At 68.5% G+C, this 55,956-nt stretch carries 57 protein-coding genes, 1 rRNA gene and 1 riboswitch (1 of these 59 only partly in view); of the genes, 40 read left to right on the top strand and 18 right to left on the bottom strand.

Features of this window, described 5'->3' with window-relative positions:
• Positions 1-92 (top strand): 5S ribosomal RNA (gene rrf / locus ACQR3U_RS15095); the annotation flags it as partial.
• Positions 93-235: 143 nt separating this feature from the next.
• Positions 236-766 carry a putative immunity protein gene (locus tag ACQR3U_RS15090; RefSeq protein ID WP_230810754.1) on the top strand — a complete coding sequence of 177 codons (531 nt, stop codon included), beginning with the start codon at positions 236-238 and terminating at the stop codon, positions 764-766.
• Here the strand turns inward: ACQR3U_RS15090 and ACQR3U_RS15085 are convergent.
• Together ACQR3U_RS15085 and ACQR3U_RS15080 are read right to left on the bottom strand one after the other, a co-directional pair.
• A complete protein-coding gene (locus ACQR3U_RS15085) occupies positions 763-2,142 on the bottom strand; it encodes a M1 family metallopeptidase (protein ID WP_372477613.1) in 1,380 nt (459 codons plus the stop codon). The genes ACQR3U_RS15090 and ACQR3U_RS15085 overlap by 4 nt on opposite strands.
• Positions 2,109-6,014, bottom strand: coding sequence for a Pls/PosA family non-ribosomal peptide synthetase (locus ACQR3U_RS15080; protein WP_230810755.1), 3,906 nt, complete (start codon positions 6,012-6,014; stop codon positions 2,109-2,111). Before ACQR3U_RS15080 ends, ACQR3U_RS15085 begins: the two co-directional genes overlap by 34 nt.
• A gap of 165 nt (positions 6,015-6,179) precedes the next feature.
• A riboswitch (SAM riboswitch) is annotated at positions 6,180-6,297 on the top strand.
• A gap of 68 nt (positions 6,298-6,365) precedes the next feature.
• On the opposite strand from ACQR3U_RS15080, the gene ACQR3U_RS15075 reads away from it, so the two are divergent.
• On the top strand, positions 6,366-7,679 hold the full coding sequence (locus ACQR3U_RS15075; RefSeq protein ID WP_230810756.1) for an aminotransferase class V-fold PLP-dependent enzyme: 1,314 nt from the start codon (positions 6,366-6,368) through the stop codon (positions 7,677-7,679).
• Positions 7,680-7,887: 208 nt separating this feature from the next.
• Entirely contained in the window at positions 7,888-8,505 is a 618-nt protein-coding gene (locus tag ACQR3U_RS15070) for a hypothetical protein (RefSeq protein WP_230810757.1), read from the top strand.
• A 62-nt stretch (positions 8,506-8,567) separates the two neighbouring features.
• Here the strand turns inward: ACQR3U_RS15070 and ACQR3U_RS15065 are convergent, their stop codons facing one another.
• From ACQR3U_RS15065 to ACQR3U_RS15050, 4 genes are all read right to left on the bottom strand, one after another.
• The gene (locus tag ACQR3U_RS15065) at positions 8,568-9,098 is read right to left on the bottom strand and encodes a winged helix-turn-helix domain-containing protein (protein ID WP_006550528.1); all 531 of its coding nucleotides are present in this window, start codon (positions 9,096-9,098) and stop codon (positions 8,568-8,570) included.
• Positions 9,099-9,192: 94 nt separating this feature from the next.
• A complete protein-coding gene (locus ACQR3U_RS15060) occupies positions 9,193-9,264 on the bottom strand; it encodes a putative leader peptide (protein WP_372477631.1) in 72 nt (23 codons plus the stop codon).
• Between the two features lie 52 nt (positions 9,265-9,316).
• Positions 9,317-9,790, bottom strand: a complete 474-nt coding sequence (locus ACQR3U_RS15055; protein ID WP_230810758.1) for a YbaK/EbsC family protein — start codon at positions 9,788-9,790, stop codon at positions 9,317-9,319.
• A 98-nt stretch (positions 9,791-9,888) separates the two neighbouring features.
• On the bottom strand, positions 9,889-11,097 hold the full coding sequence (locus tag ACQR3U_RS15050; protein ID WP_230810759.1) for an RNA-guided endonuclease InsQ/TnpB family protein: 1,209 nt from the start codon (positions 11,095-11,097) through the stop codon (positions 9,889-9,891).
• A gap of 117 nt (positions 11,098-11,214) precedes the next feature.
• Between ACQR3U_RS15050 and ACQR3U_RS15045 the strand changes: the two genes are divergently transcribed.
• Positions 11,215-12,045: a crotonase/enoyl-CoA hydratase family protein gene (locus ACQR3U_RS15045; protein WP_230810760.1), complete on the top strand. Its 831-nt coding sequence runs from the start codon at positions 11,215-11,217 to the stop codon at positions 12,043-12,045.
• 68 nt (positions 12,046-12,113) lie between these two features.
• Here ACQR3U_RS15045 and ACQR3U_RS15040 read toward each other — a convergent pair whose 3' ends face one another.
• Positions 12,114-12,605 (bottom strand): inorganic diphosphatase, encoded by a 492-nt coding sequence (locus ACQR3U_RS15040; RefSeq protein ID WP_006550524.1) that lies wholly within the window; start codon positions 12,603-12,605, stop codon positions 12,114-12,116.
• A 262-nt stretch (positions 12,606-12,867) separates the two neighbouring features.
• On the opposite strand from ACQR3U_RS15040, the gene dacB reads away from it, so the two are divergent.
• The 21 genes from dacB to ACQR3U_RS14935 all read left to right on the top strand — a co-directional run bounded on the left by dacB (position 12,868) and on the right by ACQR3U_RS14935 (position 35,020).
• On the top strand, positions 12,868-14,211 hold the full coding sequence (gene dacB / locus ACQR3U_RS15035) for a D-alanyl-D-alanine carboxypeptidase/D-alanyl-D-alanine endopeptidase (RefSeq protein WP_019290202.1): 1,344 nt from the start codon (positions 12,868-12,870) through the stop codon (positions 14,209-14,211).
• Complete coding sequence (locus ACQR3U_RS15030; protein WP_230810761.1) at positions 14,208-15,257, top strand: zinc-dependent metalloprotease; 1,050 nt, start codon at positions 14,208-14,210, stop codon at positions 15,255-15,257. The genes dacB and ACQR3U_RS15030 overlap by 4 nt, the downstream gene beginning before the upstream one ends.
• Entirely contained in the window at positions 15,233-16,282 is a 1,050-nt protein-coding gene (tilS, locus tag ACQR3U_RS15025; protein WP_052039998.1) for a tRNA lysidine(34) synthetase TilS, read from the top strand. The genes ACQR3U_RS15030 and tilS overlap by 25 nt, the downstream gene beginning before the upstream one ends.
• A 12-nt stretch (positions 16,283-16,294) precedes the next feature.
• The gene (gene hpt, locus ACQR3U_RS15020) at positions 16,295-16,849 is read left to right on the top strand and encodes a hypoxanthine phosphoribosyltransferase (RefSeq protein ID WP_006550520.1); all 555 of its coding nucleotides are present in this window, start codon (positions 16,295-16,297) and stop codon (positions 16,847-16,849) included.
• Between the two features lie 251 nt (positions 16,850-17,100).
• Entirely contained in the window at positions 17,101-19,659 is a 2,559-nt protein-coding gene (gene ftsH / locus ACQR3U_RS15015; RefSeq protein WP_230810762.1) for an ATP-dependent zinc metalloprotease FtsH, read from the top strand.
• Between the two features lie 70 nt (positions 19,660-19,729).
• Positions 19,730-20,395, top strand: coding sequence for a GTP cyclohydrolase I FolE (gene folE / locus ACQR3U_RS15010; RefSeq protein ID WP_006550518.1), 666 nt, complete (start codon positions 19,730-19,732; stop codon positions 20,393-20,395).
• Between the two features lie 32 nt (positions 20,396-20,427).
• The gene (gene folP / locus ACQR3U_RS15005) at positions 20,428-21,249 is read left to right on the top strand and encodes a dihydropteroate synthase (protein ID WP_170318478.1); all 822 of its coding nucleotides are present in this window, start codon (positions 20,428-20,430) and stop codon (positions 21,247-21,249) included.
• The gene (folB, locus tag ACQR3U_RS15000; protein WP_006550516.1) at positions 21,246-21,626 is read left to right on the top strand and encodes a dihydroneopterin aldolase; all 381 of its coding nucleotides are present in this window, start codon (positions 21,246-21,248) and stop codon (positions 21,624-21,626) included. The genes folP and folB overlap by 4 nt, the downstream gene beginning before the upstream one ends.
• Positions 21,626-22,168 carry a 2-amino-4-hydroxy-6-hydroxymethyldihydropteridine diphosphokinase gene (gene folK / locus ACQR3U_RS14995; RefSeq protein WP_006550515.1) on the top strand — a complete coding sequence of 181 codons (543 nt, stop codon included), beginning with the start codon at positions 21,626-21,628 and terminating at the stop codon, positions 22,166-22,168. The genes folB and folK overlap by 1 nt, the downstream gene beginning before the upstream one ends.
• Complete coding sequence (locus tag ACQR3U_RS14990; protein ID WP_019290198.1) at positions 22,162-22,638, top strand: DUF3180 domain-containing protein; 477 nt, start codon at positions 22,162-22,164, stop codon at positions 22,636-22,638. Before folK ends, ACQR3U_RS14990 begins: the two co-directional genes overlap by 7 nt.
• A gap of 74 nt (positions 22,639-22,712) precedes the next feature.
• Positions 22,713-23,834 carry a DUF6779 domain-containing protein gene (locus ACQR3U_RS14985; protein ID WP_230810763.1) on the top strand — a complete coding sequence of 374 codons (1,122 nt, stop codon included), beginning with the start codon at positions 22,713-22,715 and terminating at the stop codon, positions 23,832-23,834.
• A gap of 159 nt (positions 23,835-23,993) precedes the next feature.
• Positions 23,994-24,929, top strand: a complete 936-nt coding sequence (locus ACQR3U_RS14980; protein WP_024102843.1) for a Rossmann-like and DUF2520 domain-containing protein — start codon at positions 23,994-23,996, stop codon at positions 24,927-24,929.
• Positions 24,922-25,860, top strand: a complete 939-nt coding sequence (gene panC, locus ACQR3U_RS14975; RefSeq protein WP_230810764.1) for a pantoate--beta-alanine ligase — start codon at positions 24,922-24,924, stop codon at positions 25,858-25,860. The genes ACQR3U_RS14980 and panC overlap by 8 nt, the downstream gene beginning before the upstream one ends.
• A 44-nt stretch (positions 25,861-25,904) precedes the next feature.
• Positions 25,905-26,342 carry an aspartate 1-decarboxylase gene (panD, locus tag ACQR3U_RS14970; protein WP_006550510.1) on the top strand — a complete coding sequence of 146 codons (438 nt, stop codon included), beginning with the start codon at positions 25,905-25,907 and terminating at the stop codon, positions 26,340-26,342.
• Positions 26,343-26,344: 2 nt separating this feature from the next.
• Positions 26,345-27,178, top strand: coding sequence for a type III pantothenate kinase (locus ACQR3U_RS14965; RefSeq protein WP_064256742.1), 834 nt, complete (start codon positions 26,345-26,347; stop codon positions 27,176-27,178).
• A gap of 93 nt (positions 27,179-27,271) precedes the next feature.
• Positions 27,272-27,757, top strand: coding sequence for a rhodanese-like domain-containing protein (locus ACQR3U_RS14960; RefSeq protein ID WP_094979528.1), 486 nt, complete (start codon positions 27,272-27,274; stop codon positions 27,755-27,757).
• Between the two features lie 98 nt (positions 27,758-27,855).
• The gene (gene lysS, locus ACQR3U_RS14955; protein ID WP_232333457.1) at positions 27,856-29,322 is read left to right on the top strand and encodes a lysine--tRNA ligase; all 1,467 of its coding nucleotides are present in this window, start codon (positions 27,856-27,858) and stop codon (positions 29,320-29,322) included.
• Positions 29,323-29,417: 95 nt separating this feature from the next.
• A complete protein-coding gene (locus ACQR3U_RS14950; protein WP_006550504.1) occupies positions 29,418-29,777 on the top strand; it encodes a histone-like nucleoid-structuring protein Lsr2 in 360 nt (119 codons plus the stop codon).
• A 149-nt stretch (positions 29,778-29,926) separates the two neighbouring features.
• Positions 29,927-31,357, top strand: coding sequence for a phospholipase D-like domain-containing protein (locus tag ACQR3U_RS14945; RefSeq protein ID WP_230810765.1), 1,431 nt, complete (start codon positions 29,927-29,929; stop codon positions 31,355-31,357).
• A gap of 270 nt (positions 31,358-31,627) precedes the next feature.
• Positions 31,628-34,171: an ATP-dependent Clp protease ATP-binding subunit gene (locus ACQR3U_RS14940; RefSeq protein ID WP_024102847.1), complete on the top strand. Its 2,544-nt coding sequence runs from the start codon at positions 31,628-31,630 to the stop codon at positions 34,169-34,171.
• Between the two features lie 204 nt (positions 34,172-34,375).
• A complete protein-coding gene (locus ACQR3U_RS14935) occupies positions 34,376-35,020 on the top strand; it encodes an MBL fold metallo-hydrolase (protein ID WP_006550501.1) in 645 nt (214 codons plus the stop codon).
• Between the two features lie 62 nt (positions 35,021-35,082).
• On the opposite strand, the gene ACQR3U_RS14930 is transcribed toward ACQR3U_RS14935, so the two are convergent.
• A complete protein-coding gene (locus tag ACQR3U_RS14930) occupies positions 35,083-35,709 on the bottom strand; it encodes a TetR/AcrR family transcriptional regulator (protein ID WP_024102849.1) in 627 nt (208 codons plus the stop codon).
• A 214-nt stretch (positions 35,710-35,923) separates the two neighbouring features.
• On the opposite strand from ACQR3U_RS14930, the gene ACQR3U_RS14925 reads away from it, so the two are divergent.
• The 3 genes from ACQR3U_RS14925 to ACQR3U_RS14915 all read left to right on the top strand — a co-directional run bounded on the left by ACQR3U_RS14925 (position 35,924) and on the right by ACQR3U_RS14915 (position 38,036).
• Positions 35,924-36,718: a hypothetical protein gene (locus ACQR3U_RS14925; RefSeq protein WP_230810766.1), complete on the top strand. Its 795-nt coding sequence runs from the start codon at positions 35,924-35,926 to the stop codon at positions 36,716-36,718.
• A gap of 132 nt (positions 36,719-36,850) precedes the next feature.
• Positions 36,851-37,291: an OsmC family protein gene (locus ACQR3U_RS14920; RefSeq protein ID WP_006550498.1), complete on the top strand. Its 441-nt coding sequence runs from the start codon at positions 36,851-36,853 to the stop codon at positions 37,289-37,291.
• Positions 37,292-37,349: 58 nt separating this feature from the next.
• On the top strand, positions 37,350-38,036 hold the full coding sequence (locus ACQR3U_RS14915) for a DsbA family oxidoreductase (RefSeq protein WP_230810767.1): 687 nt from the start codon (positions 37,350-37,352) through the stop codon (positions 38,034-38,036).
• Here ACQR3U_RS14915 and ACQR3U_RS14910 read toward each other — a convergent pair.
• Together ACQR3U_RS14910 and ACQR3U_RS14905 are read right to left on the bottom strand one after the other, a co-directional pair.
• Complete coding sequence (locus ACQR3U_RS14910; RefSeq protein WP_006550496.1) at positions 38,026-38,556, bottom strand: DUF1990 family protein; 531 nt, start codon at positions 38,554-38,556, stop codon at positions 38,026-38,028. The genes ACQR3U_RS14915 and ACQR3U_RS14910 overlap by 11 nt on opposite strands.
• A gap of 1 nt (position 38,557) precedes the next feature.
• Positions 38,558-38,863, bottom strand: a complete 306-nt coding sequence (locus ACQR3U_RS14905) for an antibiotic biosynthesis monooxygenase family protein (protein ID WP_006550495.1) — start codon at positions 38,861-38,863, stop codon at positions 38,558-38,560.
• Positions 38,864-38,896: 33 nt separating this feature from the next.
• Between ACQR3U_RS14905 and ACQR3U_RS14900 the strand changes: the two genes are divergently transcribed.
• Positions 38,897-39,655 (top strand): alpha/beta fold hydrolase, encoded by a 759-nt coding sequence (locus ACQR3U_RS14900; protein WP_112319928.1) that lies wholly within the window; start codon positions 38,897-38,899, stop codon positions 39,653-39,655.
• Between the two features lie 97 nt (positions 39,656-39,752).
• Here ACQR3U_RS14900 and ACQR3U_RS14895 read toward each other — a convergent pair whose 3' ends face one another.
• Positions 39,753-40,637 (bottom strand): A/G-specific adenine glycosylase, encoded by an 885-nt coding sequence (locus tag ACQR3U_RS14895; protein ID WP_193903024.1) that lies wholly within the window; start codon positions 40,635-40,637, stop codon positions 39,753-39,755.
• 93 nt (positions 40,638-40,730) lie between these two features.
• On the opposite strand from ACQR3U_RS14895, the gene ACQR3U_RS14890 reads away from it, so the two are divergent.
• Both ACQR3U_RS14890 and ACQR3U_RS14885 read left to right on the top strand, forming a co-directional pair.
• Positions 40,731-41,360, top strand: coding sequence for a carbonic anhydrase (locus tag ACQR3U_RS14890; protein ID WP_019290184.1), 630 nt, complete (start codon positions 40,731-40,733; stop codon positions 41,358-41,360).
• 101 nt (positions 41,361-41,461) lie between these two features.
• Entirely contained in the window at positions 41,462-42,208 is a 747-nt protein-coding gene (locus tag ACQR3U_RS14885) for a hypothetical protein (RefSeq protein WP_006550491.1), read from the top strand.
• Positions 42,209-42,231: 23 nt separating this feature from the next.
• Here ACQR3U_RS14885 and disA read toward each other — a convergent pair whose 3' ends face one another.
• Positions 42,232-43,314, bottom strand: a complete 1,083-nt coding sequence (gene disA / locus ACQR3U_RS14880) for a DNA integrity scanning diadenylate cyclase DisA (RefSeq protein WP_006550490.1) — start codon at positions 43,312-43,314, stop codon at positions 42,232-42,234.
• Positions 43,315-43,407: 93 nt separating this feature from the next.
• Here disA and ACQR3U_RS14875 point away from each other — a divergent pair, with 93 nt between their 5' ends.
• Positions 43,408-43,971 carry a PaaI family thioesterase gene (locus tag ACQR3U_RS14875; protein ID WP_006550489.1) on the top strand — a complete coding sequence of 188 codons (564 nt, stop codon included), beginning with the start codon at positions 43,408-43,410 and terminating at the stop codon, positions 43,969-43,971.
• Positions 43,972-43,997: 26 nt separating this feature from the next.
• Here ACQR3U_RS14875 and dinB read toward each other — a convergent pair whose 3' ends face one another.
• The 3 genes from dinB to ACQR3U_RS14860 all read right to left on the bottom strand — a co-directional run bounded on the left by dinB (position 43,998) and on the right by ACQR3U_RS14860 (position 47,427).
• Positions 43,998-45,254 carry a DNA polymerase IV gene (dinB, locus tag ACQR3U_RS14870; protein ID WP_019290182.1) on the bottom strand — a complete coding sequence of 419 codons (1,257 nt, stop codon included), beginning with the start codon at positions 45,252-45,254 and terminating at the stop codon, positions 43,998-44,000.
• A 57-nt stretch (positions 45,255-45,311) separates the two neighbouring features.
• A complete protein-coding gene (radA, locus tag ACQR3U_RS14865) occupies positions 45,312-46,703 on the bottom strand; it encodes a DNA repair protein RadA (RefSeq protein WP_006550487.1) in 1,392 nt (463 codons plus the stop codon).
• 91 nt (positions 46,704-46,794) lie between these two features.
• Positions 46,795-47,427 carry a hypothetical protein gene (locus tag ACQR3U_RS14860; protein ID WP_230810768.1) on the bottom strand — a complete coding sequence of 211 codons (633 nt, stop codon included), beginning with the start codon at positions 47,425-47,427 and terminating at the stop codon, positions 46,795-46,797.
• 276 nt (positions 47,428-47,703) lie between these two features.
• On the opposite strand from ACQR3U_RS14860, the gene carD reads away from it, so the two are divergent.
• The 6 genes from carD to ACQR3U_RS14830 are packed head-to-tail and all read left to right on the top strand — an operon-like array spanning position 47,704 to position 52,869.
• A complete protein-coding gene (gene carD, locus ACQR3U_RS14855) occupies positions 47,704-48,192 on the top strand; it encodes an RNA polymerase-binding transcription factor CarD (RefSeq protein WP_006550486.1) in 489 nt (162 codons plus the stop codon).
• A 25-nt stretch (positions 48,193-48,217) separates the two neighbouring features.
• On the top strand, positions 48,218-48,925 hold the full coding sequence (gene ispD, locus ACQR3U_RS14850; RefSeq protein ID WP_033096925.1) for a 2-C-methyl-D-erythritol 4-phosphate cytidylyltransferase: 708 nt from the start codon (positions 48,218-48,220) through the stop codon (positions 48,923-48,925).
• Positions 48,926-48,930: 5 nt separating this feature from the next.
• A complete protein-coding gene (gene ispF, locus ACQR3U_RS14845; RefSeq protein ID WP_024102859.1) occupies positions 48,931-49,407 on the top strand; it encodes a 2-C-methyl-D-erythritol 2,4-cyclodiphosphate synthase in 477 nt (158 codons plus the stop codon).
• An 11-nt stretch (positions 49,408-49,418) separates the two neighbouring features.
• Positions 49,419-50,813 (top strand): cysteine--tRNA ligase, encoded by a 1,395-nt coding sequence (gene cysS / locus ACQR3U_RS14840; RefSeq protein WP_006550483.1) that lies wholly within the window; start codon positions 49,419-49,421, stop codon positions 50,811-50,813.
• Positions 50,813-51,781 carry a 23S rRNA (guanosine(2251)-2'-O)-methyltransferase RlmB gene (gene rlmB / locus ACQR3U_RS14835; protein ID WP_006550482.1) on the top strand — a complete coding sequence of 323 codons (969 nt, stop codon included), beginning with the start codon at positions 50,813-50,815 and terminating at the stop codon, positions 51,779-51,781. Before cysS ends, rlmB begins: the two co-directional genes overlap by 1 nt.
• A gap of 44 nt (positions 51,782-51,825) precedes the next feature.
• Complete coding sequence (locus ACQR3U_RS14830; protein ID WP_006550481.1) at positions 51,826-52,869, top strand: alpha/beta hydrolase; 1,044 nt, start codon at positions 51,826-51,828, stop codon at positions 52,867-52,869.
• 17 nt (positions 52,870-52,886) lie between these two features.
• On the opposite strand, the gene ACQR3U_RS14825 is transcribed toward ACQR3U_RS14830, so the two are convergent.
• Entirely contained in the window at positions 52,887-53,759 is an 873-nt protein-coding gene (locus ACQR3U_RS14825) for a biotin-dependent carboxyltransferase family protein (protein WP_039583836.1), read from the bottom strand.
• An 86-nt stretch (positions 53,760-53,845) separates the two neighbouring features.
• On the opposite strand from ACQR3U_RS14825, the gene mgtE reads away from it, so the two are divergent.
• Entirely contained in the window at positions 53,846-55,198 is a 1,353-nt protein-coding gene (mgtE, locus tag ACQR3U_RS14820; protein WP_024102862.1) for a magnesium transporter, read from the top strand.
• A 30-nt stretch (positions 55,199-55,228) separates the two neighbouring features.
• Here mgtE and ACQR3U_RS14815 read toward each other — a convergent pair whose 3' ends face one another.
• Complete coding sequence (locus ACQR3U_RS14815) at positions 55,229-55,837, bottom strand: 5-oxoprolinase subunit B family protein (protein ID WP_006550478.1); 609 nt, start codon at positions 55,835-55,837, stop codon at positions 55,229-55,231.
• Positions 55,838-55,862: 25 nt separating this feature from the next.
• Positions 55,863-55,956, bottom strand: the end of a protein-coding gene (locus ACQR3U_RS14810) for a LamB/YcsF family protein (protein WP_230810769.1). The gene runs 665 nt beyond the window's last position; 94 of the gene's 759 nt are visible here — the last part of the coding sequence; the start codon falls outside the window, past its right edge; the stop codon is at positions 55,863-55,865.

The following is a 55,956-nucleotide window of genomic DNA, read 5'->3' as shown; positions in this document are numbered from 1 at the left end:
CGCCCGGTCCCATTCCGAACCCGGAAGCTAAGCCTGTCTGCGCCGATGGTACTGCACTCGACAGGGTGTGGGAGAGTAGGACACCGCCGAACACCCGTTACCGAAGACCCCCAACATTGTTGGGGGTCTTCGGCTTTGAGGAGGGGAGCCGCTTTCGCGGGTCCCCTTTTTTCGTACGCGGACATTCGGTCGGGCTATGCTCGGATACGTGGGGCGGAACGGGCCGGCGACAAGCGTGACCGGTGATTTCGAACTCACCATGGACGAACTGCGGGCGGTCGTCCGATACGTGACGGAGAGTGCACAGGACGTGCTTCCCGTCTTCGAGGAATCCGTGCCCGAGGACCGTCGTCCACGTTCAGCACTCGATGCGGCGCGAGAATTCGTCGACGGTGCGCGACGAACGAGACTCCAGCGCGTCGCCGCCCTGGATGCCCACCGAGCTGCGAAGGATGCACCGACGGAAGCGGCTTCCCTCGCCGCGCGGTGTGCCGGCGATGCCGCCGCGGCTGCCTATCTGCACCCGATCGCGAAGGCCACTCAGGTCGGGCACATCCTGCGTACCGCTGCGAGTGTCGCTCGCATCGCCGAACTCCGTGCGGGCGGAGACCCGACGGCAGCTGCGGACTCGCTCGACGACGCCCGGCGCCGTGCGACCCCCGTGGTGGTCGACGTCCTGTCCAGATATCCGATCGCCCCTACCTCGAGAAGTCGTGTCGGACAGTTGATGAGCGCACTGGATGCATCTCTGCGCCCTCGGAACTAGGCGGTCGGTGCCGGGGGAAGCTCTCGCGTGCTCAACCACGCCTCCCACAGCGGCCGGAGCGAGACGTCCGAGAAACGTGCGGCGAGATCCTTGAACTGCGCCGTCGTCACGTTGCCGTGCCGGTGTTCCGCGGTCCACGTCCGTAGGAGGGTGAAGAACGGCTCGTCGCCGAGCTGCACTCGCAGGGCGTGCAAAGTCAGTGCTCCGCGCTTGTAGATGCGGTCGTCGAACATGTCCTTCGGGCCCGGATCCTCGAGCAGGATGTCCTGCGGCTTGCGGGCCAGACCCCGGTGGGCGTCGAGCGCATGTGCATGCGCCGACCTGCCGCCCGAGTTCTCCGACCACAACCACTCCGCGTAGCACGCGAATCCTTCGTGGAGCCAGATGTCGCACCAACGGTTCAGCGTGAGGCTGTTGCCGAACCACTGGTGCGCCAACTCGTGTGCGACGAGCCGTTCCTCGCGGCCGGTGCCGTCGCAGAAGTTCGCGCCGAAGATCGACAATCCCTGTGCTTCGAGGGGGATCTCGAGGTCGTCGTCGGTCACCAGAGCGGTGTAGTGCGCGAACGGGTACGGGCCGAACAGGCGCGTGAACAACTCGAGCATCTCGGTCTGGCGAGCGAAGTCCCGATCGAACGCCGCGCGCAACCGAGGCGGATGGATGCCGTACTGGGGCACGGGTTCGTTTGAGAGGGTGCGTATCTCGTAGTGCCCGGTCTGGACCGTGGCGAGATAGGTCGCCATGGGTTCGGGTTGCTCGTAGACGCGGGTGGTGCGACTCGCCTTCGTGGTCTTGTGCACGAGGGTGCCGTTCGCGATCGCGACGAACGGAGCGTCGGTGGTGACCGCGATGCGGTAGGTGGCTTTCGAACCGGGATGGTCGTCGCAGGGGAACCAGGTGGGTGCGCCGTTGGGCTGACTCGCGACGAGCGAACCCTCGTCGAGTTCTTCCCAACCGACCTCACCCCACATGGTCCGCAGTGGGGTGGGGGTTCCCGAGTACTGCACACCGAAGACGAGGACCGCCCCGGCAGGGAGTTTCTCGGCGGGGGTGACGGTGAGCTTGCCGCCACGATGCGCGAACTTGGCGGGACGTCGCCCGTTGACGGTCACTTTCGTGACTCGCATCGACTGCGCGAGATCGAGCGAATACTTGGCGCGCACGTCCGTAGTCGTGGCGATGATCTTCGCCCGGCCGTCGAGCCGATTGGACACGACCTTGTAGGTGAGTTCGAGTTCGTAGCGGGAGGCCCGGTAGCCGCGGTTCCCGCTCTCGGGCAGATAAGGGTCGAGCGGCCGGTCCGCGGCGACCGGCGCGACGGACTTGGCGGCCTTGATGGGCTTCACCGCGGCGACCAGTCGTTCGGCGTGGTCCACGGCGTGATCGGATTGCCCTGCCAGCGAGTGGACGGCGGGACGACGTCGCCGCGCATCACCAGCGAGGCCGGGCCGACGGTGGCACCGTCGCCGATGCCCGAGGCGGGCAACGCGACGCATTGGGGGCCGAGCGTGGCGCCGGCGCCGAGGGTCACGGTGTCCATGGACATGATCCGATCATGGAACAGGTGGGTCTGTACAACGCAACCGCGTTCGACGGTCGCACCGTCGCCCAGGGACACCAGGTCGGCCTCGGGCAGCCAGTAGCTCTCGCACCACACACCGCGCCCGATCCTCGACCCCAGCGCGCGCAGCCACAGGTTCATCACGGCGGTGCCCGCCGCGGCCCGGGCGAACCACGGTGCCGCCACGGTCTCCACGAAGGTGTCGGAGACCTCGTTGCGCCACACGAACGAACTCCACAGCGGGTGCTCGACGCGTCCGATCCGACCGACGACGAGCCATTTCGCGATCACGGTCACGAGGCACGCCACGGCTCCGGCCACCATGAGCACGAGACCGCCCAGCAGCGCAGCGGCGAGATAGCCCCAGTGCACGGCGAGGGTGTTGAGTGCGAAGAGCACACCGAGCCCGATGCCGTAGGTGACGACCATGGGCACGAGCCGGAAGGTCTCCACCGCGCCGCGCGCGATCTTCAGTTTCAGCGGCGGTGCGAAGGTGCGGCTCGCGTCGCTGTCACCGCTTGCGCGCCGCAGGCGCACCGGGGGACTGCCCAGCCACGACGAGCCGGATTTCGCCTTCTCCGGAGCCGCGGAGAGCACCGCGACGAGCCCGTGCTTCGGGACGCGCCGACCCGGCGCCGCCATACCCGAGTTGCCGAGGAAGGCACGCTTGCCGACCTTCGCATGCGAGATGTACAGCCACCCGCCGCCGAGTTCGTAGGAGGCGACCATCGTGTCGTCGGCGAGGAACGCTCCATCGGCGACCTTGGTGAACTTGGGAACCATCAGCACGGTCGACGCCTCGACGTCCTTACCGATGTCGGCGCCGAGCAATCGGAGCCAGATCGGGGTGAGCATCGACGCGTAGAGCGGGAACAGGAAGGTGCGCGAGGAGTCCATGAGGCGCTCGGTGAACCACACCTGCCAGCCCACGCGGCTGCGCACGGGATGCCAGCCCTCGGTCATCCCGACGGCAAGCAGTCGCACGGCCGTCAGGGTGAGCAGGGCGAAGACGAACATCGTCAGCAGCGCCGCGACGGGCAGCATCGCCAGGGAGTGCACCACGGCGTCGGAGACGGTGGGGGTGTCGTGCACCCACCACACAAGCAGCGCGACCCCGGCGGCGATCGAGACGACGGGCAGACCGCCGAGCAGGATCGACGACAGCGCGTAGACCGGCACCCACCTGCCGCCCCGCGGCGGTGTCGCGGCGGGCCACGGCCGGTCGGCCTTGCCGGCCTTGCGGGCGGGGGAGCCCGACCAGTTCTGCCCGGCCTTCACGCGACCGAACACCGCGGATCCGGCCTCCACTTCGGCGTCCTTACCGATCCGCGCGCCGGGGGCCAGGAACGAGCGGGCGCCCACCGTGGCGCCGGCACCGATCCGGATGCTTCCGATGTGGACGACGTCGCCGTCCACCCAGTAGCCGCCGAGGTCCACCTCCGGCTCGACGGCACACCCGTCGCCGAGTTCGAGGAGACCGGTGACCGGTGGAAGACTGTGCAGGTCGACGTCGCGGCCGACCTTCGCTCCCAGAGCCCGCGCGTACTGCCGCATCCAGGGAGCGCTCGAGATGTTCACGGCACCCACGGCCTCGGACAGTCGCAGAGCCGTCCACAGCCGGAGATGGACGCTCCCACCGCGTGGGTAGCTTCCGGGCTCTATGCCGCGCAGGAGCAGACGCGAACCCGCGACGGAGATCGCCATGCGCCCGACGGGCGTGAGGAACAGCAGGACACCGAGCGCGACCCACCACCACGACAGGGTGACGGTCCACGGCACGTCGACGACGAGCGCGACGATGTTGTTCAGGATCGCCAGCCAGGTCACCCACTGCAGTCCGGTGAGGGTGGTGAGGACGGCGGTCACCGCGATCTGCCCGAGCTGGGCGAGTCGCGGCACCGGGGTCACCTCTCGCGGTGTCGCCGCTTCCGTCGGTGCGAGTTCGTCGAGATAGACGGCGAGCGATCCGAGCCTCGGGTGGTCGTACAGTTCTGCGACGGTCATCTCCGGATACCGGCTCCGCAGCGCCGTGACGAGTTGCGCCGCCGCGAGGGAACCACCGCCGAGTTCGAAGAAGTCGTCGTCGACGCCCTCGATCCGGGCGCCGAGGATGTCGGTCCACAGTTCGGCGACCCATTCGGCGGTGGGATCGAGACCGAGTGCTTCCACCGAGTCGGCATCGGCGCCGGGCAGCGGCCACGGCAGAGCGTTGCGGTCGACCTTGCCGGACGTGCGGGTGGGCAGTTCGTCGACGAGCGCGAGTCGGGGGACGAGCGCGGCCGGGAGTTGTTCGGACAGCAGGTCGTGGGCCGACGCGATGTCGAAGTCCGGATCGGTGGAGGCGAGGTATCCCACGAGGATCGAATGTCCCGCGGCCGTCTTGCGGACCGCGCACGCACCGCCCGCCACGCCGGGCAGGTTCTGCAGTGCGTTGTCGACCTCGCCGAGTTCGATGCGGCGGCCACCGATCTTGACCTGGTCGTCGGCGCGTCCCTGGAACAGCAGACCGGCGCGGTCGAGCGTCACGAGATCACCGCTGCGGTAGGCGCGGTCCCAGCCGAGCGTGGGCATCGGAGCGTACTTCTCGGCGTCCTTCGCCGGATCGAGGTAGCGCGCGAGGCCGACACCACCGATGACGAGTTCACCGGTCGCGCCCTCCTCGACGGGGTTGCCGTCGGCGTCCACGACGGCGAGATCCCATCCGTCGAGGGGCAGGCCGATGCGGACCGGTCCGGTGCCGTCCATCAGCGACGCGCAGGCCACGACCGTCGCCTCGGTGGGGCCGTAGGTGTTCCACACCTCGCGTCCCGGAACCGCGAGACGTTCGACGAGATCGGGTGGGCAGGCCTCGCCACCGAAGATGAGCAAACGCACCGCCTCGAGGGCTTCGGCCGGCCACATCGCCGCGAGGGTGGGCACCGTGGAGACGACGTTGATGTTGCGCGAGACGAGCCACGGCCCGAGGTCCATGCCGGAGCGGACGAGCGCGCGGGGCGCCGGAACCAGGCAGCCGCCGTGCCGCCAGGCGAGCCACATCTCCTCGCACGAGGCGTCGAACGCCACGGACAGCCCGGCCAGGACCCGGTCGCCGGGACCGAGCGGCTCCCCTTGGCAGAACATTCGCGCTTCCGCGTCGACGAAGGCCGCCGCATTGCGGTGGGTGACGGCGACACCCTTCGGTGTTCCGGTTGAACCGGAGGTGAAGATGATCCACGCGTCGTCATCGAGGTTCGGGCCCCGCACCACCGGGGTGCCCGACGGCGCGGCCGTGCCCGGTCCGATGCCCTCGTCCGTGACGATGGCGGTGACCTGCGCTTCCGAGAACACGAGTTCGGCCCGCTCGTCGGGATCGTCGGCGTCGACGGGGACGTACGCGGCGCCCGCGGCGAGAATGGAGAGAATCGTCACATACAGGTCGCTGCGCCCGGAGGTCATGCGGACCCCGACCCTGTCGCCGGCCCCGACGCCCGCGTCGTTCAGCGCATACGCACCGGCGATCACCGCCTCGACCAGTTCGGCGTATTCGAGGACCGTCGCGCCGTCGTCGATCGCGGGGGCGTCGGGATGTGCTTCGGCAGTGCTCCGCAGCAGGTCGACGAGGGTGCGGGCGGGTGGAGCGTGCGACGCGCGGAGGAACTCGTCGGGGATGGGGGACCGGCCGACGGGGGTCGAGGTTATGGCTGGCAATTCCGCGGGTCCTTCTGCTCGATGGTGCTTCCGGTTATCTCACGTCCGGGTGGACGGCAGGTGAACGTTCGGCGCGCAGAACGCGTGTCGGCGTCGTGCGGTGCCGGGCGACGCGGAGCTGTGCGGGGTTGACACGGCCCGGTCGTCCTGCCATTCTCTTCGCCAGGTCATGAGTACCAGCGTCAAGCCCCGGCTAGCTGGTCGGCAACCCTCCAACCGCGGTGGGGTGCTCCGGGTGACGACCGGGCCGTGAATCCACTACCGGACACGGCAAGCGCGGACTCCGCCGGCGACGAGAATTCTCCGTCGTAGGCGTCACCGGCGGGTCCCCGAGTACACAAGGGATTTGTCATGACTGCTGTAGCCACCACCACCTGCATCGCTCCCTTTGCCACCGTTTCCGGCTGTGACGTGCAGGTTCCGCTCGTCCAGGGGGGTACCTGCACCTATGCGAACTTCGACTACGCGGCGAGCGCACCGGCGCTGTCCGCCGTCACCGACCGCCTCACCGAGCTGCTGCCCTTCTATGCGAGCGTGCACCGCGGCGCCGGATACGCTTCGCGGATCAGCACCACCGCATACGAGGACGCCCGCTCCTCCGTGTCGCGCTTCGTCGGCGCGGCCGACGACCAGGTCGTCGTCTTCACGCGCAACACCACCGATTCGCTGAACCTGCTCGCGAGTGCGGTGCCCGGCGATGTCGTGGTGCTCGACATCGAGCACCATGCGAATCTGCTGCCCTGGAAGAACTCTCGCATCGTCGAGGCTGCGGACACCGTCTCCGAGACGGTATGGCGTCTCGCGGTCGAACTGCAGCGCGCACCCGCGGCCCTGCTCGCCGTCACCGGTGCTTCCAACGTCACCGGTGAGGTCCTGCCGATCGCCGAACTCGCCGAGCTCGCACACGCTTCCGGTGCCCGGATCCTCGTCGACGGTGCGCAGCTCGTGCCCCATCGCCGTGTCGATCTCGTCGAGCTCGGTGTGGACTACCTCGCCTTCTCCGGCCATAAGCTGTACGCGCCGTTCGGTGCGGGAGTGCTCGTCGGCCGCCGAGACTGGCTCGACGCCGCCGAGCCGTACCTCGCCGGTGGCGGCGCGGTGCGCGAGGTGCGCCTCGATCACACCGAATGGTCCTGCGCCCCTGCGCGTCACGAGGCCGGCACCCCCAACGTGCTCGGCGTCGCCGCCCTTGCCGCCGCGTGCGATGCGCTCGCCGGTTTCGACGCCGACGCGGTGATCCGTCACGAGGAGGCCCTGTGCGCCCTGCTCGTCGACGGTCTGCAGGCCATCGACGGCGTGGAAGTGCTTCGGCTGTGGAACGATTCGGCCGACAGTGTCGGGATCGTCACCTTCACGGTCGACGGCTACGAGCCCGGCCACGTCGCCTCCTATCTGTCCGCCGAGTACGGCATCGGCGTCCGTGACGGACGCTTCTGCGCCCACCCGCTGCTCGCGCGGGTCGGTCGTGCCGGCGGAGCCGTCCGGGCGTCGCTCGGACTCGGCAGCTCGTCCGACGATGTCGAGCGGCTCCTCGGAGCGCTCCGGTTGCTGGTCGAGAACGGGCCGACGTGGGTGCACGCGAAGACCGCCGGCGTGTGGAACCCCTCGCCGGAGACGCGTCCCGGCCTCGGAGCGACCGACGGCGACGCATCTCCGTGCGTCTAACGGTCGACAATTCCCCATAGAATCAGTAGGGTAATTCGCATGGGACGGACGAGGACGATCGCTGCGGCACGCTGGTGCCGTCGCCATGTCGACCTCTGCCGTACGGCATCGGGAATCTGTCCGGACTGAAGGTCTTCTCCCTCACAGACTTCCGGCTCACAGGCCGATTCCTCCGTGCCGCTCCGCGGCCCGTACCGAGAGGTATCCCATGTCCGTCGCATCCACCGTCACCCCTGTATCCGCAGACCCGGCCGTCGTCGAGTCCGCCGCGATCCGGCCGTTGCGCGTCGCCGTCGAACTCACCGGTCACTCCGGGCCCGACTACTGGGCCGACCTGACCCTGGGACGTGTCGGCGACCCGCCGCTCGACCTCAGTGCCGATGTATCCAACGTCGTGCGGGTGCGTGCCGCCGACCTGCGTGAAGCCGGGAAACTGCGCGACCGCATCCGCGCAGAGGCCGCCGAGGAGGGCCGCGATCCCGATTCGGTCACGGTGCTCGTCGACGTCGAGATCGTCCTCGCCTCCGATGCCCGCACCGCCCGCACCCGGCGCACCCGCCCGGAATCGACTCGCGGGGAGGTCGGCACGCTGTCCTATGTCGGAACGCCGCACGGTCTCGCCGGGCTGATCGCGGACATCCATGCCGTGCAGGTCGCCGACGGCGTCACGCTGATCCCGTTCGCCGCGCCGTTCACCGTCGAGCATCTCGTCGACGGAACGCTGCCGTGGCTGGAGTCGCGCGGCCTCGTCGAGGTCTCGCCGACCGTCGTCGAGGTCCTGCGCCGGTTCGGTGAGGGCGCTCGGACATCCGTGCGCGCTTCCTGACACGCATCGGTATTGCGAAGGAGGGGCAGGAGTTTCGACTCCTGTCCCTCCTTCGCATGCGTTCACGCCGTACGGCGGTCGAGTGATTCGACGACGTGTACGCGCGGATCGGGATCGAACCGGTAGCCCGACCCGCGGACAGTGGTGATGATGTTGCCGAAACGTCCCAGCTTGGAACGGATCCGGGAGACATGGACGTCGACACTGCGGTTGCCGCGGTCGGTGTCGAAGTCGTCGTTCTCCGAGTATCCGGCGCCGAGCGGCCTCAATGCCGCGCGGGACACCACGACGCGGGGCCGACGCACCAGGTGCGCGAGGATCTCGAATTCGCTGTGACTCAACTCGACCCGCTGATTGTCGAGCACCAGCCCGCGGGCCGGCAGATCGATGACCAGAGGGGTCGGGCCGGGGCTGAGAAGAGTGTGGGTGCGCGCACCCGGGAGCAGATCGAGCGCGGTCTCCCGCAGAGCATCGGCGAGGGCGGCGAGATCGCCCGCCGACCCGGCGTTCGTGTCCGAGATCTGCACGATGAGAACGAGTTCGGGGGAATCGACCGAGCTGCCGGCCGGGTTCTCGATGGAGGACGTGGTCATGGAAGGGCTCCGCTGGTCGGAAGGTGAGCGGCGCCGGGCAGGCAACTACCCGCAGCAGTGCGGCGCCGGAAAAGAGGAAGGGATGGTGCGGATCTCAGAACGCACAGAGGCACGAGCGAGTACGACACAGGTCGACATGCCTGCGGCTCCACGCTCGGACTGTCACGACGGAAAGTGTACCCGGATGGAGATGCCGGTGTACCGGTAGGTGGACGGTCTCAGTTCACGTCGACGTCGATCGCCGCGGTGATGCGCATGAGCTCCGAATAGACGGTCCGGAACAGTGTGTTCGGGCATCCACCCGACGCCCACAGATCCGGGTGGAGCTGCAGCGCACGGTCGATGTAGGTGGGCAGGTTCGTGGGATGACCGAGCGGTGCGACGCCACCGAGCGGCTGGCCGGTGACCTCCGTGACCAGGTCGGAGGAGGCCGGCACGAGTTCGCCGCCGAGCCGCTCGCCGGTCCGCTCGACCGACACGCGATGCGCCCCGGACACCAACAGCAGGATCGGGTCGTCATCGAGCAGGAAGACGAGCGACTTCACGATCGCGCCCACCTCGACACCGACCGCGGCGGCGGCCTGCTCAGCGGTGTGCACGGTCTCCGGCTGCTGGACGATCAGACCGTGATGGCCGCGGGCGATGAGCGTGTCCGAGACGCGGTGGGCATTCGGATGCAGCGACCTGGTCATGGATCAAGAGTAGGAAAATCGCCGCCGGATGGGCGCGGTTCCGAGGACGCGTCGTCGTCGTGTCGTGGGTGGCTCGATACAGTCCGTACGTAAACAAGTTACCCTTCGGTATTAACGCCTCTCCTGCCAGAAGGCAGGAGATTCCCGGCTCGGACCGCAACCGAACCACCCAGGAGGTGATCCGCCTGTCTGACGTCGTCGACACCGGTGTGGCCACGCTCCGCTACAGCCAGAATCACTCTGGCAGCGTTCCGGTCCCGGCATGCGCTGTAGTCGCAGGCCGAGCATCGGAAGGTTCGTTCGCCGAGTTCGAGGCGTTGCTTGGCTCTCGCGAAACATCTCGAACACGTCATCGACGTGTATGCGGGCCGTACCAGCACCACCTTCCGGCCGGCCCGCGTGCCCTGCTCGACGAGTTCGCGCTTCGCAGCGCCGATCGCGGCGTCCGCCGCTTTCCTCGCCATCGTGGATCGGGCGAGGAACTGGGGGCGGAAATCCTCCACGGCGATCAGTGCGTGGTGTGCGACTACCCCGCGCGCCCACATCCGTGCCTCGTGCTGGTTCCGCCGAGCGGCCTTCTTCTGCACCTGCGACGCACGTTTGCGGGCTCGCCGGTATCCGTTGGACGGTCGGCTTCCCTTAGGTCTGCGTCGGCGAGCCATGGTTCGTTGCGCCTTCGCCAGCTCCGCCGCGCAACGCTTGCGATGACCCCGGTGCGGCAGGTCGAACCGCTCGTCGGTGGTGGTCGCCGTGTGGGTCACTCCCCAATCGACACCGATCGCCGAACCAGGCGGCGCCGGAGCCGGAGGTTCGGTGCTGCGGGTGACGACGAACGACGCGTACCAATCTCCGACCGAGTCGCGGGTGATGCGCACACTCGACGGTTCGGATGGCAGTTTCCGCGACCACACCACCGGAATTGTGACGCCCTTCGGCAAGCGCAATCGGCCTTCCTGGATCCGGAAGCTGCGACGGGTGTACTCGAGAGTCGGCGACGTTGCCTTCCGGGACTTGAACTTCGGGCGGTTGCGTCCTTTCACCGCGAACGACGAGTCGAGCGCACGAGCGTAGGTCCGCAACGTCTGTTGTTGAGCGACCTGGGAGCCGGCCCGCAACCACGCCGATCGTCTGCGCGTCTCGGTCAGCTGTTTGCTCAGCTTCCCGAAAGTGGTTCGTGCGCCCGTCTTCTGGAGGTGCACGGCTTCGTTCCACAGGAACCTGCAGCGATGCCATTCGTCGAGCAGCGCGCGTTCGGCGTTGCTGCCCGCACGCAACCGGAAGTTGTAACGCACAACCTCGACCCCCATGCCCGGGCACGCTATCGACGCCCACCGACAGATTCCGTCGTCACCATCACAAGCCCGACCCTGGAAGGAGGACGGCGGTTCTCACCCTTGTGAGGGCCGAGAGCCGCCGAACACACAATGTCCGATCTCTCGCCTTGGAAAGCGTTCACCGTCGAACGCAAGGATCACGTCGCACAGGTCACGCTCATCGGCCCCGGCAAGGGCAACGCCATGGGCCCCAACTTCTGGGCGGAATTGCCCGTCCTGTTCGGTGAGCTCGACGCCGACCCCGAGGTCCGCGCCGTCGTCCTCGCCGGTTCCGGCCGGAACTTCTCCTACGGCCTCGACCTCGTCGCCATGGGCGGCAGCCTCGGCGCCGTCGTCTCCGGCAAGGCGCTCGCGAAGCCGCGCACGGACTTCCACACGTTGATCAAGAACATGCAGGCGGCCATCACGGCCGTCGCCGACTGCCGCAAGCCGGTCGTCGCCGCGGTCCAGGGCTGGTGCATCGGCGGAGCGGTCGACCTCATCTCCGCCGCCGACATCCGCTACGCGAGCGCCGACGCGAAGTTCAGCGTCCGCGAGGTCAAGGTCGGAATGGTCGCCGACGTCGGCACCCTCGCCCGGCTCCCGCTCATCATCGGCGACGGTCACGTCCGCGAGCTCGCGCTCACGGGCAAGGACATCGACGCCGCCCGCGCCGAGAAGATCGGTCTCGTCAACGACGTCCACGACGACGCCGATGCAGTGCTGGCCGCCGCTCACGCGACCGCCGCGGAGATCGCCGCCAACCCGCCGCTCGTCGTCCAGGGCATCAAGAACGTCCTCGACCACACGCGCTCGCCGCAGGTCGACGACAGCCTCCGCTACGTCGCGGCGTGGAACGCGGCGTTCCTGCCGTCGGAGGACCTCACCGAGGCGATCACCGCCGTCTTCGAGAAGCGCCCGCCGCAGTTCAAGGGCGAATAGACCCCGCAGACGACGGATCCCCCGGACGATCGCATGGTCCGGGGGATCCGCGTTGTACAGGCTCGGTGTCAGTGCCCGCCGTTGTTCTTCAGGCGCTCGACCGACGCGGTCACCTCGGCCTCGGCCTCGGCGCGACCGACCCAGTCGGCGGCCTCGACGTGCTTGCCCGGCTCGAGATCCTTGTAGTGCACGAAGAAGTGCTTGATGGCGTCGAGCTCGAACTGCGAGACGTCGCTGATGTCCTGGACGTGATCCCACCGCGGGTCGCCGGCCGGGACGGCCAGGATCTTGTCGTCGCCACCGGCCTCGTCGACCATCTTGAACATGCCGACGGGGCGGGCCTCGACGATCACGCCGGGGAAGACCGACTCGGGCAGCAGGACCATGCAGTCGAGCGGATCGCCGTCCTCACCGAGGGTGTTCTCGATGTAGCCGTAGTCGGCCGGGTAGCCGAACGAGGTGTACAGGTAACGATCGAGCTTGACGCGTCCGGTCTCGTGATCGACCTCGTACTTGTTCCGCTGTCCCTTGGGGATCTCGATGGTGACCTCGAACTCCACGCCTTGCCTCACTTCGTCGGTGTTTTTCCGGCGGATACGACATCCGTATCTGCGGTGATGGTCCACAGAGAGGATAACGGTCGCGGCGCTAGGCTGGAGGTGCAGGTACCGGGGCCCCGAGTGCGTCACAGCAGTGTGCGGCCGGCAGCGGGAAGTGCGGGTAGCTGGTCGACCAGTGTGTGCAGGATGCAGCGGAGGCGTGTTGACGGGGCAGGGCGGCAACAAGAAGCAGGGTTCACTGGCAACCAGGCGACGACGGAACATGAAGATCCTCTTCGGGATCTGGGGAGCGGGTTTCCTCGCTCTCGTCGTGGGCGGAGCCTTCGCGATCTACGACGTGCGGGCGTCCGCCGGCGCGGTCGTGCTCCCCGCACCGGCACCGGTGATCGCGACCCCCGCGGTCGCCGCGGTCTCGCCCGACGCTCCGACGCCCGACCCGACCTCGCTGGCGGCGGCACTCGACCAGGCGGTGAACAATCCCGGCCTCGGTGACTTCGCCGGGTCGATCACCGACCCCACGACCGGCACGGTGCTGTGGTCGAAGGACGCCGATCGCGCGCTGATCCCGGCCTCCACCACCAAGATCCTCACCGCCGCGGCCGCCATGCTCGTGCTGCCCTCCGATCATCGGATCACCACGCGTGTCGTCGAGGGTTCGAAGCCGGGGGAGATCGTCCTCATCGCGGGTGGCGACCCCACCCTCTCGGCGATGCCGCCCGGCGAGGAGAGCTTCTACCCCGGTGGTCCCCGCATCGCCGACCTCGCCGAACAGATCCGGCGCAGCGGCACGACGGTCGAGACGGTCCTCGTCGACACGAGTCTGTACAGCGGGGATCCGCTCGCGCCGGGCTGGTTTCCCCAGGACGTCGGCGACGGTTACGTCGCACCCATCGAACCGGTGATGCTCGACGGCGCCCGGTCGAACCCCCTCGAGGACGAATCGCCTCGCAGCGCTACGCCCGCCCTGGACGCCGGTCGTGCACTGGCGACGGCGCTCGGTGCCGACCCCGCGCGGGTAGCGCTCGGATCCGCCTCACCCGGTGCGGCGCCCATGGCGTCGGTCCAGTCGGCGCCACTCACTGTGCGTCTCGGTCAGATGCTGCGCCGATCCGACAACGTCCTCGCGGAGACCATCGGACGGGAGGTCGCCGTCGCGACGGGCAACGAGCACTCGTTCGAGGGCACGACGAAGGCGGTGACCGGTACCCTGCAGCAAGCGGGTCTGGACGTCACCGGTGTGACGTTGCGCGACGTCAGCGGGCTCTCGGTCGAGAACCGGATCCCTGCTCGTACGCTCGATCGCGTGATCTCCGAGGCGGCCGGACCGAACAGGACGGAGCTGCGGCCCATGCTCGACTATCTTCCCGTCGCCGGAGCGACCGGCACGCTCGCCGACCGCTACGGCACCACGACCCGTGCCGGAGCCGGATGGGTGCGGGCGAAGACCGGCACTCTGACCGAGGTCAACGGACTCACGGGATACACCGTCGACTCCGACGGCCGCGTGCTGTCGTTCGCTCTGCTGTCCAACGGCCGGTCCCCGAGCGAGGCTCGGCCCGCCCTCGACGCCGTGGCGTCGGTACTGCGTGAGTGCGGTTGCCGATGACCGGCAAGGAGCGGGCACTCGGCGACGCGATCGACTGGTCGTTCGCGGCCGGGGTCGGCGTGCGCCTCACCCGCTCCGAACCCGCGATGTCGCGGTACACCCGCGATGCGGTGCAGGACGAGTTGTTCTCGGCCGCCGCGCGCGCCGAGGGACCGGTGCGCGAGCACACGCGTCTCGACGACGGAACCGAGCCGCCGCCCGCGCAGGTCGTCGACCGGCCGGGCTGGGTACGTGCGGCCGCGGCGTCGATGGCCGACCTCACCGCGACCTCGGGCGAGGATCCGGCCGGCTCCTCCCTCCGCTGGGTGGGCAAACCGGCGGGCGCGCAGGCCGGCGCGATGCTCGCCTACCTGTCGTCCGCGGTGCTCGGACAGTACGACCCGTTCTCTCGTTCGCTGCTGCTCGTCGCGCCCAACGTCGTCGCGGTCGAACGCGCCCTGAAGGTGCCGCCCGCCGACTTCCGGCTGTGGGTGTGCCTGCACGAGGTGACCCACCGCGTGCAGTTCGCACAGGCACCGTGGATGGCCGAGCTGATGCGCGAGGCCGCCGCCGACCTCGCCACCGCGGTCGACGAACCGATGGGCGACGTCGCGACCCGCGTGGTGTCGGCGGTGAAGGACCTGCGCACTCCCGGCGACAAGGCGATGCCGGAGCGGGGCATGCTCGGTGTCGTGCGGGCGCTGCAGGCACAGTCTCAGCGCAAGTCGTTCGATCGGATCCTCGCGCTCGGAACGCTGCTCGAAGGCCACGCCGATCATGTAATGGACGGTGTCGGCCCGGCCGTGGTCCCGTCGGTCGCGCGGATCCGGCGGGCGTTCGACAACCGGCGGCACCGCAACAGCAGCCCGGTGCATCGCCTCATCCGGCTCGTCCTCGGTATGGACGCCAAGATGGCCCAGTACGTGCACGGCAAGAAGTTCGTCGACGCCGTCGTCGCGAAGGTCGGCACGGACGACTTCAACGCCGTGTGGTCCGGTCCGGACGCCCTGCCCACCCTGACGGAGATCGACCATCCCGATGCATGGATCGCGCGGGTGCTGAGCTGATCGTGGCTTCACCGTCCAACGATCGTCCGCTGCTGCCCGAAGCCCCGGCGATCCACGAGGTGCGCCTCGCCGTGCGGGCCTGGCTGGGCGCGCACCCGGCCGACGCGGTGACCGTCGCGTTGTCGGGCGGGGCCGATTCCGCCGCCCTGACCGCCGCCGCCGTCGCGGAGACCGAGGCGGTGCACGCTGTCGTCGTCGATCATCGCCTCCAGTCCGGTTCCGAGGTCGTCGCCGCGCGGGCCGCGGAGTTCGCCCGGGCCCGCGGCTGCGCGACCGTCATGGTGGTCGGTGTGGACGTCACCGGTGGGGGAGGCCTCGAGGCCGCCGCGCGCGCGGCCCGCTACCGGGCGCTCGACGAGAACCGCGACGACCGGACCGTGTTGCTCGGGCACACCCTCGACGACCAGGCCGAGACGGTGCTGCTCGGTCTCGGCCGCGGATCGGGGCTGCGTTCGATCCGCGGGATGGCACCCTTCGACCCGCCGTGGGGCCGGCCGCTGCTCGGCGTGCGCCGCGACACGACCCGCCGGGCGTGCGACGAACTCGGCTACCGCCCGTACGAGGATCCGCACAACACCGACGACCGGTTCACGCGCGTGCGTCTGCGCCGTGAGGTACTGCCGCTGCTCGAGGACGTGCTCGGTGGGGGTGTCGCCGAAGCCCTCGCGCGCACGGCCGGGCAACTGCAGGACGACGGCCACGCCCTCGATGTCTGGGCCGGCGACCTGCTCGCGACAGCGCGGCGCGAGGACGACCTGCTCGACACCGACACTCTCGCGGCGGCTCCCGCCGCAGTACGACGCAGAGCCCTCCGATCGTGGCTGATCGATCACACCGTCACGCCGAACGAGACGATGCTGCGGACGGTCGACGATCTAGTAGCGGCGTGGCGCGGACAGGGCCCGGTCGCTGTCGGACGGGGCCCGCGGACGGGGACGAGGTTGGTGGTGTCGCGTCGGCGTGGCACGCTTGCCGTGGAGTACGTCGACCGGGCGAAGGTCCGGGCGACCGGCAGCAGAAGGTAGGGAAGGACCCCGGTGTACGAGAACGACATAGCGTCGGTGCTGATCTCCGAAGAACAGATCAAGGAGCGGACCGCAGAGCTGGCGCAGTCGGTCGCCGAGCGTTACCCGGTGGGTGCGCCGGAAGGCGATCTGCTGCTCATCGGGGTGCTCAAGGGCGCCATCTTCTTCATGACCGACTTCGCGCGCGCTCTGCCGATCCCGACGCAGATGGAGTTCATGGCCGTCAGTTCGTACGGGTCGTCGACCTCGTCCTCGGGTGTCGTGCGCATCCTCAAGGACCTCGACAAGGACATCGCCGGTCGCAACGTCCTCATCGTCGAGGACATCATCGACTCGGGTCTGACGCTGTCGTGGCTGCTCAAGAACCTCTCGACGCGCAACCCCGCGTCGCTCGAGGTCGTCACGCTGCTCCGCAAGCCGGAGGCCGTGAAGATCGACGTCGAGGTCAAGGACGTCGGATTCGACATCCCGGACGAGTTCGTCGTCGGCTACGGACTCGACTACGACGAGCGCTACCGCGACCTGCCCTACATCGGCACGCTGGATCCCAAGGTCTACAGCAGCTGACCTCCGGTCGAGCCGCGTCGTGAGGTCCCCGGCCCGGGGAACTCCGGTTCCGTCCCGATCGTTGTCGATTACGACGTATTCCCGGTGTCGGCTCCGGCCGGTGCCGGGGCGACCGCTCGTTGCTACGCGGTAACCTTGCGTTGCCTGGTCAGTGACCGTCGCGGCGTGCGGCCACCCCGGGCGCGAAGCGCCGCGACTGCGAGACCCCGACGAACTCGATCGAAAGGACCGGCCGCTCGGGCCGAACCTGTATGAACCGCAAGACAGTGTTCCGTAATCTGGCGATCGTCGCCGGCATTCTGCTGGTGATCTACGCCTTCAGTTACTTCGGCGACGACACGCGCGGTTTCACCCAGGTGGACACGTCCGTCGCGGTGTCCCAACTCGAATCGCAGAACGTCAGCGAAGCCCGCATCGACGACCGCGAACAGCAGGTGCGTCTGTGGCTCGAGAACGGCAACGACGCGACCGAGGGCAGCACCGAGATCATCGCGAAGTACCCCGCGTCGGCCTCCGAACAGATCTTCGACCTGGTCGCCGCGTCGGGCGCGCAGAAGTACGACACGAGCGTCACCCAGGAGAGCTGGCTGACCTCGATCCTCATCTTCGTCCTGCCGATGATCATCCTGCTCGGCGTGTTCTTCTTCGTGATGAGCCGCATGCAGGGCGGTGGTCGCGGCGGCATGATGGGCTTCGGCAAGTCGAAGGCCAAGCAGCTGTCGAAGGACATGCCCAAGACGACCTTCGCCGATGTCGCCGGCGCCAACGAGGCCGTCGAGGAGCTCTACGAGATCAAGGACTTCCTGCAGAACCCGGCGCGCTACCAGGCGCTCGGCGCGAAGATCCCCAAGGGCGTACTGCTCTACGGTCCTCCCGGCACCGGTAAGACCCTCCTCGCGCGTGCCGTCGCCGGCGAGGCGGGCGTCCCGTTCTTCACGATCTCCGGTTCGGACTTCGTCGAGATGTTCGTCGGTGTCGGCGCCTCCCGCGTGCGCGATCTGTTCGAGCAGGCCAAGCAGAGCGCTCCCTGCATCATCTTCGTCGATGAGATCGACGCGGTCGGCCGCCAGCGCGGCGCCGGCCTCGGCGGTGGTCACGACGAGCGTGAGCAGACCCTCAACCAGCTGCTCGTCGAGATGGACGGCTTCGGCGACCGCTCCGGCATCATCGTGATGGCCGCGACGAACCGCCCCGACATCCTCGACCCGGCACTGCTGCGTCCCGGCCGTTTCGACCGTCAGATCCCGGTCACGAACCCCGACCTCGCCGGTCGCCGGGCGATCCTCGCCGTGCACTCGAAGGGCAAGCCGATCGATCCCAACGCGGATCTCGGTGCGCTCGCCAAGCGCACGGTGGGCATGTCCGGTGCCGACCTCGCGAACGTCGTCAACGAGGCCGCGCTGCTTACCGCCCGTGAGAACGGCACGGTGATCACCGAGGCGATCCTCGAGGAATCGGTCGACCGTGTCATCGGCGGTCCCCGCCGCAAGAGCCGCATCATCAGCGAGCACGAGAAGAAGATCACGGCCTACCACGAGGGTGGTCACACCCTCGCCGCGTGGGCGATGCCCGACATCGAGCCGGTTTACAAGGTCACCATCCTCGCCCGCGGCCGCACCGGCGGTCACGCGATGACGGTGCCCGAGGACGACAAGGGCCTGATGACGCGTTCGGAGATGATCGCGCGCCTCGTCATGGCGATGGGCGGTCGTGCCGCGGAGGAACTCGTCTTCCGCGAGCCCACCACCGGCGCCTCGTCCGACATCGACCAGGCCACGAAGATCGCGCGCGCGATGGTCACCGAGTACGGCATGAGCGCGAAGCTCGGCGCCGTCCGCTACGGCCAGGAGCAGGGCGACCCCTTCCTCGGCCGGTCGATGGGTGTGCAGTCCGACTACTCGCACGAAGTGGCACGCGAGATCGACGAGGAGGTCCGCAACCTCATCGAGGCCGCGCACACCGAGGCGTGGGCGATCCTCAACGAGTACCGCGACGCCCTCGACGTGTTGGCGGGCGAGCTGCTCGAGCACGAGACGCTGACCCGCAAGGATCTCGACCGGATCCTGGCCGATGTGAAGAAGCGTCCGCGGATCACGACCTTCAACGATTTCGGTGATCGGGTCCCGTCCGACAAGCCGCCGATCAAGACGCCCGCCGAGCTCGCGGCCGAGCGTGGCGAGCCGTGGCCGCCGGAACCGCCGTCGCTGACGAAGCCGGCGCATCAGCACCCGCAGTATCCGGGCCAGGGCGAGGCGCCCGCTCCCACCGGCTACCAGCCCGGCGCGCAGCCGCAGTACCAGCCGGCGAACGGCTACCCCCAGCCCCAACAGCAGTCGCAGCCCCAACAGCAGTCGCAGCCGGTCCCGGCCTCCGAGCCGCTTCCGGGCTTCCAGCCGACGGCTCCGTATCCGGGTGGTCCGCGGCACGCGACGCGTCCGGACTACGGTGCTCCCGCCGGATGGTCGGCTCCCGGCTGGCCGCCGCGCGAGCAGACCCCGCAGGAACAGCAGGGTCACGGGCCGCAGGGCCCCGGACAGCCTCAGGGATACGGATATCCGCAGGGCCATCAGGGGCAGAACCCCCAGAGCTACGGACAGCCCAGCTACGGACAACAGGGCCAGGAAACGCAGAGTTTCGGGCGTCCGCAGGAGCCGCAGGACGCCGACCGTCCGTCGGACTCCGGCGAAGACGGTGCGGCAGATGCGCACCGTGGTGAGAACCACGTGGGAGACTCGCAACCGCGCGATGGTTACGGCGCTCCCGAACCCCCTCCCACACAGCGGTGGGAAGGCCCGGCCGGCCGGCACTGATCCGTGTCGGTGAGTCGGTACGGGGCGCGCATCGGGGCCGTCGGTTCCGATGGAGACGAGTGAGCGAAGAGTGGAGGGCGAGCGGGTGTCGGTGAACCACCTGAAGTCGGATACGGGTTCCGACCCGGAGGATGTGACGACCCACGAATTGAGCGTGGACGCGGGTCGTACGTTCGACCAGGCCCGAGCCGAAGCGGCCGTGCGTGAACTGCTGATCGCGGTGGGTGAGGATCCGGACCGCGAGGGCCTGCGCGACACTCCCGCCCGGGTGGCCCGTGCCTACCGCGAGGTGTTCGGGGGACTGTTCACCGACCCGGACGAGGTCCTCGACACGACCTTCGACGAAGGTCATCAGGAACTCGTCCTCGTGCGAGACATCCCGATGTACTCGACGTGCGAACATCACCTCGTGTCGTTCCACGGCGTCGCCCACGTCGGATACATCCCGGGCCCCACGGGCCGCGTCACGGGTCTGTCGAAGCTGGCGCGTGTCGTCGACCTCTACGCCAAGCGTCCGCAGGTCCAGGAACGCCTCACCCGCCAGATCGCCGACGCCATGATGCGCAAGCTGCAGCCGCGCGGCGTGATCGTCGTGGTCGAGGCGGAGCACCTGTGCATGGCGATGCGCGGCATCCGCAAGCCCGGTGCCAGCACCACCACCTCCGCCGTGCGCGGGCTGTTCCAGACCAGTTCGGCGTCGCGTGCCGAGGCCCTGGACCTGATCCTGCGCCGGTGACCGTCTTCCCCGCCGAACAGTGGCCTGTCGTGATGGGCGTACTGAACGTCACCAGTGATTCCTTCTCCGACGGCGGTCGATATCTGGACTGCGAGACCGCGATAGCCCGCGGCTTCGAGCTGCGCGAGCTCGGCGTCGACATCGTCGACGTGGGAGGCGAGTCCACCCGGCCCGGGGCCGTGCGCGTCGACCCGGAGGTCGAGGCGTCCCGCGTGGCGCCGGTCATCGCCGCTCTGGCGGAGGCAGGCATCCCCACGAGCGTCGACACGATGCGCGCCTCGGTCGCCGAGGCGGCCGTGGAGGCCGGGGTGACCATGATCAACGACGTGTCGGGTGGGCGCGCCGACGCCGACATGGCCGCGGTGGTCGCCGAGGCAGGGGTGCCGTGGATCCTCATGCACTGGCGTCCCCTCGGCGAGTTCGTCCACGCGGGCGGTTCGACGCACTACGAGGACGTCGTCCGCGAGGTCCGCGACGAGCTGCTCACGCAGGTCGACATCGCGGTGGCCGCAGGCGTGGACTCCGACAAGATCGTGCTCGATCCCGGTTTGGGTTTCGTGAAGGAACCCGACCACAACTGGCAGTTGCTGCAGCGCCTGCCCGAACTCACCGAACTGGGTTTCCCCGTGCTCATCGGGGCGTCCCGGAAGCGATTCCTCGGATCGCTGCTCGCGGCGCCCGACGGCACGGTCCGCCCGCCCTCGGGTCGTGAGGTCGCCACGGCCGTCGTCTCGGCGCTCGCCGCCACACACGGCGCATGGGGCGTACGCGTCCACGACGTGCAGGCATCCCGCGACGCGCTCGCGGTGGTGCGTGCCTGGCAGCGCGGCAGCGCGGAAGGAGTGCACGCGTGAGCGACCGCATCGAACTACGGGGACTGACGGTCCGCGGCAACCACGGCGTCTTCGAGCACGAGAAGCGGGACGGTCAGGACTTCGTCGTCGACATCGTCGTGTGGCTCGATCTCGCGCCGGCCGCGGCATCCGACGAGCTGGCCGACACGCTGCACTACGGCGAACTCGCCGAGCGAGCCGCGGCGATCATCGCCGGTCCGGGCCGCGATCTCATCGAGACGGTCGCGGGGGAGATCGCCGACGAGGTGCTCACCGACCCGCGTGTCGCCCGGGTGGAGGTCACGCTCCACAAGCCGTCGGCGCCGATCCCGCTGACCTTCGGCGACGTCGCCGTGGTGATCGACCGCTCCCGCAGCGATGCGACGGGGAGCGCCTGATGAGTCGTGCCGTGCTGTCCATCGGATCGAACATCGGCGACCGGCTCGCGCACCTGCGGTCGGTCGTCGACGCATTGGGCGAGCGGGCCGTCGCCGTCTCGGCGGTGTACTCGACGGCACCGTGGGGCGGCGTCGAACAGGAGGATTTCCTGAACGCGGTCGTCGTCGCGGAGGATGCCGCCTTCGGTCCGCGCGACTGGCTGCGGTTCGGCCAGGAACTCGAGGAGGCCGCCGAACGCGTCCGGATCCAGCGCTGGGGTCCGCGCAGCCTCGACGTCGACGTCGTGACCTGCGTCAGCGGCGAGGGTGAGGTGCGCAGCGACGATCGGGAACTGATCCTGCCGCACCCGCGCGCACACCAGCGGGCGTTCGTGCTCGTCCCGTGGCTCGACGTCGAACCCGAGGCCGTGCTCACCGCCGAGGGCCGGCGGCTGGGCATCGGCGACTGGCTAGACGAACTCGACGCCGCCGAACGGGAAGGTGTGCACCGCACCGACCTGACGCTGGCCGGGCCGAAGACCCAGGGACACGCCGAGTGCTGAAACAGACCCGGATCCGAGATCTGCTGGCGCTGGCCGTGCTGGCAGCGATCGTCGCGTGGTTGCTCGTCCGCACAATGTACGGTTCGCTGCCGCCCATCCCCGTCTACGCGGGAGCCTCGCTGTATCCCGTCGCGGTCATCGAGGTGATCCTGGCGTTCATGATCCGGTCGCGGGTCGGCAAGCACGAGATCGGTGAGGGCCCCGGCAGGTTGCATCCCATCACCGCCGCCCGCGCGGTCGCGCTCGCCAAGGCGTCCGCACTGGTGGGTGCCGCGAGCGCCGGAGTGTGGGCCGGTTTCCTGCTGTATCTCGTACCGCAACGCGGCGTCGTGCAGGCCGCCACCGACGACACGTCGGGGGTGCTCGTCGGAGCCCTCGCCGGCATAGCGCTGGCGGCGGCCGCGTTGTGGCTCGAATACTGTTGCCGGACACCGGAAGACCCCGACGAACCGAACGAACCGGCGCTCTGACATCGGATTTCGGGGTGGGGAAGGGCGTGTCGTCCGGCTCCGATCCGAGGACCCACCCAAGTACCCTGATGGTCATGGCAACCTCGGCGCGACCAGACAGGAATCGCCGTCCGTGGCGCAGTACCGGCTCGATGATCGTGGCCGGTCTGCTCGCTCTGGCGATGATCGCCTCGCTGCTGTTGATCTTCAGTGAGAGCGTGCAATTGCTGCGTGTCGCGGTGGTCGTCGCCCTGTGGGCTGCCACTGTCGGAGCCATCGCGATGAACAAGTACCGCCGGGAATCGGCGCTCGATCGGGCAAAGGCCGACGACCTGAAGACGGTCTACGAACTGCAGTTGCAACGGGAGATCGCGGCGCGGCGCGAGTACGAGCTGACCGTCGAGGAGAAGGTCCGTGCCGATCTGAAGCTCGACGCCGGGGAGATGGCGGCCCTGCGCACCGAGCTGGCCACCCTGCGCCGCACGCTCGAGATGTTGTTCGACGGCCGGCTCCCCGACGATGTCGTCGCCCTCGAGGGCCAGGCGGAGAAGCTGCGTGGACTGAGCGAGGCGGCGCGGGTGTCCGCTCCGCGTCCGTCGGGACCGGCCTTCGCCTCTCCCGACGACGAGCCGGTCACCGCGGAGACCGAGTCGGTCGAGGCGGCCATGCGGGCGGCGGAGGCGTCGGAGAAGACATCCGCGAAGGGTGATGTCGAAGAACCGCGTGCCGAGAAACAGGCGAAGGTTGATTCTGCGACGGGGAAGTCCGCTACCGGGAAGGTCACGGTCGAGAAGGCGACGGCTGGAAAAGCGGCCGCAGGACCGGACGTCGAGGACGCCGAGATCGAGGACGCGGAAGTCGAGGATCAGAAGGTCGGAGACACGAAGACGGGGGACCCGAAGACCGGGGACGCGAAGGTCGCGAGCGCCGAGAAGGCGGCGGACGGGAAGGCGGAGCCGCAGAAGCCCGGTAAGCACGAGCCCGGATCCGATCCCGACCCGCAAACGGACGCAGACGGGGCCGGAGCGAAGACGAAGGGCGATGACCCCGCGGAGGGGAAGGACACCGCCGCGAAGGCCGATGGAGCTGCGGAAACGACCCAGAAGGACGACGAGGACGACCACGAATCGTCCGGACGTCGCTCCCGGCGCCGTCGCGCCGACGGTGAGGGCCGGACGGTCGCGGAGATCCTCGCGTCGTTGTCGGCCGAGCGCTGATCGCGGGGCGATCGCGCGGCAGGTCGCACCCGCCCCACCTCGGACGATGAGGCGCAGATCACTCGGCCCGACCGTGGCGAGCCCCGGAAAACGCGCGCTATTGTCGAGCGGAACGTCCGGTACCCGCTGAGCGGGACTGGAACGAACGAGAGGACTCCCGTGAATTCCTTCGGGATCACCAACGCACCCGCGCCTGCGCGCCTGTCGGTAGGAATCGTGTCCGCCGGACGGGTCGGCACTGCACTCGGCGCAGCTTTCGAACGCGTTGGTCATGTCGTCGTGGCCTGCTCGGCCGTCTCCGACGTCTCGCGGCACCGTGCCGCCACGCGCCTGCCGGATTCGCAGATCCTGCCGGTCGACGAGGTTGCCGGCCGCTGCAATCTCCTTCTTCTCGCCGTTCCCGACACCGAACTGTCGTCCCTGGTCAAGGGCCTCGCAGCCACCGGTTCGGTCGCCGCCGGCACGATCGTCGTCCACGTCTCCGGTGCTCACGGCACCGCGATCCTCGAGCCGCTGACCGAGCAGGGCGCCGTGCCGCTCGCGATCCATCCCGCGATGACCTTCACCGGCCACGACGAGGACATCGACCGGCTCTCCTCCGCGTGCTTCGGCATCACGGCCGCCGACGAGATCGGCTACGCCATCGCGCAGTCCCTCGTCCTCGAGATCGGCGGCGAGCCGGTCCGCGTCCCCGAGTCCATGCGCATGACCTACCACGCTGCGCTCGCGCACGGCAGCAACCACCTGGTCACGCTGGTCGCCGACGCCGTCGAGGCCCTGCGCAGCGCCCTGCAGGGGGAGGAACTGCTCGGCCAGCAACTCGTCGACGACGCCCCCGGTGGAGTCGCCGAACGGGTGCTGCAGCCGTTGCTCTCCGCAGCGCTCGACAACGTGCTGCGGCGCGGGCCCTCGGCCCTCACCGGGCCGGTCGCGCGCGGCGATGCCGACGCCGTGGCCGCGCACCTGCGTGCGCTCGAGGCCGTCGACCCGCTGATCGCCGCCGGGTACCGCGCGCTGTCGCTGCGATCGGCGCAACGGACCGGGTCGAAGCCGGAACTGATGGCGATTCTCGAAGGAGCTGAATACGGTGAGTGAAGCAGGACAGCGCGGATACGTGCGAGGTGAACTGACCGTTCACCACGATCCCGCAGGCCTGACCAAGGTCACCCGGGCTCTGCGCGGCGTCGGCCGCACCGTCGCACTCGTACCGACGATGGGTGCGCTGCATACCGGTCACCTCGAACTCGTGCGCCAGGCCAAGCTCACCGGGGCCGTCGTGGTCGTGTCGATCTTCGTCAACCCGCTGCAGTTCGGGAAGAACGAAGATCTCGACGCCTACCCGCGTACTCTCGACGCCGACTTCGAACTGCTCCGCGAAGCGGGCGTCGAACTCGCCTTCGTGCCGACGGTCTCGGCGATGTACCCGCAGGGCCCGCGCACCACGATCCACCCGGGTCCACTCGGGTCGGAGCTCGAAGGTGCTGCGCGTCCCGGTCATTTCGCGGGCATGCTGACGGTCGTCGCGAAGCTGTTCAACATCGTCGGTCCCAACACGGCGTTCTTCGGTGAGAAGGACTACCAGCAGCTCACTCTGATCCGTCAGATGGTCGCCGACCTGAATCTCGACATCCGCATCCTCGGCGTTCCCACCGTGCGCGAACAGGACGGGCTCGCGCTGTCCTCCCGCAACCGCTATCTCGACCCCGAGCAGCGCGAGATCGCGACCACGCTGTCTGCGGCGCTCGTCGCCGGCGCACACGCCGCAGCGGGCGGAGCCGAGGCGATCTTGTCCACGGCACGCGACGTGCTCGCGCAGAGTCCGCAGATCGAGGTGGACTATCTCGAGGTGCGCGGCGTCGATCTGGGGCCGGCACCCGAACGCGGCGACGGCCGACTGCTCGTCGCCGCACGACTCGGCTCCACACGCCTCATCGACAACGTCGGGGTCGCCGTCGGCACCGGCTTCCTCGAACGAGCCACCGGTCCGGTGGATCCCGGCGCCGAAGACAACCTGACGAACCGCTGACCCACCGATCGAATTCGGAAACGAGAAAGAAACCGAGGACGAGCATGTTCCGCACCATGATGAAGTCGAAGATCCACCGCGCCACCGTCACCCACGCGGATCTGCATTATGTCGGTTCGGTGACCGTCGACCAGGATCTGATGGACGCCGCGGATCTGCTCGAGGGCGAGCAGGTCTGCATCGTCGACATCGACAACGGCGCCCGGCTCGAGACGTACGTCATCGCCGGTGAGCGTGGATCGGGCGTCATCGGGATCAACGGTGCCGCAGCACGTCTCGTCAGCCCCGGCGATCTCGTCATCCTCATCGCCTACGGCGTGATGAACGAGCAGGAGTGCAAGGACTACGACCCGCGCGTGGTTTTCGTCGACGCCGACAACCGCCAGGTCGAGCTCGGCAACGATCCTGCCCACGCTCCCGAGGGCTCGGGCCTGATCACGCCGCGGATGCTGTCGACTCTCGACTCCCCGTCCCTGGTCTAGAGGTGCTCCTCACCGTCGACGTCCGCAACACCAATATCGTCCTGGGGGTGTTCGCGGGCAGCGGCTCGCACGCGCGGCTGCTGCGCGACTGGCGCGTCCGTACCGACCCCAGGATGACCGCTGACGAGATCGCCCTGCTGTTCCGCGGTCTGCTCGGCGAATCTGCCGAGCAGGTCACCGGGGTGGCGGCGTTGTCGACCGTGCCGTCGGTGCTACGTGAGGTGCGCGTCATGCTCGACCGCTACTGGTCGTCGGTGCCGCACGTAGTGGTGGAGCCGGGGGTGCGCACGGGAGTGCCGCTGCTCGTGGACAACCCGAAGGAGGTCGGCGCCGACCGCATCGTCAACAGTCTGGCGGCCTACCACTTCTACGGATCCCCCTGCATCGTCGTGGATTTCGGGACCTCCACGTGCGTCGACGTCGTGTCGGGCAAGGGGGAGTTCCTCGGCGGGTCCATCGCTCCGGGTGTGGAGATCTCGATGGATGCGCTGGCGTCGCGGTCGGCGGCACTGCGGAAGGTCGAATTGCTCCGTCCCCGAGGTGTTCTGGGAAAGAACACCGTCGAGTGCATGCAGTCCGGGGCCGTCTTCGGGTTCGCCGGGATGGTCGACGGCATCGTGCGGCGCATCTGCGCCGAGGTGCCCGGTTTCGACGGCGACGACGTGGCCGTCATCGGCACCGGCGACAGTGCGCCGCTGATCATGCCGGAGTCGCGCACCCTCGAGCACCACGAGCCGGATCTGACCCTCGAGGGGCTGCGTCTGGTGTACGAGCGGAACCAGGTGAGACGAGCGGCACGCGGAACTGCAGGTTCCGCTGAGCGTCATTCTGTGTAAAGATGTTCCTCGTGATCCGTTGCATGAGCACCCAGGAGTGTTGTCGAGGCTGACCGCCGCCTCGACCGATAACACATTCCTGGGAGTTTTCTCATGCGCGCTGCGCTTCTTTCCACCACTTCTGTTTCCACCGCTGCTCCGGTTGCCGCTTCTACGGTTACCGCTACTGCTCCGGTCGCCTTCCACCGGCTCGCCGTCGAGCGCACGTACCCCACCGAACTGTCCGCAGCGGTCGCCCGCGGCGCCGTCATCGTCGACATCCGCTCGAACGCCGAACGCGCCGCTCAGGGAACACTTCCCGGTGCACTGGCCATCTCCGCCGATCTCGTCGCCGAGCGACTCGATCCGAGCGGCCCGGGCCGTCTCGCCCTCGCCGTCGACCGCGACGTCGAATGGATCCTCGTCTCGTCGGACGGCGCGAGCTCGCACGGTGTGGTCACCGAACTGCACGCGCAGGGTTTGCGCCGGGTCACCCACCTCGTCGGAGGCTACGACGCCATCCGCGCGGCCCGCCTGGTCGGCGCAGTCGCCGAGGCCCAGCACGTCGCGCAGGACGTGGCGCGGGTCACCGCTCACTGAAAGCGCGCATCTGCAGGAATGGTGACCTCGGGTGTCCGATAGTCTGGTTACCCGTGAGTGATGCCACCGTTCAGCAGCCCGACGACACCCCCGAGCAGATGCGGGTTCGCCGCGAGAAGCGCGAACGGCTCCTGGCACAGGGTTCGGAGGCCTATCCCGTCGAGATCCCGCGCACCCATACGCTCGCGGAGATCCGCGCCGAGTATCCCGACCTCGAGCCCGACACCGCCACCGGCACCGTCGTGGGCGTTGCCGGCCGCGTGATGTTCTCGCGCAACACCGGCAAGCTGTGCTTCGCGACGTTGCAGGAGGGCGACGGCACCCAGCTGCAGGTCATGCTCAGCCTCGCCGGCGTCGGCGAGGAGGCGCTCGCCGCCTGGAAGTCCGAGGTCGACCTCGGCGACATCGTGTTCGTGCACGGCGAGGTCATCAGCTCCCGTCGCGGTGAGCTCAGCGTCATGGCCGACTCGTGGACCATGGCGTCGAAGGCGCTGCGTCCGCTGCCGGTCGCGCACAAGGAGATGAACGAAGAGGCGCGGGTGCGTCAGCGCTACGTCGACCTCATCGTGCGTCCCGAAGCACGTCGCAATGCACGCATGCGTGTCGCGGTGGTGCGCGAGCTGCGCAACGCGCTCGAGCGTCGCGGCTTCCTCGAGGTCGAGACGCCCATGCTGCAGACCCTGCACGGCGGTGCGGCGGCCCGCCCGTTCGTGACGCACTCGAACGCACTCGACATCGATCTGTACCTGCGTATCGCGCCGGAACTGTTCCTCAAGCGCTGCGTCGTCGGCGGTATCGAGAAGGTCTTCGAGATCAACCGCAATTTCCGTAACGAGGGTGCCGACTCGACGCACTCGCCGGAATTCTCGATGCTCGAAACGTACGAGGCGTACGGAACCTACGATGATTCGGCGCGGATGATCCGCGAGATCATCCAGGAGGTCGCGTTCGGGGTCTTCGGCACCCATGTGGTGACGCTCGCCGACGGTACGGAATACGACTTCGGGGGTGAATGGAAAACTCTCGAAATGTATCCCTCGCTGTCCGAGGCGATCGGCACGGACGTGACCCCCGACACCACACTGGAGGAATTGACGGCTCTCGCGGATCGTGTCGGTCTGGAGATTCCCGAGGGCAAGGGCTGGGGTCACGGCAAGCTCGTCGAGGAGCTCTGGGAGCACATGTGCGGCGACCAGCTGCACGAGCCGACCTTCGTGCGTGATTTCCCCGTGGAGACGTCGCCGTTGACACGCGATCACCGCACGGTGCGCGGGGTCACCGAGAAATGGGATCTGTACGTCCGAGGTTTCGAACTCGCCACGGGTTACTCGGAACTCGTCGATCCAGTGATCCAGCGCGAGCGTTTCGTCGACCAGGCGCGTCTGGCCTCGGAAGGGGACGACGAGGCAATGGCTCTCGACGAGGACTTCCTCGCCGCGATGGAACAGGGAATGCCGCCGACCACCGGTACCGGAATGGGAATCGACCGTCTGTTGATGGCACTTACCGGTCTGGGAATCCGCGAAACAATCCTGTTCCCGATTGTTCGACCGAACACCCGTTAATCGGATTTCACCGCTCCATATTGCGATGCGTTAATCGGCGGGTAGTGTGGTGCCCGTCCCGCGGGGGGAAGCGCATTTGAGAGGATTTACACCACATGGCGAAAAAAGTCACTGTCACCCTGATCGACGATGTGGATCAGGAGTCGGCGGCCGACGAATCGGTGGAGTTCGGTCTCGACGGAGTGACGTACGAGATCGATCTTTCCGAGGACAATGCGGCACGGCTGCGCGAGCAGTTGGAATTCTGGATCGAACACGCTCGTAAGGTCGGCGGCCGCAAGCGGAGCAAGACCGCTGCCGGAACTGCGCCGGCTGCGCGCAAGAGCGGATCCGGAAGTGCCGGTCGCGAACAGACGGCCGCTATCCGTGAATGGGCACGGAACAACGATCTGCCGGTGTCGGCCCGTGGCCGAATCTCTGCGGAGATCGTCGAGGCGTACAACAAAGCGCACTGACGAATCCTCGTCCGGGGGGCGTCGTCCATCCGTGGACGGCGCCCCACAGTCGTCGGTGGACGGGTTGGGTTGTGGCACAGTGGCGCCTGTCACACACGTCGATCGTGCGGACGACCCGGCACGATGCGGTCGGGGAGTAGCATCCGCTCATGGCCGAGACCGTGCTCGAACCAGGTTCCACCTGCTGGCGAATCGCGCGAGCGGAGAGGTTGACCTGCATAGTCGACGCCGCCGACTATTTCCGTCACGCCAAGGCGGCGATGCTCCGGGCGGAAGAACGCATTATGCTGATCGGGTGGGATTTCGACACCCGGATCAAGTTCGAACCCGAGGGTGCAACTCTCGAGGGACCGAACAAACTCGGTGAATTCCTCGAATGGCTTCCCGAACGTCGACCCGGTCTCGATATTTATCTGCTCAAGTGGAACATCGGTGCGTTCAGTGCCCTCGCACGCGGAATGACGCCGGTGTTCGTGCTCGATTGGCTCACCGACCCGAGCCTGCACTTCGCAATCGACGGGGCGCATCCCGTGGGCGCGGCGCACCATCAGAAAATTCTCGTCGTCGACGACAGCATCGCTTTCTGTGGCGGTATCGATATGACCGTCGACCGCTGGGACACCCCGGATCATCCGGACCGGAGCAAATACCGGCGGGAGCCGAGCGGTAAACGCTACGGACCGTGGCACGACGTGACGACCGCCGTCGACGGCGACGCCGCGCGGGCCCTCGGTGACCAGGCCCGCGCCCGGTGGAAGGCGGCCACGGGGGAGGAACTCGATCCCGTGCCGGAGCCGGAGCCGATCTGGCCCGACGATCTCGAGCCGACCCTCCGCGGTGTGGACGTGGGCATCGCGCGCACGCTGCCCGCCTACGACGGGAAGGACGGCGTCCACGAGATCGAGGCGCTGTACCTGTCGGTGATCGAGAAGGCGCGGCACACTCTCTACCTCGAGAGCCAGTACCTCGCTTCGCGCAGGATCGCGGAGGCTCTCGCCGAGCGACTGCAGGAACCGGACGGCCCCGAGATCGTGGTGGTGATCCCACGCAACGCCGACGGCTGGCTCGAACGCAAGGCCATGGACGGTGCCCGGCGGGCCCTGCTGCACATGCTGTGGGAGGCCGACGTGCACGGCCGTTTCGCCGCCTACTATCCCGTCACCGCCGGCGGGGAGCCGATCTACGTGCACGCGAAGGTCGTCGTCATGGACGAGACGTTGCTGCGGATCGGGTCGTCGAACCTGAACAACCGTTCGATGGGCTTCGACACCGAATGCGACCTGGCCATCGAGTCCGCCGAACCCGGGGACGCGGTCGGCCGCGCCGCCGTCGAGCTGCGCAACATCCTGGTGGCGGAACATCTCGACGTCGACCCCGAGGTGATCGCGGAGGCCACGAAGGACGGTGGTTCGCTCATCTCCGCCATCGAACGGTTGCGCGGTCCGGGACGTTCGCTGCGGCCGTTCGAACCGGGTACGGTGTCGGACGAGGACAGTGTCCTCGCAGAAAGTGCTCTGGCCGATCCCGAACGCGCCTCGCGGAGCTTCGGACGCAGGATCGAGCGATTCTTCGCCCGTTGATCCCCCACAGCCCCTGTTCGCTTGTGGCGTACAGCTTGCGGAAACGTATCCGCCACGTGCAGCGTTGACTTCTGAAACCGGGTTTTCTCGCCGCCTTCCGAAGGGTAGAGGGAAAGCGAGTCGATACCACGGCCACTAGAGTGTGGAGTGGGAGCTTGGAACCTCTGAAAGGTTCCGACGAACGACTCGAGTGCCGGAGCTTAAGAGCGGCAGCAGGGTGCGGGACGATCGGCGTACCGGACCGGCGGCCGGAGAGTGTGAGGGAGTGCGATGTTCGAAAGGTTCACCGATCGCGCGCGGCGCGTCGTTGTCCTGGCTCAAGAAGAGGCCAGGATGCTCAACCACAACTACATCGGCACGGAGCACATCCTCCTCGGCCTCATCCACGAGGGTGAGGGTGTGGCGGCGAAGTCGCTCGAGTCGTTGGGTATCTCCCTCGAAGGTGTGCGCAGCCAGGTCGAAGAGATCATCGGCCAGGGTCAGCAGGCGCCCTCGGGGCACATTCCCTTCACTCCTCGTGCCAAGAAGGTCCTCGAGCTGAGCCTTCGCGAAGCGCTCCAGCTCGGACACAACTACATCGGTACCGAACACATCCTGCTCGGTCTCATCCGCGAGGGTGAGGGCGTGGCGGCGCAGGTGCTCGTCAAGCTCGGCGCCGACCTCAACCGGGTGCGTCAGCAGGTCATCCAGCTGCTGTCCGGTTACCAAGGCAAGGAGCCCGCAGAATCCGGCACGAGCCGTGGCGAGACCGGCACTCCGTCCACGTCGCTCGTCCTGGACCAGTTCGGCCGCAACCTCACGCAGGCAGCTCTCGAAGGCAAGCTCGACCCGGTCATCGGCCGGGCGAAGGAGATCGAGCGCGTCATGCAGGTGCTGTCGCGTCGTACGAAGAACAACCCGGTGCTCATCGGCGAGCCGGGTGTCGGCAAGACCGCCGTCGTCGAGGGCCTCGCGCAGGCCATCGTCAACGGTGAAGTCCCCGAGACCCTCAAGGACAAGCAGCTCTACACGCTCGACCTGGGCTCGCTCGTCGCCGGCAGCCGTTACCGCGGCGATTTCGAGGAACGCCTGAAGAAGGTCCTCAAGGAGATCAACAGCCGCGGCGACATCATCCTGTTCATCGACGAGCTGCACACGCTTGTCGGTGCCGGTGCTGCCGAGGGCGCGATCGACGCTGCGTCGATCCTCAAGCCCAAGCTCGCCCGCGGTGAGCTGCAGACCATCGGTGCGACGACCCTCGACGAGTACCGCAAGTACATCGAGAAGGACGCCGCTCTCGAGCGCCGCTTCCAGCCGGTGCAGGTCGGGGAGCCGACGGTGGAGCACACCATCGAGATCCTGAAGGGTCTGCGCGACCGCTACGAGGCGCACCACCGCGTCTCGATCACCGACAAGGCGCTCGTCGCGTCGGCCACTCTCGCCGACCGCTACATCAACGACCGCTTCCTGCCGGACAAGGCGATCGACCTCATCGACGAGGCCGGTGCCCGCATGCGCATCCGTCGCATGACCGCGCCGCCGGACCTGCGCGAGTTCGACGACAAGATCGCCGACGCCCGTCGCGAGAAGGAATCGGCGATCGACGCGCAGGACTTCGAGAAGGCCGCGAGCCTGCGCGACAAGGAGAAGCAGCTCGTCGCGCAGCGTGCCGAGCGCGAGAAGCAGTGGCGTGCGGGCGATCTCGACGTCATCGCCGAGGTCGACGAGGAGCAGATCGCCGAGGTCCTCGCCAACTGGACCGGTATCCCGGTGTTCAAGCTCACCGAGGAGGAGACCACGCGTCTGCTCCGCATGGAGGACGAGCTGCACAAGCGGATCATCGGCCAGGAGGACGCCGTCAAGGCCGTCGCCAAGGCGATCCGTCGTACACGTGCCGGCCTGAAGGACCCGAAGCGTCCGTCCGGTTCGTTCATCTTCGCCGGCCCGTCCGGTGTGGGTAAGACGGAGCTGTCCAAGGCGCTCGCGAACTTCCTGTTCGGCGAGGACGACGCGCTCATCCAGATCGACATGGGCGAGTTCCACGACCGCTTCACCGCGTCGCGCCTGTTCGGTGCTCCTCCCGGCTACGTCGGCTACGAAGAGGGCGGCCAGCTCACCGAGAAGGTGCGCCGCAAGCCGTTCTCCGTGGTTCTGTTCGACGAGATCGAGAAGGCCCACCAGGAGATCTACAACACCCTCCTGCAGGTCCTCGAGGACGGTCGCCTCACCGATGGCCAGGGACGCACGGTCGACTTCAAGAACACCGTGCTGATCTTCACGTCGAACCTGGGCACCGCCGACATCTCGAAGGCCGTGGGGCTCGGCTTCTCGGCCGGAACGGGCGAGGCGTCGAACTACGAGCGGATGAAGAACAAGGTCCACGACGAGCTGAAGAAGCACTTCCGGCCCGAGTTCCTCAACCGTATCGACGACATCATCGTCTTCCACCAGCTCACGCAGGATCAGATCATCCAGATGGTCGACCTGATGATCGGACGTGTGGAGACGCAGCTGAAGAACAAGGACATGGGTATCGAGCTCACCGAGAAGGCGAAGTCGCTGCTCGCCAAGCGCGGCTTCGACCCGGTGCTCGGCGCACGTCCGCTGCGTCGCACGATCCAGCGCGAGATCGAGGATCAGCTCTCCGAGAAGATCCTGTTCGGCGAGATCGGCGCAGGCCAGATCGTCCTCGTCGACGTCGAGGGCTGGGACGGCGAGGGCGCCGGCGAGAACGCGAAGTTCACGTTCACGCCGAGCGAGAAGCCGGCCGAGGTCCCGGACACCCCGGCGGTCGCGCTGGCCAAGTCCAGCGAGGGCGAGTCCGAAGCCGGATAAGCGTCCGCTGCCTGTGGGAGCGGGCACGTGTTGCTGCCTGTGGGAGCAGGCACGTGTTGCTGCCTGTGCGAGCAGGCACCTGCTGTACCGAGAGGGGCGGCACCCGAGAGGGTGCCGCCCCTCCCGTCGTCCGACGCACTTGACCTTCAGTCGGCTCGAGGTTGCACGGTGGTGGTGACCGGACGACGACCAGGAGGTACCGCGATGCGGCAAGTACTGCCCGATCTGTGGGAGACGCAGGAGGACAATCCGTTCCCGGGGCTGAGGACGCACGCCTATCTGTGGACCGGGACGAACAACGTGCTCTTCTACTCGGTCGCGGGTGAGGCCGATTTCGACGAACTGGACCGCCTCGGGGGGATCACCGACCAGTACCTGTCCCACCAGGACGAGGCCGGTCCGATGCTCGGCAGGATCGCCGAGCGCTTCGGGCCGAGACTCCACGCGGCAGCGGCGGAGGCCGACGTGGTCGGCCGGCACGCCCGCATCGACGTCCCGCTGACGGAACGTCATGTGGACGACAACGGGGTGGAGATCGTTCCGACACCCGGGCACACGGTGGGCAGCACCTGCTATCTGGTGCCCGGCGCGGACGGGACCCGCTACCTGTTCACCGGCGACACGCTGTATCGCGGTGCTTCGGGGACGTGGCGGGCCGGTTACATCGAGGGGATGAGCGACGCCCGTGTGCTCGCCGACAGTCTGCGCCTGCTGGCGAAGACGGAACCCGATGTGGTGGTCTCGAGTGCGTTCGCGGGGGAGGCGGGCGTGCATCGGATCGACGCCCGGGAGTGGCCCGCCCACGTCGACCAGGCTCTGAGCGGGTTGTCTGCCGCGGTGCAGGGCTGAGCAGAGATCTTCTTTCCGGCCGATCTGCCCTGCCGCGGGGCGCGGCCGACCTTGCCGCCTGCTTATCTGCCGATGGTCGGCATGTGCGCGGTGAGTGTCGACAGGGTGCTGGCGACGATCTCGGTGAGTTCGTCGGGACGGATGTCGAGCGTGCCGTCGAGCCAGCCGCGGACGAGCTCGACGGCGCCGGCCATGACGACCACCGCACGCAGTTCGGCCTGCCGGGAGTCGAGGCGGGTGCCCACCGCGTCGCTCTGCTTGGCGAGTTCGTCGGCGGCGGACCGGATGAACGCGCTCTTCCGCTCGGCGAGCGGGGGCGCGTCGGAGATGAGGAAGCGACCCTGCTGGGGGTTGCGTTCGACGGCGCCGACGATCGCTCCCACCGCGGCGCGTGCCTTGGCGTGCAGCTCGTCGGGGGCCGCCGCGATGGCGTCGACGGCGCGTTCGAGCAGGGTCGCGCCGAGCTCGTCGTAGGCGGTGGTGACGAGGTCGGTCATGTCGGTGAAGCTCTCGTAGAAGAAGCGGGGGCCGACTCCCGCGGTGGCCGCGACCTTCCGTACCGTCGTCGCCGACCAGCCCTCGTCGGCGACGACGTCGATCACCGCGTTCTGGAGACGCTTGCGGCGTTCGGCGCGCCGGTCGGCCGGGGCGACGCCGCGATACGCGCGGGTGGCTTCGGGCTCGGACACATCGTCGAGTGTGGCACAACAGGACCAGACTTCCGGAATCGACCAATTCCGGAATCAAGTGTGTACTAATTATGGAATCCTCGTCATGGTCGGTCCCCGAATCCGGACGAGGAGGAAACGTGACGATCGATGCATCGTCGACTGCCCACCTGCACGACCGAACCGATCGACTCGCACCGAAGCCGATCCTCGAGAAGGCGGCCCGCGTCTGGCGATGTCGTTGCTCGTCGGCGACTCGGTGCGGCCCACCAGGGCCCAGTCCCGGGCGTTCGCCGAGTTCGCGCACACCTGCGATCCCGTGGCCGACGATCTGGTCGCCGCGATACGCCGCGACCGGCTCCGCATCCGCACGCAGTTCGAACAGGCACTCGAACACGGCATCGAGACCGTGGACGATTCCGCGCCCGAGATAGCAGCGTTCATCGCCACCCTCGACGGCGTGCCGTTCCGGGTCGACTACGACAAGCTCGATCTCGCCGCGCGGGCGATCGTGCGGATGCCGATGAGCACCCTCATGGCGTTCACCACCGCCATCGCTTTCCCGGCCAGCTACCCTCTGCGTCTGATCTGGCTGGCGGTCTGGTCGGCGGTCGACCCCGACGACTCGTCCGCCGCTCTCACCGAGGCCACGCTGAAGGCCGTTCCCTGCATCTACGGGGTCGACGGCCCGGGTGCGCAGAACCGCATCAGGAGCTGGGCGCGCTATCACTTCCACGCCGACCTGGCCCGCCTGTCGCTGGGTTCCGGATACGCCGACGTTGTGGGTGTTCCGCGACTGAGCCCGATGGCGGGGCTGTACCCGGTGTGGTTCGCGCGCAACCTCCTACGCGACCGCCTGAATGTCCTGGTGCCCGGAGGCGCCGGACGCGCCGCCCGGCGGGGTCACGCCGAGCGTATGCGGGAGATCGCAGAGGTGAAGCGGCGGCTCGAGGTGCGGCCTTACGAACGGGACGGAGCCGTGCAGTCGATCCGTGAGCGCGACCGCGAACTCAGGGCGCGATCGGCCTGATCCGGACATCAGGAACGCTCTGGCGCGAACGGCCCTCGCCACCACGACGACTCTGCAAGTGTGGTTCGTGAAGCACTGTCTTCGTGAAGCACTGTCGCATGCAGTGCTGTCGCACCCAGAGAAGGAGAGATCATGCCCACTCGTACCGCACGGACCGCATGGAACGGGGATCTGCAGAAGGGCTCCGGTCAGGTGGAGCTCACCAGCTCGGGCCGTGGCACGTTCGACGTGTCGTTCCCGAAACGCTCGGCGGAGAACGCGGACGGCACCACCAGCCCCGAGGAGCTCATCGCCGCCGCACACTCGTCGTGCTTCGCGATGCAGTTGTCCGCGCTGATCGCGGAGGCGGGCGGCACGCCGCAGAGCCTCGAGGTCACCGCCGACGTCTCGCTGGGGCCCGATCCGGCGGGCGGATTTCGACTCACCGGAATCCGGTTGAAGGTGCGGGGCGAGGTCGACGGCCTCGACGCCGACGGCTTCGTCAAGGCCGCGGAGGACGCGAAGGCTGGATGCCCTGTGAGCAAGGCACTCACCGGCGTCGAGATCTCCCTGGACGCCGCGCTCGAGAGCTGACGGGTTCGTGGACCGATCGGCCGGAACAGAGCACGTCAGGGCCGGGTTGTAATCGAATATGAGCATGCCTGACGTACTTCTCCCCACCGCTCACATCGAGATCTGGTCCGACATCGCATGCCCCTGGTGCTACATCGGCAAGCGGCGCTTCGCGGAGGCCCTCGAGTCCTTCGACGACCGCGACCGGATCGAGGTCACCTGGAGGTCGTACCAGCTCTCGCCCGACACGCCGGTCGGGCGACGGGTCCCCGAGGTGGAGGCGCTCGTCGCGATGAAGGGGATGCCGGCCGAGCAGGTCAGGCAGATGTTCGCGCAGGTCTCGGACACCGCTGCCGACGTTGGACTCGAGATCGACTTCGACAACGTCGTCGCCGCCAACACCTTCGATGCGCACCGACTCGTGCATCTGGCGGGCGACAAGCGCGACGAGGTGCTCGAAGCGTTGTTCCGTGCGCATTTCGTCGACAGCGAGGTGATCGACGATGTGGATGTCCTCGTGAAGGTCGCCGCCGAGGTCGGGCTCGATCCGGAGTCGACGCGCGCGGCGCTCGACGGCGACGATCCCGCCGGTGAAGCGGCGGCCGACGCCGTGACCGCCGATCTCTTCGACGCGCGACGGATCGGCGTGCAGGGGGTGCCGTTCTTCGTGGCCAACCGCGCCGTCGCGGTGTCGGGTGCGCAGCCTGTGGACGTCTTCCGCCAGTTCCTGCGCAGGGCCGTCGACGATGTGACGGTCAAGCTGTGAGTGCCGCGAGATAACGTCGCGCGATCTGCTGCTGGAGCAGGTGCCCGACGGGACCGGCCAGCTTCGTGTACCAGCGGGCGGGGCGGGAGAACGCGAGCACCGTTCCCCGCACCCGTCCGTCCACGGTGCGCTCGACGACGAAGGTCTCCTCGCCGCTGGCGGGATGACCGGGGAGTGTGCCGTAGGTGAACCCGCGTATGTCCGGGGTGTCGACGATCTCGATCACGCGGCACCGCGCCGACGCGCGCACCGGTCCGAGACCGAAGCCGAGATCCACTTCGACGCCGGGTACTGCGAGGGGCGTGCCGGGCGGGATCCGTATGCCCGCGCCGCGGTGCATGTCCCACGAGAACAACTGGGCAGCGGCGACCTCGAACACGGTGTCGCCGCGGCCCAGTTCGCTCTCGACCCTCAGATGTCGATAACCGGAGGGGAGCGGTGCCTCGTCCCGGAAGGCACGCAGGCTCGCTCCCACCTCCGCATAGGTGAACTCACGCCCGGACCCGCCGGACGCGGACATCTCAGGACTTCTTGACGTCGAGGACGACCTCGAACTCGAGCAGCGATGCGCCGGTCGCGACGGGCTTCTTCGCCTCACCCGCGTGGGCAGCACGTGCGTCGCCGTCGCGCCACGCGGCGAAGTCCTCCTCGGACTCCCACTGAGTCACCACGAAGTACCGGTTCTCGCCCGCGGTGGGGCGGAGCAGCTGGAAGCCCAGGAAGCCGGGGGAGTTGTCGACGGTGTGCGCCCGATTGGCGAATCGCTTCTCCAGCTCGGGGCCGGCGCCTTCGGGAACTTCGATTGCGTTGATCTTCACGACTGCCATGCGCGAGAGCCTACTCCGCTAACTTGGTCGATTGTGTTGCACGACGAGGGCGGAACCGGACGACCCATCCTGCTGTTGCACGGTCTCATGGGCAGCGCCCGCACGTGGCGTCGTCACGTGCCGTGGCTGCGCGAACACGGACACGTGTACACCTTCGACGCCGCCGGTCACGGTCGTCCCGCTCCCGACGAACTCACCACCGAGGCGTTCGTCGCCGATCTCGAAACCCATCTCACCCGGATCACCGAACCGCTCGTCGTGATCGGGCATTCGATGGGTGCCCTGCACGCGTGGTGCTTCGCTGCGACCCATCCCGAGCGGGTCACCGCGCTGGTGCTCGAGGACATGGCGCCCGACTTCCGGGGACGCACGGCCGCGAACTGGGCGGCGATGATCGCGCAGTGGCCGCAACCGTTTCCCACCGGGGATGCGGTGTTCGACTTCTTCGGGCCCGTCGCGGGTCGCTACTTCCTCGACTCGTTCGTCCGCCGCGATGACGGCTGGTATCTGCACGGCGAGGTCGAGACCTTCCGCGACATCTCGGAAGAGTGGGGGTCGCGGCACTTCTGGGACGAGTGGAACTCGATCCGCGTGCCCGCGCTGCTGCTCGAAGGCGAGTTCACCATCACCCCCGAGGGGCAGATGCGGCGGATGGTGACGCGACCCGGCACCGACCACGTCCTCGTCGACGGCGCCGGGCATCTCGTGCACGACGACCGGCCCGACGAGTTCCGCACCGCAGTGGAACACTTCCTCACCGCGCACGCACTGTCGGCGAGCCGACTCGAGTAGCACTGTCGGCGAGCCGACTCGAGTAGCACTGTCGGCGAGCCGACTCGAGTAGCACTGTCGGCGAGCCGACTCGAGTAGCACTGTCGGTAAGCCGGATCTAGGAGGTCGATCCCTCGCCGGCGAGCGCGAAACGGCCGTCGTCGGTCTGCTCGACGAGACCGTCCACGAGCAGTGAGTGCAGGGCGCGGTCGCGCTGGCCCGGATCCGTGGTCCACACGCTGTCGAGGACGGGACGCTCCACCGGGACGCTGCTCTCGCGCAGCACCGCCATCAACCGGCCGCGCACCTGCCGGTCGGTGCCGGCGAACTTCTGCACCTTCCGGGGTGGTCCGTCGTGGGCGGGCCGCCCGGCCTGTACCCATGCGCACTCGGGCAGCGGGCAGCGTCCGCAGTCGGGCGTGCGAGCGGTGCACACGGTCGCACCGAGTTCCATCAGCGCCGCGGAGAAGGTCGCCGCACGTGCACGCTGACGCGGAAGGATAGCCTCGACGTCGGCGAGATCCCTTGTGGTCGAAGGGTTTCCTGGCTCCGCCCGACCGTGGACGGCGCGGGCGACGACACGACGCACGTTCGTGTCCACCACCGGCACACGCTGTCCGTATGCGAAGCACGCCACGGCGCGGGCGGTGTAGGCGCCGACACCGGGCAGGGTCAGCAGGACGTCGACGTCCTCGGGAACCCGGTCGTCGTGCTCGGCGGCGAGTACGCCGGCGCACTCGTGCAGGCGCAGCGCGCGGCGCGGATAGCCGAGCTTGCCCCACGCCCGCAGCACCTCGGCCTGGCTCGAGGCGGCCATCGCGGACGGCACGGGCCAGCGCCGCACCCACTCCTCCCAGATCGGAGCGACCCGGGCGACCGGCGTCTGCTGCAGCATGACCTCGGACATGAGGATCTGCCAGCCCGTCACCCCGTCGCGGCGCCACGGCAGGTCGCGCGCCTGCGCGGCATACCAGCGCAGCAACGACGGTGCGTCCACGGACATCTCGGGTCTCCTCCGGTCACGGGGTCGGGTGTGGGGATCCGCTGAGGAGATGTCGAACGAAATCGGACATGTGCGCAGGTGAATAATGTACGCATGCCGAACTCCAATCCCATCTCCGCCTGGAAAGCCCTGACCGAGGGTAATCATCGTTTCGTCAGCGACACGCCGCTGCACCCGAGCCAGGGAATCGATCGTCGCGCCGAACTCGTCAACGGCCAGCACCCCACCGCCGTGCTGTTCGGCTGCGGAGACTCCCGCGTCGCCGCAGAGATCATCTTCGACCAGGGGCTCGGCGACATGTTCGTGGTCCGTACCGCGGGTCACGTCATCGACAGTTCCGTCCTCGGTTCCATCGAGTACGCAGTCGACATTCTCAACGTTCCGCTCATCGTCATCCTCGGTCACGACAGCTGTGGTGCCGTGGCGGCGACCATCGATGCCCTCGACAAGGGCACGGTGCCGGGCGGCCACATCCGCAGCCTCGTCGAGCGTGTCGCTCCCTCGATCCTGATGGGCAGGGCCGAGGGTCTGTCCACCGTCGACGAACTCGAGGGGCGCCACGTCGTCGAGACGGGCAAGCTGCTCACGGATCGTTCGCGGATCATCGCCGACCGCATCGCCGACGGCCGCTGCGCCATCGTGGGCGTCACCTACAAGCTCGAGGACGGCAAGGTGAGTCTGCGGGGCCACTTCGGAGACATCGGCGAGGTCTCCGACAACTGAAGACGGGTGCACCTGCGGTCACAACGATGTGACTGCAGGTCACAGCGACACGCCGACGGCGGTGTAGCCGTGCGCAGCCTGTGGCACATACCGTGGGGGGCGTGCTTGAACCGACCGGTCCTCTGCCCCCCGAGATCTACTGGCGACGACGCATTCTCGCGATCGGAGTCTCGGTGGTCGTGCTGGCTCTGGTCATCTGGCTCGTAGTGGCGCTGACCGGCGGCGACGACCCCGATCAGAATCCCGAACCCGCAGCAGCGGAGGTGACGACCTCCGCCACCACGACGGCGGCCGATGCGTCCGCCGACGCGGCGTCCGCGAGCACCACCCGGAGCGGTGGATCCTCGGGTTCGTCCGGGACGCGTAGTGCAGGGGATTCGGCCTCGGAGGACGCGGACGACGAGGACAACACGTCCACGTCCGCCACCACCTCCGCTGCTCCGGTTCCGCCGGGGCAGTGCTCCGATCAGTCGCTCGCCGTGCGGGTGACGGCGGACGAGCCGAACTACAGGGTCGGTTCCGAACCCGATTTCACGATCGTCATCACCAACATCGGCACGTCGCAGTGCGAACGCGACCTCGGTGCGGGCCTTCAGCAGGTGCTCGTCTACAGCCTCGACGGCAACGAGCGACTCTGGGCGAACACCGACTGCTTCCCCGAATCGACCGCCGACATCCGGTCGCTCGCTCCGGGCGACCAGGCCGCCTATTCCGTCAAGTGGTCGGCGACGACCTCCGAGCCCGGCTGCCAGGCGCCGCGCGAACCGGTCGGTCCCGGCGCGTACACCGTGGTCGGGCAGCTCGGCGGCCTGCGCAGCGCGCCCGAGCCGTTCAACATCACGCCCTGACCTGCTGCTCGTCCGGTAGTTGTTCAGTCGTAGTGGTTGATCGCGGCTTCGGCGAGCCGCGACAGTCCCTCGCGGATGTACCTGGCCCACAGGGCGCCGACCCCGTCGACCGCCTGCAGATCGGCAGCGGTGGCCGCGAGCAGGCCCTGCAGTGTGCCGAACGCACCTACGAGCCGGTTGATCTGCCGGGCCTGCAGGCGCGGCACCCGATGGAGCACGCGATAACCGCGGGGACTCATCGAAGTGTCGAGGGCCTCGATGGTGCCCGAATAGCCGAAGGCGCGGGCGAGGCTCGTCAGGTCGAGCAGGTCGACGTCGGTCAGGTGTGCGAGACGCTCGAGCGCCTGCTCGACCTCCTGCTGGGTGGGGACGTGCTCGCCCGCAAGATAGTCCCGCACGATGAGCTGCCGGGCGAGCTGGTTGTCGCCGACGAGTTCTTCGAGCTGGAGGGCCAGCTGGCGACCGTCGGTCCCGAGTTCGAGCACGTCCTGCTCGATCTCCACGGACAGGCGGTGCATCATCTCGAGCCGCTGCGCCACGGTGAGCGCGTCGCGCAGCGTGACGATGTCCTCGATCTCGACCACGGACAACTGCCGGGTCACCTCGTCGAGGCGGGCCTTGTAGCGCTCGAGTGTCGCGACGGCCTGGTTGGCCCGGGACAGGATGGTCGCGGAGTCGTTGATGACGTGGCGGCGACCGTCGACGTACACGCTGACGATGCTCATCGACTGGCTGACCGAAACCACCGGATATCCGGTCTGGATTGCGGTGCGTTCCGCGGCGCGGTGCCGGGTGCCGGACTCCACGGTGGGGATGCTCGGATCGGGCACGAGTTGCACGTTGGCACGCACGATGCGCGAACCGTCGGTGGACACGACCACGGCGCCGTCCATCTTCGACAGCTCCCGAAGTCGGGTGGGGGCGAACTCGACGTCGAGTTCGAAACCGCCGTCGCACAGCTCGGCGACCTTGTCGTCGAAACCGAGGACGATCAGGCCGCCCGTGCGGCCGCGGAGGATGCGTTCGAGACCGTCGCGTAGCGCGGTGCCGGGCGCCAGACGAGCGATGGTGTCGCTCAGCGTCGATGCCGGCGCCGACTCGGTCATCTGGACTTCCTTCCCCTGTGCGGTCTGCGGTCGTCGTCACAATGCGCGGACTCGTGGATCGGCGCCCCGACCGCGCAACTACATTACTTGCTTATGCGCAGCACCTGGACTTTGCCCGACGACCTCGTCGTTCCCGATCTGCCGGAAGATCATCCCGGCCCGGGTGCGCCGGTACCGCAGCATTGGAACAAGTGCTTCGGGTGTGGTGACGACCAGCCCTCCGGCCTCGCGATGGAGTTCACGATCGGCGAGGGCCTCGAGGTGCTCGGCCGTCTCGACGTCGCCACGCGCTACCAGGGCGGACCGGGATTCATCCACGGCGGCATCCTCATGACGGCCTTCGACGAGGTCCAGGGAATGGCGTGCAACGCCGCCCTGCGGACCGCCGTCGTCACCGGGCACTTCGAGACGGACTTCGCCCGTCCCATCCCCCTGGGCTCGGTGCTCGAGTTCCGCGCCCGCGTCGACGGCTTGGTGCGGCGCAAGGTCTACACCAGTGCGGAGGCGCGCATCGTCGCCGGTCCGCCGGCCGATCCGGACGTCGTGGTGGCGTCGTCGGTCGGGTTGTTCGTCGTCGTCGGGCACGAGCACTTCGCGAAGGGCCGCGACTACGCCGACGGCATCCCGCAGAGTGAACACGACATCTCCGCCGTCTGACATTTCCGCCCTCCGGGTTTTCGCGTTCAGGTCTCCGGTCCGTCGGGGAGCAGCGGAACACCCGGCCGGTGGTCGCGTCCGAGCAACGCCGCGGAAGTGACCGCGCCCGCGCCGTAGCGGGAGTGCAGATCGTCCAGGACGGCATCGAGGGCATGCCGGTCGACGGCGCGGTGCTGCGTTCGCGTGTCTGCAGTACTGTCCCCGGCGGCCTCGACCGGCTCGTCGAACGGCAGCTCGAGTTGCTCGACGCCTTCACCGACGAGATTCGTCACCGCGATCCCGATGAGCGTGAGACCGCGCTCGGCGATGAGCGGTCGGGTCTGCTCGAGCAGGTCGTGCGCCGCCGCCGACAGCAGATCGGTGCGTGCGGTGGCCCCGGGCAGCGTGTGAGAGCGTGTCGCGCGGGTGTAGTCGGCGAAGCGCATCCGCAGGACCACCGTGCGGCCGAGGCGTCCGGCCCGGCGCATCCGCCGGCCCACGCGGTCGACGAGCAGTTGCAGCGTCTCGCCGACCGACTCGAGGCTGTGGGGTCCGCGGCCGAGCGCGTGCTGCGCGCCCATCGAACTGCGCCGCCGATGCCGGACCGGACGCGGATCGTGACCGATCGCGAGCGCGTGCAGGTGGCGTCCCGCCGTGCGTCCGAGCAGCGAGACGAGATCGGACTCGGAGTGGGCGGCGACATCGGCCACGGTCCGCAGACCGTGCGCGTGCAACTTCGCCGCCGTCACCTTGCCGACGCCCCACAACCGCTCCACCGGCAACGGATGGAGGAACTCGAGTTCGGCGTGCGGAGGGACGAGGAGCAGTCCGTCGGGCTTGGCCACCCCGCTCGCGACCTTGGCGAGGAACTTGGTGCGCGCGACACCGACGGTGATCGGCAGCCCCACCTCCTCGGCGACCGTGCGGCGCAGGCGTGCGGCGATGTCGACGGGTCTGCCGGCGATGCGCCCGAGACCGGAGACGTCGAGGAACGCCTCGTCGATGGAGATCCCCTCCACGATCGGTGTGGTGCGATCGAAGATCGCGAAGACGTCGCGCGAGGCCTGCGCATAGGCCTCCATGCGGGGAGGCACCGAGATCAGTCCCGGGCACAGGGCGCGGGCGGCTCGGCCCGACATCGCGGTGACGATGCCGTGAGCCTTGGCCTCATAGCTCGCCGCGAGTACGACGCCCCCGCCCACGACGATCGGTTTGGCGCGCAGCCACGGATCGTCGCGCTGCTCCACCGACGCGTAGAACGCGTCGAGATCGGCATGCAGCACCGTCGCATCGGACACGAACACATGTTCGCACCGGCCGCCGACACCTCGGCAGATCGGCGCTGCCGACATGTCCGCAGGTCAGCGTGTGAGGGTCGACAGTGCCTGCGCCACGTTGGACACCTCGAACTTCTTCATGCCCTTCGGGACACCCTCGACATCGCGCGGAACCACCCCGCGGTCGAAGCCGAGCCGGTTCGCCTCCGCGAGTCGGCGACCCGCACCGACGACACGACGGACCTCCCCGGCGAGACCGACCTCGCCGAGCAGCACGGTGCCGGCCGGGACGGGCTGGTCGCGTACGGCTGAGGCGACGGCGAGTGCGAGCGCGAGGTCGGCGGACGGATCGGTGATCCGCATACCGCCGACGGTGGAGGCGTAGACGTCGCAGTTACCGAGCCGGCCGAGCCCGCAGCGACGCTCGAGCACCGCGAGCACCATCGCCACCCGCGCCGAGTCGAGACCGCTCACGGCGCGTCGCGGTGAAGGATTGTGCGTGGGCACCACGAGCGCCTGGACCTCACCGAGGAGCGGGCGTTTGCCGTCCATCGTGACCGTGACGGCAGTGCCGGGCACGGCCTCGTCGCGGTGCTGCAGGAACAATCCCGACGGGTCGCTGACGCCGACGATCCCGTCCTCGGCAAGTTCGAAGCAGCCCACCTCGTCGGCGGCTCCGAACCGGTTCTTCACCCCGCGCACCATGCGCAGCGTCGAGTGCTTGTCGCCTTCGAAGTGCAGCACCACGTCGACGAGGTGCTCGAGGGAACGCGGACCGGCGACCGCGCCGTCCTTGGTGACGTGGCCGATGAGCAGCACCGGGATGCCGCTGGACTTCGCGAGGGAGGTCAGGGCGCTGGTGACTGCGCGGACCTGCGTGACACCGCCGGTCACGCCGTCGACGTCGGCGGCGAGCATCGTCTGGACGGAGTCGACGACCAGCAGCGTGGGCTTGACCTGCTCCACGTGCCCGAAGATCGTCGCGAGGTCGTTCTCGGCGGCAAGATAGACCCGGTCGTGCACGGCGCCGGTGCGGTCGGCGCGCAGGCGCACCTGACCGGCCGACTCCTCGCCGGTGACGTAGAGCGCGCGATCGGCTTCGCCGCGCAACGCCCAGCGGTGCACCACCTCGAGGAGCAGCGTGGACTTGCCGACACCGGGTTCGCCGGCGAGCAGGACGACCGAACCGGGTACGACACCGCCGCCGAGGACGCGGTCGAGCTCGGGGATGCCCGTGGGCTTCGCGTGGGTGGCCTTGCCGTCGATCTGCGACAGCGGGGTGGCCGGGGTGCTCGGCAGCACGGCGGCGGCACCGGCGCGGGCGAGCGAGGTACCCGACCGCGAGGCGACCGCGACCGGTTGGACGGGTGCTTCGTCCATCGACCCCCACGTTCCGCATTCGGGACAGCGCCCGACCCACTTCGCGACGGTGTGCGAGCAGTCGGAACAGCGGTAGAGGGTCTTGGTCTTTGCCACGGCCGGAGGATAGTCGGTCGCACCGACACCGGAGCGGATGCGAGGAGGGCCCGGCCGAGCTGTGCTCGACCGGGCCCTCCAGCAGGAAGTCCTAGTGTGCTTCGCCCACGATCGGCGAGAGCTCCGACTCGTCGCGGGGGAGCTCCGGGCCGGCGTCGATCGGCACGGACAGGGTTACGTCGCCGGCCTCGGCGAACGTGAAGGTCACGGGGATGGTCAGGCCCGGGCGGACACCCTCGGAGAGGTTCACGAGCTCGACGTTGTTGACGACGCCTGCCGGGGCCGGGGAGGGGGTCTCCTCGGTGCTGTTCGGACGCGGCGACTCGTCGACCTCCTCGACGAGGGCGGCGTTCGCCTCGGAGACGCCGGCGACCACGGAGGACTGCGGAGGGACCTCGATGGGAGTGCCCGTGACCGAAGCCGCGAAATCGGTGGAGATACCGGTGAGGTTGTCGCCCACGTACGGGTCGAGGTTGACGATCGTGAAGCCGAGCTGGGCGGTGCCGCCGGGCTCGATGCTGTACTCCTCGGAGTTGGGGTAGATCACGTGCACGTTGCGCAGCGCGAGGCTGCCGGCGTCCACGTTGGAACCGTTGATGGCCGCGACCTGGGTCGAGGTCTGGGTGATCTGACCGGCGCTGCACGCGGACATCGTGAGCGCCCCTCCCGCGGCAAGGGCGAGAGCGGTCACGACTCGGCGAGTCGGCGCTTTGAGAGCAGTCACGGGTTCCTCCACTCGAGTAAGGCTCGCAATCCACTAGGCAGAGTAGTAGTTCCCGTGCGCGCTGTGTACGTCGGGGCCGGATCTCGTGCGGATTCGCGCGCGGAAGACGAGATCGACAGGCGCCCACGGGCGGGTGTGTCGGAGGTCACCCGATACACGGAAGCAACTGCCTGTCAAGCCCTACGCTCAGTGCTCGGTGCCCCTGACCTGCATCGTTGACGGGAGGGTGATGTGGTCACGTGTTAAACTGGGAGAATCGAAAGGGGCACGGGACACATGATTTTCAAGGTCGGAGACACCGTCGTATACCCCCACCACGGTGCGGCGCTGATCGAAGCAATCGAAACACGCACCATCAAGGGTGAGCAGAAGGAATATCTGGTTCTGAAAGTCGCGCAGGGCGACCTGACGGTCCGGGTACCTGCAGAGAACGCGGAGTACGTCGGAGTGCGCGACGTCGTCGGGCAGGAAGGCCTCGACAAGGTTTTCCAGGTGCTGCGCGCACCCCACACGGAAGAACCCACCAACTGGTCACGGCGGTACAAGGCCAACCTCGAGAAGCTGGCCTCCGGCGATGTCAACAAGGTCGCAGAAGTTGTGCGCGACCTGTGGCGCCGGGAGCAGGACCGCGGCCTGTCCGCAGGTGAGAAGCGGATGCTCGCCAAGGCACGTCAGATCCTCGTCGGTGAGCTCGCGCTCGCCGAGGGCACCGACGACGTCAAGGCGGAGACCATGCTCGACGAGGTTCTCGCCGCCGCTTCCTGACGCGCGAGACATCGGCAAACTGCACATGAGCGATCGCAACGGGCCGGTCGTCGGAATCCTTCCGGCGGCCGGCCGCGGTGTTCGCCTGGGAGAACCACTGCCCAAGGCGTTCGTGGAACTGGACGGCCGCACGATGCTCGACCGCTCGGTCGAGGCGATGCTTGCTTCAGCGGTCATCGATCGAGTGGTGATCGTCGCGCCGCCCGAACTGGCTGCGACGCCCGCGGACCGGCTCGTCGGCGAGTCGTTCGCCGACCGGGTCACCGTCGTCGCGGGTGGCGCCGAACGCGCCGACTCGGTGCGCGCCGGTCTTGCGGCGGCATCGGGCGCGCGGTTCGTGCTCGTCCACGACGCCGCGCGTGCGCTCACCCCGGCCGAGCTGTTCGTCCGGGTCGTCGACGCGTTGCGGGCCGGCAGCGAAGCGGTGATCCCCGTCCTGCCCGTCGTCGACACCATCAAGAGTGTCGACAAGGACGGAGTCGTCACCGGGACTCCCGACCGGTCGACCCTCCGCGCGGTGCAGACGCCGCAGGGATTCGACGTCGAATTGCTCGAGCGGGCCAACCGCGACGCCGCCGACGCGACCGACGACGCGGGACTCGTCGAGCGGTTGGGGGAGCGGATCACCACCGTCGTGGGAGACCCTCTCGCTTTCAAGATCACCACCCCACTGGACCTGGTGCTGGCACGGACCGTGCTCGCGTCCGGCGTCCGCACCGAGAAGGAGATGTGAGCATCGTGCGTGTCGGCATCGGAACGGACGTGCATCCCGTGGAGGCCGGACGGCCGTGCTGGATGGCCGGTCTGCTGTTCGAGGACGCCGACGGGTGCGCGGGTCACTCCGACGGGGACGTCGCTGCGCACGCGCTGTGCGATGCGGTGCTCTCGGCCGCCGGTCTCGGCGACCTCGGATCGGTCTTCGGCACGGGCCGACCGGAGATGGCCGGCGCCTCCGGTGTCGCGATGCTCGGCGAGGTACGTCGCCTGCTCGACGACGCCGGCTGGGTGGTGGGCAATGCCGCCGTCCAGGTGATCGGGAACCGCCCGAAGATCGGGCCGCGGCGCGAGGAGGCACAGGCGGTGCTGTCCGAGGCGCTCGGCGGTCCGGTCTCCGTGTCGGCGACCACCACGGACGGACTCGGGCTCACCGGCCGGGGAGAAGGTGTGGCGGCGGTTGCGACCGCACTGGTCCTGGCCCAGCAGGACGAGCGGTAGGATAGACGGTCGTGACCTTGCGCTTATACGACACCGAATCGCGGGCCGTGCGGGATTTCGAACCGCTGGTCCCCGGCCAGGCCTCGGTGTACCTGTGTGGGGCCACCGTCCAAGGCGAACCCCATATCGGGCACGTACGCAGCGGCGTTGCGTTCGACGTGCTCCGCCGGTGGCTCGCTACCAAGAGTCTCGATGTCTTGTTTGTGAGAAATGTCACAGACATCGAGGATAAGATCCTCCGCAAGGCGGCAGAGGCAGGTCGGCCGTGGTGGGAGTGGGCCGCGACCTACGAGCGGGCCTTCAACCGCGCCTACGATGCGCTCGGTGTGCTTCCTCCCTCGGTGGAACCTCGCGCGACCGGCCACATCACGCAGATGGTCGAACTCATCCAGCGCCTCATCGACGCCGGGCACGCCTACGCGGCCGACGGCGACGTCTACTTCGACGTGCTGAGCTACCCCGAATACGGTGCCCTCTCCGGACACCGCATCGAGGACGTCCACCAGGGTGAGAGCGCCGGACTCGGCAAGCGCGACCCCCGCGACTTCACGCTGTGGAAGGCCGAGAAGCCCGGTGAGCCGTCCTGGCCCACCCCGTGGGGTCGTGGTCGCCCCGGCTGGCATCTCGAGTGCTCCGCGATGGCCGGCTTCTATCTCGGCGGCACCTTCGACATCCACTGCGGAGGCATGGACCTCGTCTTCCCGCACCACGAGAACGAGATGGCGCAGTCCCGCGCCGCCGGCGACGGCTTCGCCCGCTACTGGTTGCACAACGGCTGGGTGACGATGGGCGGCGAGAAGATGTCGAAGTCGCTCGGTAACGTGCTGTCGATCCCCAACGTGCTCGCCCGCGTCCGGCCACAGGAACTGCGCTACTACCTGGGCAGCGCCCACTACCGTTCGATGCTCGAATACTCCGACGACGCGCTCGCCGAAGCGGCCGCAGCGTACCGGGGACTCGAGTCGTTCGTGCTCAAGACCCGCGACCGCGCGGGCGAGGTGCCCGTGGGCGAGTGGACCGAGGCCTTCGCCGAGGCTCTCGACGACGATCTCGGTGTGCCCAAGGCGCTCGCGGAAATACACCGCAAGCGCAGCAAGGGCAACAAGGCGCTCGACAACGGCGATCTCGACACGGCCGTGCAGATCGCCTCGCAGGTCCGGAGCATGCTCGGCATCCTCGGTGTCGACCCGCTCGACGAGCACTGGTGCTCCACCGACGATTCAGGGTCGGCCGCACTCGCGGCACTCGACGTGCTGGTCGGCGCGGATCTCGAACGCCGCACGACCGCCCGGGCCGAGAAGAACTGGGCGGTGGCCGACGAGGTGCGGGACCGCCTCACAGCCGCGGGGGTCGAAGTGACCGATACGCCCAACGGACCCGAGTGGTCTCTGAAAGCAGGACAGTGATGGCAGGCAATTCCCAGCGTCGCGGCGCTATTCGTAAGGGCGGCACGAAGAAGGGGCAGGTCGTCGGGTCCGGCGGGCAGCGGCGACGCGGGCTCGAAGCGCGTGGCGCCACCCCCAAGGCCGAGGACCGGCCCTACCACCCCGCCGCACGGCGTGCCCGGGCCGCGGCCAAGGCCGCCGACCCGCGCGGTGGCGGTCGTCGTCCCGCGGCCGGTCGCAAGGCCGAGGACGGGCCCGAGATGGTGCTCGGCCGCAATCCGGTCGTCGAGTGCCTACGTGCCGGTGTGCCCGCGACCGCTCTGTACGTCGCCCTCGGCGCCGAGGCCGACGAGCGGCTCAAGGAAGCCGTGCAGCGCTCGGCCGAGATGGGCATCTCGATCCTCGAGGTCTCGCGTTCCGAACTCGACCGTCTGTCGTCGAACGGGATGCACCAGGGCATCGGCCTGCAGGTGCCGCCGTACCGCTACGCGCACCCCGACGACCTGCTGGCCCGCGCCGCGGAGAACCACGAGCGTCCGCTGCTCGTGGCCCTCGACAACATCTCCGATCCGCGCAATCTCGGCGCGGTGATCCGTTCGGTCGCGGCCTTCGGCGGCCACGGTGTGGTCATCCCGCAGCGCCGTTCGGCGTCGGTGACGGCCGTGGCATGGCGCACGAGCGCCGGTGCCGCAGCGCGACTGCCCGTCGCGCGTGCCACCAACCTCACGCGCACGCTCAAGGACTGGCAGTCCCGCGGTGTCCGCGTCGTCGGTCTCGATGCCGGTGGCGACACCAACCTCGACGATTTCGACGGCACCGATCCCGTCGTCGTGGTCGTGGGGTCGGAGGGCAAGGGACTCTCGCGCCTGGTGCGGGAGACCTGCGACGCCGTTCTCTCCATCCCGATGGCCGGAGACGTCGAGTCGCTCAACGCCTCCGTCGCGGCGGGCGTGGTGCTCGCGGACATCGCGCGGCAGCGTCGGGTCTGATCGAGTCTGCCCGAGCTGCGGTCGCGAGGACCTAGTCTGTCCTCGTGGTCGCATCCCTGCCGTTCCGTACGAAGGTGTTCGCCTTCCTCGAACGCTTCGCCGACAAGTCCATTGCCGACGCGTCCGTCGACGAGATCCCGGCACGTCGTGCTGCGCGCACGAAGCTCCTGTCGTCCCCGGTCGGACGGCTGATCTCGGGCCGGACGCATCCCGGCGTGCGGATCGAGGACCGATGGGTCGATCTCGAGCACGAGGTGATCGACGATCTCGCCCCCGAGGACTCCCCGGTCCGGACCCGTCTGCGGATCTATCGGCCCTCGGCGCGAACGAGCGGTCCGCTGCCGGTCGTGCTGTTGTTCCACGGCGGCGGGTGGGTGCTCGGCAATCCGGAGCAGAACGAGTGGTGGGCGAGCCACACCGCCGCGCGGACCCCGAGCGTCGTGGTGTCGGTGGACTACCGGCTCGCCCCCGAACATCCCTATCCCGCAGCAGTGCTGGACTGCTGGGCGGCGTTCCGGTGGGTCGTCGCACACGCTGCGGAACTCGACGGTGATCCGTCCCGCGTCGTGGTCGCCGGTGACAGTGCCGGAGGCAACCTCGCCGCGGTCGTCGCCGACGTGGCCGGCCGCTCGGGTGGTCCGCTGCCGGCCGGTCAGGTGCTGATCTATCCGGCGACGGAGATGGAGGAGGAGTTCCCGTCGGAGCGGCAGTTCGCGAACGCTCCCGTGCTCACCTCCCGCGGTATGCGGGCGTTCGTGCGCCTGTATCTGGCCGGAGCCGATCCGTATGCGCCGACCGCGGCTCCCCTGCGCGGCACGCTCGCCGGTGCCGCCGTACCGGCCCTCGTCCAGATCGCCGGGCACGACCCGTTGCGCGACAACGCCGTTCGATACGCCGAAGCATTGCGGGCCAAGGGCGGCGACGTCGCGGAGACCGATTATCCCGACACCGTGCACGGCTATCTCAGCCTGCCCGGCATCTCTCCGCCCGCGACACACGCACTCGACGAGGCGATCACCTTCGTACGTCGGGTGACGGCTACCGACCCGACCGACGAGGACGACACCTCCGTGCCGTCACGCGCCTGACGGTCACCCAGCAGCGATCACCGTACCGGCACGAACCGCACCCGCTGTCCGGGACGCAGTTGCGCCGCGACCGGCAGATCGGCGGCGACCGCCACCGCGGCCACCGGATAGCCGCCCGTGACGGGATGGTCGACGAGGAACAGCACCGGATGCCCGTCCGGCGGTATCTGCAGCGAGCCGGGAACCATGCCCTCGCTGGGCATCTCCTCGTGCCGTGCCCGGTGCAGTCGGCCGGGACCGTGGAACCTGATACCCACCCGGTCGAGTTCCGGTGTCACCGTCCACGTCTCGTGGAACAGCGCCCGCAGTGATCCGGGCGTGAACCAGTCGTCGCGCGGGCCGGGCCGTACCCGGATCTCCACGGGGTCGTCCATCGGCGGTGGTGGTGGGAACTGCTCCTCGTCGGGCAGGTGACCCGACATCGCCCCGACCAGCAGACTGTCGCCGGCGCGAACGGGTGACGGTCCGGTGTGCGACAGGATGTCGGTGGATCTACTGCCGAGCACCTCCCGCACGTCGATGCCGCCGCGTACCGCGAGGTAAATCCGCAGGCCTTCGTTCGAGACGCCGATCCGCAGCACGTCGTCGTTGCGGAGGGTGATGCGCGCCCAGTCGCCGACCGGCCGGTCGCACACGGTCACGTCGGCGCGGGCACCGGTCACGGCCACGATCGTCTCGCCGACGCTGCGGACGGCGAGACCGCCGCCGGTCACCTCGAGTGTCGCCGCGTCCGGCTGGTTCCCCACGAGCCGGTTCGCGGCGTCGTGTGCGCGCCGGTCGGCGGCACCGGACCGGGTGAGGCCCGAGGAACCGTAACCGGGACGTCCGCGATCCTGGACCGTCGTGAGCATTCCGCCGGAGAGCACCTCGAACCACGCCACGATGTTCATTCTCACTCACCGGCTTCGATCGCACGTCCGCACTCCGGCCGAACGATCGCGTTAGGTTGAAGATCATGAGGAAGGAGGTGACGATCATGGATGAAGCAGACGTCCGGGCGGCGACGACGCGACTGATCGAGAAGGCCGTCGAGGCCGACGACCTTCAGGCCGCGCACGACGCTGTCGCGGAACTGAGCGTCGAACAGGTCGTCGACGTGCTCGAACGGCTCGGTCGGACGGATCGCGCAGTGCTCTACCGGTTGCTGCCCAAGGACCGGGCGATCGACGTCTTCGAACAGCTCGACCCGAGCATGCAGAGCGAACTGCTCCGCGGGTTGCGCGACGATCAGGTGGCCGCAATCTTCGCCGACCTCGAACCCGACGACCGGGTGGAACTGCTCGACGAACTGCCCGCGACGGTCGCGTCGACCCTCATGCGCGGCCTGCCGCCCGCCGACCGCGAGGTGACCGCCACGATCCTCGGCTATCCGCAGCGGTCGATCGGCCGGCGGATGAGCCCGGCCTTCGTGTCGCTGCGGCAGGACATGACCGTCGAGCAGGCGATGGACGCCGTGCGTCGTCGGCTCGACGACGCGGAGACGGTGTACACGCTGCCGGTGGTGGACGACGGTCGTGTGCTCGTCGGGGTGGTCGGTCTGCGCGAGCTGATGACTGCGGCGCCGGGAACGGTGCTCGCCGACATCATGAACGAGCCCTACTGGGCGCGCGTGACCGACGACGCCGAGGAGTCCGCGCGCCGCTGCGCCGAACTCAAACTGCTGGCGTTGATCGTCGTCGACAGCGAGACCAGGTTGGTGGGCATCCTGACCGTCGACGACGCCCTGCGGATCCTCGAAGCCGCCGACAGCGAGGACCAGGCGCGCATCGGCGGTACCGAGCCGCTGCGCCGGCCCTATCTCGCGACACCCGTCGGGCAGTTGGTGCGCTCGCGGGTGGTGTGGTTGCTCTTCCTGGCACTCGGCGCGACCCTCACGGTCCAGGTCCTCGAGGTGTTCGAGTCGACCCTCGATCAGGTGGTCACCCTGGCGCTGTTCGTGCCGCTGATCATCGGCACCGGGGGCAACACCGGAAACCAGGCCGCCACCACGGTCACCCGCGCATTGGCGCTCGACGACGTGACGCCACGCGACATCGGCGGGGTGATCGCCCGCGAACTCCGGGTGGGTCTGTCCCTCGGTGTCCTGCTGGGCTCGGTCGCGTTCGTCCTGACGTCCCTGGTCTACGACTCGTCGGTGGGCGCGGTGATCGGGCTGACGCTGGTGAGCATCTGCACCCTCGCCGCCACCGTCGGTGGTGCGATGCCGTTGGTGGCCAAATCGATCCGCGCCGACCCCGCGGTCTTCTCCAATCCGTTCATCACGACCTTCGTCGACGCGACCGGCCTGGTGATCTATTTCCTCGTCGCGAAGGCCGTGCTCGGTATCTGAGCGCAGCGGCGCAGTGGATCCGGGGACGGTTCAGATCGCGACGAAGCGCACCGCACATCCCGGTCGCAGCAGCGCCGCAGGAGTCCGGTCCGGTTGCCACAGCGGGGCATCGGAGGTTCCGATGAGTTGCCATCCTCCGGGCGACTTCCGCGGGTAGACGCCCGAGAACTCACCCGCCAGTCCCACGGCGCCGGACGGGACGGAGGTGCGCGGTGAACTGCGACGCGGCACGTGCAATCGAGAATCCCCGCCGGTGAGATACGCGAAGCCGGGCGCGAACCCGCCGAAGGCGACCGTCCAGAGGCTGCCGGTGTGGGCGGCGATCACGCCGTCCGCGCCGAGGCCGGTCAACTCGCCGACCTCTTCGAGATCGACGCCGTCGTACCGGACTTCGAGCGTCACCTCCTCGATGTCGACGTCGTCCCCGGACACCGGTGGGGTGGTGGTGACCCACTTGTGCACGACCTGCGCGCCGGTCTCCGACGGATCGAAGCACACCAGCAGTGTCCGCGCCGCCGGCACGAGATCGACGACGCCACGCGGCCGCTCGCGGTCGAGTGCCCGGAAGTGGGCGAGAACCTCGTCGAGGGAATCGAATTCGGCGAGCAGGGCGCTGTCTCCGGCACGAAGGATTTTCATCGGTGGACCTCGCGGTGTCGGGCGTTCACACGAACGCCCGGATGTCGATCTTCTCGGCGTCGAGGCGGCGGCGCACGGCGACGGCCATCGCCGTGGCGTCGGGGGAGTCGCCGTGGATG

Source organism: Rhodococcus sp. IEGM1339 (assembly GCF_050321925.1).
Classification (GTDB): domain Bacteria; phylum Actinomycetota; class Actinomycetes; order Mycobacteriales; family Mycobacteriaceae; genus Rhodococcus; species Rhodococcus pyridinivorans.
The sequence above is the reverse complement of the archived record's forward strand: the minus strand, read 5'-3'. Positions and strand labels throughout refer to the sequence as shown.

Excerpts from the sequence above, each read along its gene's own strand:
- ACQR3U_RS15030 (WP_230810761.1), top strand. The coding sequence starts at position 14,208 with ATGACCGGCAAGGAGCGGGCACTCGGCGACGCGATCGACTGGTCGTTC.
- ACQR3U_RS14890 (WP_019290184.1), top strand. The coding sequence starts at position 40,731 with ATGCCGAACTCCAATCCCATCTCCGCCTGGAAAGCCCTGACCGAGGGT.
- ACQR3U_RS14925 (WP_230810766.1), top strand. The coding sequence starts at position 35,924 with ATGTCGTTGCTCGTCGGCGACTCGGTGCGGCCCACCAGGGCCCAGTCC.
- rlmB (WP_006550482.1), top strand. The coding sequence starts at position 50,813 with ATGGCAGGCAATTCCCAGCGTCGCGGCGCTATTCGTAAGGGCGGCACG.
- ACQR3U_RS14950 (WP_006550504.1), top strand. The coding sequence starts at position 29,418 with ATGGCGAAAAAAGTCACTGTCACCCTGATCGACGATGTGGATCAGGAG.
- disA (WP_006550490.1), bottom strand. The coding sequence starts at position 43,314 with ATGACCGAGTCGGCGCCGGCATCGACGCTGAGCGACACCATCGCTCGT.
- ACQR3U_RS14875 (WP_006550489.1), top strand. The coding sequence starts at position 43,408 with ATGCGCAGCACCTGGACTTTGCCCGACGACCTCGTCGTTCCCGATCTG.
- tilS (WP_052039998.1), top strand. The coding sequence starts at position 15,233 with ATGGATCGCGCGGGTGCTGAGCTGATCGTGGCTTCACCGTCCAACGAT.
- ACQR3U_RS14825 (WP_039583836.1), bottom strand. The coding sequence starts at position 53,759 with ATGAACATCGTGGCGTGGTTCGAGGTGCTCTCCGGCGGAATGCTCACG.
- ACQR3U_RS14815 (WP_006550478.1), bottom strand. The coding sequence starts at position 55,837 with ATGAAAATCCTTCGTGCCGGAGACAGCGCCCTGCTCGCCGAATTCGAT.
- ACQR3U_RS14895 (WP_193903024.1), bottom strand. The coding sequence starts at position 40,637 with ATGTCCGTGGACGCACCGTCGTTGCTGCGCTGGTATGCCGCGCAGGCG.
- ACQR3U_RS14985 (WP_230810763.1), top strand. The coding sequence starts at position 22,713 with ATGGCAACCTCGGCGCGACCAGACAGGAATCGCCGTCCGTGGCGCAGT.
- ACQR3U_RS14905 (WP_006550495.1), bottom strand. The coding sequence starts at position 38,863 with ATGGCAGTCGTGAAGATCAACGCAATCGAAGTTCCCGAAGGCGCCGGC.
- ACQR3U_RS14920 (WP_006550498.1), top strand. The coding sequence starts at position 36,851 with ATGCCCACTCGTACCGCACGGACCGCATGGAACGGGGATCTGCAGAAG.
- mgtE (WP_024102862.1), top strand. The coding sequence starts at position 53,846 with ATGGATGAAGCAGACGTCCGGGCGGCGACGACGCGACTGATCGAGAAG.
- ACQR3U_RS14945 (WP_230810765.1), top strand. The coding sequence starts at position 29,927 with ATGGCCGAGACCGTGCTCGAACCAGGTTCCACCTGCTGGCGAATCGCG.
- ACQR3U_RS15045 (WP_230810760.1), top strand. The coding sequence starts at position 11,215 with ATGTCCGATCTCTCGCCTTGGAAAGCGTTCACCGTCGAACGCAAGGAT.
- ACQR3U_RS14915 (WP_230810767.1), top strand. The coding sequence starts at position 37,350 with ATGAGCATGCCTGACGTACTTCTCCCCACCGCTCACATCGAGATCTGG.
- ACQR3U_RS14935 (WP_006550501.1), top strand. The coding sequence starts at position 34,376 with ATGCGGCAAGTACTGCCCGATCTGTGGGAGACGCAGGAGGACAATCCG.
- ftsH (WP_230810762.1), top strand. The coding sequence starts at position 17,101 with ATGAACCGCAAGACAGTGTTCCGTAATCTGGCGATCGTCGCCGGCATT.
- folK (WP_006550515.1), top strand. The coding sequence starts at position 21,626 with ATGAGTCGTGCCGTGCTGTCCATCGGATCGAACATCGGCGACCGGCTC.
- ACQR3U_RS15070 (WP_230810757.1), top strand. The coding sequence starts at position 7,888 with ATGTCCGTCGCATCCACCGTCACCCCTGTATCCGCAGACCCGGCCGTC.
- dacB (WP_019290202.1), top strand. The coding sequence starts at position 12,868 with ATGAAGATCCTCTTCGGGATCTGGGGAGCGGGTTTCCTCGCTCTCGTC.
- ACQR3U_RS15050 (WP_230810759.1), bottom strand. The coding sequence starts at position 11,097 with ATGGGGGTCGAGGTTGTGCGTTACAACTTCCGGTTGCGTGCGGGCAGC.
- lysS (WP_232333457.1), top strand. The coding sequence starts at position 27,856 with ATGCGGGTTCGCCGCGAGAAGCGCGAACGGCTCCTGGCACAGGGTTCG.
- ACQR3U_RS14960 (WP_094979528.1), top strand. The coding sequence starts at position 27,272 with ATGCGCGCTGCGCTTCTTTCCACCACTTCTGTTTCCACCGCTGCTCCG.
- panD (WP_006550510.1), top strand. The coding sequence starts at position 25,905 with ATGTTCCGCACCATGATGAAGTCGAAGATCCACCGCGCCACCGTCACC.
- ispD (WP_033096925.1), top strand. The coding sequence starts at position 48,218 with ATGAGCGATCGCAACGGGCCGGTCGTCGGAATCCTTCCGGCGGCCGGC.
- ACQR3U_RS15075 (WP_230810756.1), top strand. The coding sequence starts at position 6,366 with ATGACTGCTGTAGCCACCACCACCTGCATCGCTCCCTTTGCCACCGTT.
- folP (WP_170318478.1), top strand. The coding sequence starts at position 20,428 with ATGGGCGTACTGAACGTCACCAGTGATTCCTTCTCCGACGGCGGTCGA.
- ACQR3U_RS14940 (WP_024102847.1), top strand. The coding sequence starts at position 31,628 with ATGTTCGAAAGGTTCACCGATCGCGCGCGGCGCGTCGTTGTCCTGGCT.
- carD (WP_006550486.1), top strand. The coding sequence starts at position 47,704 with ATGATTTTCAAGGTCGGAGACACCGTCGTATACCCCCACCACGGTGCG.
- ACQR3U_RS15055 (WP_230810758.1), bottom strand. The coding sequence starts at position 9,790 with ATGACCAGGTCGCTGCATCCGAATGCCCACCGCGTCTCGGACACGCTC.
- ACQR3U_RS15065 (WP_006550528.1), bottom strand. The coding sequence starts at position 9,098 with ATGACCACGTCCTCCATCGAGAACCCGGCCGGCAGCTCGGTCGATTCC.
- ACQR3U_RS14910 (WP_006550496.1), bottom strand. The coding sequence starts at position 38,556 with ATGTCCGCGTCCGGCGGGTCCGGGCGTGAGTTCACCTATGCGGAGGTG.